Annotated in this window: 52 protein-coding genes (1 of these 52 only partly in view); 34 read left to right on the top strand and 18 right to left on the bottom strand. The window is 74.1% G+C overall.

Translation table 11 applies throughout. The features are described 5' to 3' along the window. Positions 1-28 precede the first annotated feature (28 nt). From OG774_RS06655 to OG774_RS06630, 6 genes are all read left to right on the top strand, one after another. Complete coding sequence (locus OG774_RS06655) at positions 29-1249, top strand: branched-chain amino acid ABC transporter substrate-binding protein (protein WP_328307832.1); 1221 nt, start codon at positions 29-31, stop codon at positions 1247-1249. A 179-nt stretch (positions 1250-1428) separates the two neighbouring features. Then, positions 1429-2631, top strand: a complete 1203-nt coding sequence (locus OG774_RS06650; RefSeq protein ID WP_328307830.1) for a branched-chain amino acid ABC transporter substrate-binding protein — start codon at positions 1429-1431, stop codon at positions 2629-2631. Between the two features lie 210 nt (positions 2632-2841). Continuing rightward, positions 2842-3846 carry a branched-chain amino acid ABC transporter permease gene (locus OG774_RS06645; RefSeq protein ID WP_328307828.1) on the top strand — a complete coding sequence of 335 codons (1005 nt, stop codon included), beginning with the start codon at positions 2842-2844 and terminating at the stop codon, positions 3844-3846. Further along, entirely contained in the window at positions 3843-5012 is a 1170-nt protein-coding gene (locus tag OG774_RS06640; protein ID WP_328307827.1) for a branched-chain amino acid ABC transporter permease, read from the top strand. Before OG774_RS06645 ends, OG774_RS06640 begins: the two co-directional genes overlap by 4 nt. Next, positions 5009-5950 carry an ABC transporter ATP-binding protein gene (locus tag OG774_RS06635; protein WP_328307825.1) on the top strand — a complete coding sequence of 314 codons (942 nt, stop codon included), beginning with the start codon at positions 5009-5011 and terminating at the stop codon, positions 5948-5950. The genes OG774_RS06640 and OG774_RS06635 overlap by 4 nt, the downstream gene beginning before the upstream one ends. Continuing rightward, positions 5947-6666 carry an ABC transporter ATP-binding protein gene (locus OG774_RS06630; RefSeq protein ID WP_442873954.1) on the top strand — a complete coding sequence of 240 codons (720 nt, stop codon included), beginning with the start codon at positions 5947-5949 and terminating at the stop codon, positions 6664-6666. The genes OG774_RS06635 and OG774_RS06630 overlap by 4 nt, the downstream gene beginning before the upstream one ends. On the opposite strand, the gene OG774_RS06625 is transcribed toward OG774_RS06630, so the two are convergent. The 4 genes from OG774_RS06625 to OG774_RS06610 form a co-directional block, all read right to left on the bottom strand. After that, entirely contained in the window at positions 6648-8228 is a 1581-nt protein-coding gene (locus OG774_RS06625) for an FAD-dependent oxidoreductase (RefSeq protein WP_328307823.1), read from the bottom strand. The two genes, OG774_RS06630 and OG774_RS06625, sit on opposite strands and share 19 nt — an antisense overlap. A 45-nt stretch (positions 8229-8273) precedes the next feature. Beyond that, on the bottom strand, positions 8274-9818 hold the full coding sequence (locus OG774_RS06620) for a helix-turn-helix transcriptional regulator (protein ID WP_328307821.1): 1545 nt from the start codon (positions 9816-9818) through the stop codon (positions 8274-8276). After that, a complete protein-coding gene (locus OG774_RS06615; protein WP_328307819.1) occupies positions 9761-11050 on the bottom strand; it encodes an ATP-binding protein in 1290 nt (429 codons plus the stop codon). The genes OG774_RS06620 and OG774_RS06615 overlap by 58 nt, the downstream gene beginning before the upstream one ends. Before the next feature lie 61 nt (positions 11051-11111). After that, positions 11112-11555, bottom strand: coding sequence for a PaaI family thioesterase (locus OG774_RS06610; RefSeq protein WP_328307817.1), 444 nt, complete (start codon positions 11553-11555; stop codon positions 11112-11114). An 80-nt stretch (positions 11556-11635) separates the two neighbouring features. On the opposite strand from OG774_RS06610, the gene polA reads away from it, so the two are divergent. The 7 genes from polA to OG774_RS06575 all read left to right on the top strand — a co-directional run bounded on the left by polA (position 11636) and on the right by OG774_RS06575 (position 20881). Next, positions 11636-14410 carry a DNA polymerase I gene (gene polA / locus OG774_RS06605; protein WP_442873953.1) on the top strand — a complete coding sequence of 925 codons (2775 nt, stop codon included), beginning with the start codon at positions 11636-11638 and terminating at the stop codon, positions 14408-14410. Between the two features lie 66 nt (positions 14411-14476). After that, a complete protein-coding gene (locus tag OG774_RS06600) occupies positions 14477-15973 on the top strand; it encodes a flavin-containing monooxygenase (RefSeq protein ID WP_328307815.1) in 1497 nt (498 codons plus the stop codon). 7 nt (positions 15974-15980) lie between these two features. Further along, positions 15981-16871, top strand: a complete 891-nt coding sequence (locus OG774_RS06595) for an NAD(P)-dependent oxidoreductase (RefSeq protein ID WP_328307813.1) — start codon at positions 15981-15983, stop codon at positions 16869-16871. A gap of 417 nt (positions 16872-17288) precedes the next feature. Next, positions 17289-19499: an ATP-binding protein gene (locus OG774_RS06590; protein WP_328307811.1), complete on the top strand. Its 2211-nt coding sequence runs from the start codon at positions 17289-17291 to the stop codon at positions 19497-19499. Further along, the gene (locus OG774_RS06585) at positions 19496-19918 is read left to right on the top strand and encodes a roadblock/LC7 domain-containing protein (RefSeq protein WP_274195085.1); all 423 of its coding nucleotides are present in this window, start codon (positions 19496-19498) and stop codon (positions 19916-19918) included. The genes OG774_RS06590 and OG774_RS06585 overlap by 4 nt, the downstream gene beginning before the upstream one ends. Next, positions 19915-20295 (top strand): DUF742 domain-containing protein, encoded by a 381-nt coding sequence (locus OG774_RS06580; RefSeq protein ID WP_328307809.1) that lies wholly within the window; start codon positions 19915-19917, stop codon positions 20293-20295. Before OG774_RS06585 ends, OG774_RS06580 begins: the two co-directional genes overlap by 4 nt. A gap of 7 nt (positions 20296-20302) precedes the next feature. Further along, the gene (locus OG774_RS06575) at positions 20303-20881 is read left to right on the top strand and encodes a GTP-binding protein (RefSeq protein WP_328307807.1); all 579 of its coding nucleotides are present in this window, start codon (positions 20303-20305) and stop codon (positions 20879-20881) included. Positions 20882-20885: 4 nt separating this feature from the next. On the opposite strand, the gene OG774_RS06570 is transcribed toward OG774_RS06575, so the two are convergent. Then, positions 20886-21860: a GNAT family N-acetyltransferase gene (locus OG774_RS06570; protein WP_328307805.1), complete on the bottom strand. Its 975-nt coding sequence runs from the start codon at positions 21858-21860 to the stop codon at positions 20886-20888. Next, positions 21857-22711: a class I SAM-dependent methyltransferase gene (locus OG774_RS06565; RefSeq protein ID WP_328307803.1), complete on the bottom strand. Its 855-nt coding sequence runs from the start codon at positions 22709-22711 to the stop codon at positions 21857-21859. The genes OG774_RS06570 and OG774_RS06565 overlap by 4 nt, the downstream gene beginning before the upstream one ends. A gap of 374 nt (positions 22712-23085) precedes the next feature. Between OG774_RS06565 and rpsA the strand changes: the two genes are divergently transcribed. Next, complete coding sequence (gene rpsA / locus OG774_RS06560; RefSeq protein WP_274195080.1) at positions 23086-24618, top strand: 30S ribosomal protein S1; 1533 nt, start codon at positions 23086-23088, stop codon at positions 24616-24618. A gap of 273 nt (positions 24619-24891) precedes the next feature. Here rpsA and OG774_RS06555 read toward each other — a convergent pair whose 3' ends face one another. Then, a complete protein-coding gene (locus OG774_RS06555) occupies positions 24892-25107 on the bottom strand; it encodes a hypothetical protein (protein ID WP_328307800.1) in 216 nt (71 codons plus the stop codon). A gap of 136 nt (positions 25108-25243) precedes the next feature. Here OG774_RS06555 and coaE point away from each other — a divergent pair, with 136 nt between their 5' ends. After that, positions 25244-26281: a dephospho-CoA kinase gene (gene coaE, locus OG774_RS06550; RefSeq protein WP_328307798.1), complete on the top strand. Its 1038-nt coding sequence runs from the start codon at positions 25244-25246 to the stop codon at positions 26279-26281. 34 nt (positions 26282-26315) lie between these two features. Here the strand turns inward: coaE and OG774_RS06545 are convergent, their stop codons facing one another. From OG774_RS06545 to OG774_RS06530, 4 genes are all read right to left on the bottom strand, one after another. Beyond that, positions 26316-26843, bottom strand: a complete 528-nt coding sequence (locus OG774_RS06545; RefSeq protein WP_328307796.1) for a hypothetical protein — start codon at positions 26841-26843, stop codon at positions 26316-26318. Positions 26844-26930: 87 nt separating this feature from the next. Further along, a complete protein-coding gene (locus OG774_RS06540; protein WP_328307794.1) occupies positions 26931-27437 on the bottom strand; it encodes a DUF402 domain-containing protein in 507 nt (168 codons plus the stop codon). 87 nt (positions 27438-27524) lie between these two features. Continuing rightward, complete coding sequence (locus OG774_RS06535) at positions 27525-27950, bottom strand: VOC family protein (protein WP_328307792.1); 426 nt, start codon at positions 27948-27950, stop codon at positions 27525-27527. A 35-nt stretch (positions 27951-27985) separates the two neighbouring features. Further along, the gene (locus OG774_RS06530; protein WP_328307790.1) at positions 27986-28420 is read right to left on the bottom strand and encodes a DUF6069 family protein; all 435 of its coding nucleotides are present in this window, start codon (positions 28418-28420) and stop codon (positions 27986-27988) included. Positions 28421-28504: 84 nt separating this feature from the next. Here OG774_RS06530 and OG774_RS06525 point away from each other — a divergent pair, with 84 nt between their 5' ends. The 6 genes from OG774_RS06525 to OG774_RS06500 all read left to right on the top strand — a co-directional run bounded on the left by OG774_RS06525 (position 28505) and on the right by OG774_RS06500 (position 35727). Further along, a complete protein-coding gene (locus OG774_RS06525; protein WP_328307788.1) occupies positions 28505-29248 on the top strand; it encodes a TetR/AcrR family transcriptional regulator in 744 nt (247 codons plus the stop codon). After that, a complete protein-coding gene (locus OG774_RS06520; RefSeq protein WP_328307786.1) occupies positions 29245-29640 on the top strand; it encodes a nuclear transport factor 2 family protein in 396 nt (131 codons plus the stop codon). Before OG774_RS06525 ends, OG774_RS06520 begins: the two co-directional genes overlap by 4 nt. 58 nt (positions 29641-29698) lie before the next feature. After that, positions 29699-31906: an excinuclease ABC subunit UvrB gene (gene uvrB, locus OG774_RS06515; protein WP_328307783.1), complete on the top strand. Its 2208-nt coding sequence runs from the start codon at positions 29699-29701 to the stop codon at positions 31904-31906. 81 nt (positions 31907-31987) lie between these two features. Continuing rightward, a complete protein-coding gene (locus OG774_RS06510) occupies positions 31988-32818 on the top strand; it encodes a LuxR C-terminal-related transcriptional regulator (protein ID WP_328307781.1) in 831 nt (276 codons plus the stop codon). Between the two features lie 88 nt (positions 32819-32906). Further along, complete coding sequence (locus tag OG774_RS06505; RefSeq protein WP_328307779.1) at positions 32907-34454, top strand: class I adenylate-forming enzyme family protein; 1548 nt, start codon at positions 32907-32909, stop codon at positions 34452-34454. Positions 34455-34476: 22 nt separating this feature from the next. Then, positions 34477-35727 (top strand): acyl-CoA dehydrogenase family protein, encoded by a 1251-nt coding sequence (locus OG774_RS06500; RefSeq protein ID WP_328307777.1) that lies wholly within the window; start codon positions 34477-34479, stop codon positions 35725-35727. Here OG774_RS06500 and OG774_RS06495 read toward each other — a convergent pair whose 3' ends face one another. Beyond that, positions 35728-36375 carry a UdgX family uracil-DNA binding protein gene (locus tag OG774_RS06495; protein WP_274195067.1) on the bottom strand — a complete coding sequence of 216 codons (648 nt, stop codon included), beginning with the start codon at positions 36373-36375 and terminating at the stop codon, positions 35728-35730. It lies immediately after the preceding gene. Positions 36376-36393: 18 nt separating this feature from the next. Then, a complete protein-coding gene (locus OG774_RS06490; RefSeq protein ID WP_328307774.1) occupies positions 36394-36831 on the bottom strand; it encodes a VOC family protein in 438 nt (145 codons plus the stop codon). A gap of 143 nt (positions 36832-36974) precedes the next feature. On the opposite strand from OG774_RS06490, the gene OG774_RS06485 reads away from it, so the two are divergent. The 5 genes from OG774_RS06485 to OG774_RS06465 all read left to right on the top strand — a co-directional run bounded on the left by OG774_RS06485 (position 36975) and on the right by OG774_RS06465 (position 42574). After that, complete coding sequence (locus OG774_RS06485) at positions 36975-38237, top strand: GAF domain-containing protein (protein WP_328307772.1); 1263 nt, start codon at positions 36975-36977, stop codon at positions 38235-38237. Positions 38238-38285: 48 nt separating this feature from the next. After that, positions 38286-39341 (top strand): 2,3-butanediol dehydrogenase, encoded by a 1056-nt coding sequence (locus OG774_RS06480; RefSeq protein ID WP_328307770.1) that lies wholly within the window; start codon positions 38286-38288, stop codon positions 39339-39341. Continuing rightward, positions 39338-40120, top strand: coding sequence for an acetoin reductase (locus OG774_RS06475; RefSeq protein WP_328307768.1), 783 nt, complete (start codon positions 39338-39340; stop codon positions 40118-40120). Before OG774_RS06480 ends, OG774_RS06475 begins: the two co-directional genes overlap by 4 nt. A gap of 196 nt (positions 40121-40316) precedes the next feature. Beyond that, positions 40317-40613, top strand: a complete 297-nt coding sequence (locus tag OG774_RS06470) for a hypothetical protein (RefSeq protein ID WP_328307766.1) — start codon at positions 40317-40319, stop codon at positions 40611-40613. Between the two features lie 38 nt (positions 40614-40651). Beyond that, on the top strand, positions 40652-42574 hold the full coding sequence (locus tag OG774_RS06465; protein ID WP_328307764.1) for an ATP-dependent Clp protease ATP-binding subunit: 1923 nt from the start codon (positions 40652-40654) through the stop codon (positions 42572-42574). A 400-nt stretch (positions 42575-42974) separates the two neighbouring features. On the opposite strand, the gene OG774_RS06460 is transcribed toward OG774_RS06465, so the two are convergent. Further along, positions 42975-43811, bottom strand: coding sequence for an ABC transporter permease subunit (locus tag OG774_RS06460; protein WP_328307762.1), 837 nt, complete (start codon positions 43809-43811; stop codon positions 42975-42977). After that, on the bottom strand, positions 43808-46723 hold the full coding sequence (locus OG774_RS06455; protein ID WP_328307760.1) for an alpha/beta fold hydrolase: 2916 nt from the start codon (positions 46721-46723) through the stop codon (positions 43808-43810). Before OG774_RS06455 ends, OG774_RS06460 begins: the two co-directional genes overlap by 4 nt. A gap of 268 nt (positions 46724-46991) precedes the next feature. Between OG774_RS06455 and OG774_RS06450 the strand changes: the two genes are divergently transcribed. The 4 genes from OG774_RS06450 to OG774_RS06435 all read left to right on the top strand — a co-directional run bounded on the left by OG774_RS06450 (position 46992) and on the right by OG774_RS06435 (position 51239). After that, entirely contained in the window at positions 46992-48047 is a 1056-nt protein-coding gene (locus tag OG774_RS06450; protein ID WP_328307758.1) for a TerC family protein, read from the top strand. A gap of 80 nt (positions 48048-48127) precedes the next feature. Next, the gene (locus OG774_RS06445; RefSeq protein ID WP_328307756.1) at positions 48128-49258 is read left to right on the top strand and encodes a hypothetical protein; all 1131 of its coding nucleotides are present in this window, start codon (positions 48128-48130) and stop codon (positions 49256-49258) included. Beyond that, positions 49255-50235, top strand: coding sequence for an ABC transporter ATP-binding protein (locus OG774_RS06440; protein ID WP_328307754.1), 981 nt, complete (start codon positions 49255-49257; stop codon positions 50233-50235). Before OG774_RS06445 ends, OG774_RS06440 begins: the two co-directional genes overlap by 4 nt. Continuing rightward, entirely contained in the window at positions 50232-51239 is a 1008-nt protein-coding gene (locus OG774_RS06435) for an ABC transporter permease (protein ID WP_328307752.1), read from the top strand. Before OG774_RS06440 ends, OG774_RS06435 begins: the two co-directional genes overlap by 4 nt. 72 nt (positions 51240-51311) lie before the next feature. On the opposite strand, the gene OG774_RS06430 is transcribed toward OG774_RS06435, so the two are convergent. Beyond that, positions 51312-52136, bottom strand: coding sequence for an esterase/lipase family protein (locus OG774_RS06430; RefSeq protein WP_328307750.1), 825 nt, complete (start codon positions 52134-52136; stop codon positions 51312-51314). 53 nt (positions 52137-52189) lie between these two features. Here OG774_RS06430 and OG774_RS06425 point away from each other — a divergent pair, with 53 nt between their 5' ends. Further along, a complete protein-coding gene (locus OG774_RS06425) occupies positions 52190-53080 on the top strand; it encodes an SCO6745 family protein (protein ID WP_328307748.1) in 891 nt (296 codons plus the stop codon). 2 nt (positions 53081-53082) lie between these two features. Here the strand turns inward: OG774_RS06425 and OG774_RS06420 are convergent, their stop codons facing one another. Beyond that, complete coding sequence (locus OG774_RS06420; protein ID WP_328307746.1) at positions 53083-53289, bottom strand: hypothetical protein; 207 nt, start codon at positions 53287-53289, stop codon at positions 53083-53085. On the opposite strand from OG774_RS06420, the gene OG774_RS06415 reads away from it, so the two are divergent. The 3 genes from OG774_RS06415 (at position 53288) to OG774_RS06405 (ending at position 57047) form a co-directional block, all read left to right on the top strand. Next, entirely contained in the window at positions 53288-54355 is a 1068-nt protein-coding gene (locus OG774_RS06415) for an FAD-dependent oxidoreductase (protein WP_328307744.1), read from the top strand. The genes OG774_RS06420 and OG774_RS06415 overlap by 2 nt on opposite strands. Positions 54356-54397: 42 nt before the next feature. Further along, entirely contained in the window at positions 54398-56314 is a 1917-nt protein-coding gene (gene typA / locus OG774_RS06410; protein WP_328307742.1) for a translational GTPase TypA, read from the top strand. 109 nt (positions 56315-56423) lie between these two features. Continuing rightward, positions 56424-57047 carry a DedA family protein gene (locus tag OG774_RS06405; protein WP_328307740.1) on the top strand — a complete coding sequence of 208 codons (624 nt, stop codon included), beginning with the start codon at positions 56424-56426 and terminating at the stop codon, positions 57045-57047. Positions 57048-57063: 16 nt separating this feature from the next. Here the strand turns inward: OG774_RS06405 and OG774_RS06400 are convergent, their stop codons facing one another. Further along, a protein-coding gene (locus OG774_RS06400; RefSeq protein WP_328307738.1) for an APC family permease crosses the window boundary here: on the bottom strand, positions 57064-57671 show its end. It continues 838 nt past the right edge of the window; the window shows 608 of its 1446 coding nt (coding positions 839-1446); its start codon lies off the right edge, out of view; the stop codon is at positions 57064-57066.

Genomic DNA, 57671 nt, shown 5'->3' with positions numbered 1-57671 from the left:
AGGTCGGACACGGCAGGGGTTGAGGCGAGTGGGAGCGCGACGACGTCGGGTCGGGACGCTCGGAGCGGTCGTCGCGACCCTCGCGCTGGTGGTCGCCGGCTGCGGGGGAGCGGGCGGCTCGTCGGGCGACGGCGGCGACTGCGACACCAGCCGCGGCACGCTGGTCGTCGGGCTCGTCGCGCCGCTGTCGGGCGAGCTGGCGTCGGTCGGTCTGGGCATGAAGAACTCGGCGGACGTCGCGATCAACCAGGCCAACGCCCGCTGCGCGGTGCCGGGCTACCACCTGGCCGTGCAGAGCCAGGACGACCGCGCGGACCCCGCGGTCGGCGCGTCCGCCGCGGCGACGCTCGCCCGCGACCCGTCCCTGATCGGCGTCCTCGGTCCGTTCAACTCGTCGGTCGCGCAGGCCGTGCAGCCGGTCCTCGGCGAGGCCAACGTCGTCCAGGTCTCCCCGGGCAGCACCGCGACGAGCCTGACCCGTGGCGCGAACGCCGTGACCGCGCCCCTGCGGCAGTACCAGACCTTCTTCCGCACCGTCGCGACCGACGCCGTCCAGGGCCCGGCCGCGGCCACCTACCTGTCGCGCACCGAGAACAAGCGCCGCGTCGCGGTGGTCTCCGACGGCAAGACCTACGGCGACGGCATCGCCGAGGAGTTCGCGAAGCAGCTGGCCACCCAGGGTGGCCAGGTCGTCGCGCGCGTCCGGGCGCCGCTGGGCACACCGCGCGCCCAGGTCGTCTCGACCGTGGCCGCCGCGCGCCCCGACGCCGTGTTCTACGGCGGCGAGTACCCGGAGGGCGGCCCGCTGTCGGCGGCGCTCGCCGCCGGGGGCGTGAGCGTGCCGGTGATGGGCGGCGACGGCATCGTCAACCCCGGCTACGTCACGGCGGGTGGTCGCGAGGGTGACCTCGGCACCTCCGTCGGCCCCCCGCCGGAGACGCTCCCGGCCGCCCGCGAGTTCGTCGAGGCGTACCGCCGGGCGGGCTATCCGGAGAGCATCGGCTCCTACGGGGCGTTCACCTTCGACGCGGCGAACGTCCTCGTCGACTCCGCCGTGCGGAGCCTCGCCGAGGACGGCGAGTGGACGCCGGCGCTGCGCCCGGACATGGTGCGCGCGGTGCAGGGATTCCACGGTGACGGCATCACGGGGCCGCTGTCGTTCGACCGTTTCGGGGACGTCAGCACCGATGCGGTGACCGTGTACCGCGTCCAGCAGGGGCGGTGGGCGGTCGTCGGCCCTGCCGACTGAGCCACCCGGCCCTGTGTCCCTGCGTCCGCGGAGCGGATCTCTGGACCGGTTCGGATGTCACGGTCCGAACACGACCGCGCATGCGCTTGCGCCCGGGACCTCACACGCCTATACCTTCCACACCCGACCGGGCGAGCGGTGATCACGCGAACCCGACGTGAACTGTGACGGAGGTGGACGTGATCCGACGACGGCTCGCAGCCGCGGGTGCGCTCGCGGCGGCGGTGGCGCTGGTCCTCAGTGGCTGCGCCAACCAGGGGGGAGGCGAGCAGCAGGGCGGCGGTCCGGCGGCCGGGGCACCGTCCCAGCCCACCAACGCGGTGCTGCCCGCCGGCAACGGCCAGGGGCGCTGCGCTCCGGGCACGTCGATCGGCTACGCCGGCACCATCGCGGGCCAGAACGCCGCGCTCGGCATCGCCATCGTCAACGCCGCGCAGCTCGCGGTCGACCAGCACAACGCGGCGAACCCGAACTGCCAGGTGACGCTGGTGCGCGCCGACACCGGTGGCACCCCGGACACCGCGGTGGGCCCGACCACCGGGCTGATCAACAACCCGGCGGTCCTGGGCATCGTGGGCCTGCCGTTCTCCGGTGAGTCCCGCGCGATGGGCCCCGCCCTCAACGCGGCCGGCCTCGTCAACATCACCCCGTCGGCCACCAACCCCGGCCTGACGCAGAACGGGTGGACGAACTTCTTCCGCGGCCTGGGCAACGACGCGGTCCAGGGCCCGGCCGTCGCCGGGTACATCCAGAACCGGCTCAACGCCCAGAACGTCTGCGTCATCAAGGACGACTCGGACTACGGCATCGGGCTCGCCGGCACGGTCACGCAGGCCCTCGGCCCGCGTGCGTCCTGCCAGATCGACGTCAAGACCAACCAGCGCGAGTTCTCGGCGATCATCGGTCAGGTCCAGCAGGCCAACCCCCAGGCGATCTTCTACGCCGGCTACTACCAGGAGGCCGCGCCGCTGATCCAGCAGCTGCGTGACGCCGGCGTGCAGACCACGTTCATCGGTCCCGACGGCGTGAAGGACGAGCAGTACGTCGTCAACGCCGCCGGATCGGCCGACGGCAGCCTGTTGTCCTGCCCGTGCGTGCCGCAGGAGGGCTTCACCGACTTCTCGAACGCCTACCGTCAGGCCTTCGGCGTCGCGCCGCAGACCTACTCGGCGGAGTCGTACGACGTCACGACGATCCTGCTGCAGGGCATCGACCAGGGTGCCGCCGACCGTGCCGCGCTGCTGAACTTCGTGCGCGGCTACAGCGGCCAGGGCCTCACCAAGCAGTTCCAGTGGAGCCCGACGGGCGAGCTCACGAGCACCCCGGTCTGGATGTACCGGGTGCAGGGCAACCAGATCGTCACCGACACCCAGATCGGCTGACCGACCCGTCCGACACCCTCGGCCGCGTCCCCGCGCACCGTCGCGCGGGGGCGCGGCCGTCGGGTGTCGGACTCCCTGTGGCGGACCCCTGGTGACGGCTGATGCCACGCTGATCGACACTGCCCTACCGGCACCCCTCCGTGCCCGCCCCGGCGGGCGCCCGACGCACCCGGGGAGCGCGTCATCCCGACTTCCGTCCTCGACCTGGCCGTGGCACACGCGGCACCGCTGGTCGTGCACGCCGAGCCCTGGATCAACTTCGACGTCGGTCTGCTCGCCGACCGCTTCTGGGCGAACACGATCAACGGTCTCGCCTACGGCAGCGTCTACGCGCTCATCGCGCTGGGCTACACGCTCGTGTACGGCGTGCTCCAGCTGATCAACTTCGCGCACTCCGAGATCTTCGTGATCGGGGTGTTCGCGGTCTACCTGACGTTCCTCGGGCTCGGCTTCGAGCCCGGCGCGATCCCGAACCTGCCGCTCGCGGCGATCATCCTGGACCTGATCCTCGCCGGGCTCGTGGCGATGGCCGTGTCCGGTCTCGCCGCCGTCGGCCTGGAACGCGTGGCCTACCGGCCACTACGACGGCGCAACGCGCCACGTCTCGCGTTCCTCATCACCGCGATCGGCGCCTCGTTCGCCATCCAGCAGGTCATCCGCATCTGGCGGGGGTCGAACCCCGAGGGCACGATCCGCCTGCTGCCGCCGTCGCCGGCCTTCACGATCTTCGGCGCGCCCGTCACGAACCTGCAGATCGTCATCATCCTGGCCTCGCTCGCGATGTTCGTCGTCGCCGACCAGTTCGTGAACCGCAGCCGCCTCGGACGCGGCATCCGCGCCGTGGCGCAGGACCCGGCGACGGCGACGCTGATGGGCGTCAACCGCGAGCGCGTCATCATGATCACGTTCGCGGTCGGCGGCATCCTCGCCGGCGTCGCGGCGCTCTTCTACCTCATGACCATCCCGCAGGGCGCGGTCTACAACGGCGGCTTCCTGCTCGGCATCAAGGCCTTCACGGCGGCCGTGCTGGGCGGGATCGGCAACCTGCGGGGCGCCCTGCTCGGCGGGCTGATCCTCGGGGTCGCCGAGAACTACGGGCAGAGCCTCTTCGGCGGCGACTGGCGCGACGTCGTCGCGTTCGTGCTGCTGGTGCTCGTGCTGATGTTCCGACCGACCGGCATCCTCGGGGAGTCGTTGGCGAGGTCCCGCGCATGAGGGACCGCATGGCCACCGTCTCGCACTGGTGGAACGCGCAGAGCAGGCCGGTGCAGTGGGCCTACATGGTCCCGGTGGTGCTCTTCATGCTCGCGCTGCCGGTGCTGAACCCGCCGATCATCACGACCGAGCCGTACACCGACTTCCCCATCTCGCTGTTCAACGCAGCGGTCTTCGCGCTCATCGCGATCGGGCTCAACGTCGTCATCGGCCAGGCGGGCCTGCTCGACCTCGGCTACGTCGGCTTCTTCGCGATCGGCGCGTACACCGCCGCGCTGCTGTCCAGTCCGGACTCCGAACTGGGCGTGCGCTACCCGTGGCTGGTGATCGTGCCGATCGCCATGGTGGTCACGATGATCTCCGGGGTCATCCTCGGCACCCCCACGCTACGGCTGCGCGGGGACTACCTCGCGATCGTCACGCTCGGCTTCGGCGAGATCGTCCGGCTGCTCGCCGACAACGTCGACCCTCTGCGCGGCAACCGCGGGTTCCAGAACATCGCGCGGCCGGGGGGCGACTTCCCCGACGGCACGCCGATCTTCAGCCAGACCGACGCCCTCGGTTTCTACTGGCTCGCCGTCATGATCATCGTCGTCGTCCTGCTGCTCATGGGGAACCTCGAGCGCTCGCGGGTCGGGCGCGCGTGGATCGCCGTGCGCGAGGACGAGGACGCCGCCGAGCTCACCGGCGTCCCGACCTACCGCTTCAAGATCTGGGCGTTCGCCATCGGCGCGGCCGTGGGCGGACTGTCCGGGACGCTGTTCGCGGCGCAGGTCGGATACGTGAACAACCAGCGCTTCGACATCACCACGTCGATCCTCTATCTCGCCGCGGTGGTGCTCGGCGGGCAGGGCAACAAGGTCGGTGTCATCCTCGGGGCCTTCCTCGTGTCCTACATTCCCGACCGGTTCCAGTTCGAGCCGCAGTACCGCTTCCTGATCTTCGGCGTCGCGCTCATCGTCCTGATGATCTTCCGGCCGCAGGGGCTCCTGGGGATGCGCCAGCACCTCCTGGCCAACGGCAGGAAGGCGTACCAGAAGTTGTTCGGAGCGGGTGCCGCCGTCGCGCCGAGCGGCTTGTCGGCGTCCTCGCGCGCTCGCGGGGATCTCCCGGAGGCCGTGCCCGACGACCATGCCGGCACCTCGCCACGGGGAGGTGGCGAATGAGCGAGCCCACTCCCTCCGACATCTCGATCGACACGCCCCCCACGGCCGAAGGACTCCTCGAGTCCCTCGAGCACATGGACGCCGCGGAGCGGGCGGAGCACGACGCGGCGGTCTCGGCCTCGGTCGCGCCGGAACGCGAGTTCTCCGTGGCGAAGGGCGAGACGCTGCTCGCAGTCGACGGTCTGACCGTGCGCTTCGGCGGCCTGACGGCGCTCGATGACGTCACCTTCGACGTCCGGCGCGGCGAGATCCTGGGTCTGATCGGCCCGAACGGGGCCGGCAAGACGACGTGCTTCAACGTCGTGACCGGCGTCTACCGGCCGACCTCGGGCGACATCCGTCTCGAGGGCGAGTCCCTGGCGCGGATGAAGCGGTACAAGATCATCCAGACGGGCGTCGCGCGGACCTTCCAGAACATCCGGCTGTTCGGGGCGATGACGGCACTGGAGAACGTCGTCGTCGGCACCGACGCACGGCACCGCACGTCGGTCCCGGGGGCGCTGCTGCGGCTGCCGCGGCATCGTCGCGAGGAGCGCGAGGCCGTCGAGAAGGCCATGGCACTGCTGGAGTTCGTGGGCATCGCCGACCGCGCCGCGGACAAGGCGACGGCCCTGCCCTACGGGTACCAGCGGCGGCTCGAGATCGCCCGCGCGCTGGCCACCGAGCCGAAGCTGCTCTGCCTCGACGAGCCGGCCGCCGGGTTCTCGTCGAGCGAGAAGGACGGGCTCTCCGAGCTCATCCTCAAGATCCGCGACGACGGTTACACGGTCGTCATCGTCGAGCACGACATGCGGGTCGTCCTCGGCGTGACCGATCGCCTCGTCGTGCTCGACTTCGGCCGCAAGATCGCCGACGGCGTGCCCGACGAGGTGCGCCGCGACCCGGCCGTCGTCTCGGCGTACCTGGGCGGGGACATCGACGAGGAGACCGACCAGTGAGCCTGCTCGAGCTCGAGGACGTCCACGTCGCCTACGGGCGCATCCAGGCCCTGCGCGGAATCTCCCTGCGCGTCGAGGAGGGCCAGATCGTCTCGTTGATCGGGGCGAACGGCGCGGGCAAGACGACCACCATGAAGGCGATCTCCGGGATCCTCGGCCTGCAGTCGGGGTCGATGCGCTTCGACGGTGCCGACCTCACCTCCGTCCGGGCCGACCTGCGCGTGGCGAAGGGCATCAGCCAGGTGCCCGAGGGTCGCGGGATCTTCCCCGGCATGACGGTCGCCGAGAACATCGACATGGGCGCCTACCTGCGCTCCGACCGGCGCAGCCCGGAGTTCGCCGCCGACCTCGAGCGCGTGTACGAGCTCTTCCCGCGGCTTGCCGAACGGCGCACCCAGACCGGCGGCACGCTCTCCGGCGGCGAGCAGCAGATGCTCGCGATGGGCCGTGCGCTCATGGCCCGGCCCCGCCTGCTCCTGCTCGACGAGCCGTCGATGGGGCTCGCGCCGCAGTTCATCGCCCAGATCTTCCGGGTGATCACGGAGATCAACGCCGAGGGCACGACCGTGCTGCTCGTGGAGCAGAACGCGAAGCAGGCCCTGGGCCTGGCGCACTTCGCCTACGTCATGGAGACCGGCGAGGTCACCCGCTCCGGCACCGGCGCGGAGCTCCTCGCCGACTCCTCGATCCAGGACGCCTACCTGGGCGTGAGCTGAGGCTCGGGCTCGCCGGTCGTCGCAGCGAACGAGTGGTTCGCTGCTTCTAGGCGCACGAACTCCCCGTTCGCCCGGGCACCGGTGCGCCCGAGGGCGTGGTCGACGGCGTCGGAGAGCGCTCCGGCGGGGCCGGCGACGGGTGCGTCCGCCCGCCAGGCGACGTAGCCGTCGGGACGCACGAGCACCGCGCCGCCGTCGCCGAGCCGGTAGGCGCTCATGAGCCGGGGACCGGCGAGGTCCGGAGCGGCGAGGGGGAGGTCCTCGGCGGCCGCGCGCCAGGTCGGGTCGGCGGTCACCAGCGTCAGGCGACCGTCCCAGAGGTCGAGCGTCGAGCACCGCCGCCCGTCGACCGTGACCCATACGTGCGGGGCCCGCTCGCCGGGTGCCGCGGCGAGGTCCTCCGGGGCGGTCAGTGGCGGCGCGCCTCCGTCGAGCACCGGGGACGTGTAGCCCGTGCCGAGGTCGCCGCCGAGACCGTCGGCGGGGTGGGGCACGCCCGGCTGCACCGAGCGGTGGGCGTTCCGCGCACCGACGGGCGCGCGCTCGGCGGCGTAGCTCGCGAGCAGCGGCTCGCCGGCGTCGCCCCGCGCGGCCCGGGCCAGCTTCCAGCCCAGGTTGTGCCCGTCGTGGACCGCGGTGTTGAGCCCGACCGCGCCGACCGGTGTCATCCGGTGCGCCGCGTCGCCGACCAGGAACGCCGACCCTGCACGCGAGGCCGTGGCGAGCTCGGCGACGAGGTCGAAGACGGCCGTGCCGAGCATCTCGGGGCGCAGGTCCGGGATACCCGTCGCCGTCCGCAGCAGCGCCGTCCAGTGCGCGTCGTCGACGGGGATGTCGGCGTCGGTGGGGCACGGGCGGGCGTAGCCCCACCGGTGGCGGCCGAAGGCGATGATGAGGCCGTCCTCCAGGGCGTAGAGCCCGTGGGCCCAGTCGCCGATCACGGTGGTGAGGTCGGCGCGGAACAGCATCTGGACGTGGCGACCGATGCCGCCGAGGTGCTCGATGTCGATGCCGAGGGCCGTGCGCACGCGGCTGCGCGGACCGTCGGCCCCCACGAGGAACCGGCTGGACACCTCGGTCGTCGCGCCGGTCGCCCGGTCGCGGACACGCGCCCAGGCGCCCTCGTCGTCGACGGCGAGGTCGACGAGCTCGGTGTCGAACCGGATCTCCGCGCCCGCGCGACGGGCCGCGTCGAGCAGGATGGGCTCGAGGAGATCCTGCGCGCAGCAGGCCGGGAAGGCCGGGCTGACGGCGAGCGCCTCGCGGGGGAGGGGGAAGCCGATCGGGTTCTCGGTGAGGCCGGGGTCGTCGAGGGTCCGGCCGAACATCGCCCGGGCGATGACGTTCGAGCTCGCGGCCCGCACGTCGTCGGCGACGCCCCAGGTCCGGAAGATCTCCATGGTGCGCGTGCTCAGCCCGGAGGCCCGTGGATGGATCGAGGTGCTCCGATGCCGTTCGACGACCAGCACCCGGGCGCCGTGCCGGGCGGCGGACAGGGCGGTCGCCAGGCCCGCGGGGCCGGCGCCGACGACGAGGACGTGGGTGTCGCTGTGCTGACTCATGACAGGGAGCGTCGCGGTGCCGGCACTGCGCCGGATCCGTGCTGACTACGGAATCAAGGGTGTTCCCTGCGCCCAGGTCCGTAGCCCGCCGCGGTCGGTGGTCCCCGTCTTGGCCAGCAGCCGGGCGACGTGGGACTCGACGGTGCGCGTCGAGAGGTGCAGGCGTCCGGCGATGTCGGCGTTGGACAGGTGCTCGGTGACGAGCCGGAGCACCTCGGTCTCGCGGACCGTGATCCCGAGCCGGCGCAGGCCCGGCGGGAGCGGGTCGGCGGTGCGCCACGTCCGGGTGGGTGCGCCGGCGGCCCGCAGCAGGTCGCGGCAGGTGCGGGCGAGCGCGCGGGCGCCCGGGTCGTCGCCCTGTGCGTGCACCGCGAGGTCGGCGCGCAGCGCGGGCACCGGGTCGCCCCAGCCGTCGCGCACGGCGGCGTCGAGGACGACGGTGCGCACCAGGCGGTGCCACCAGGGCGTGTCGTCGAGGAAGCCCGCGGCCTCGGCGGCCAGGGTCGCCGCCTCCGCGCTGCGCCCCGCGCGGCCGGCGGCGATCGCGTCGGCGTAGGCGAGCATCCCGGCATTGGAGCGCGCCATCAGCATGTGGTGCCCGCGCACCCGGTCGCGGGCCTGGGCGTCGCGGCGGCCGTCGACCGCGGTGAGCAGCAGCGGCCAGAGCCCGTAGAACGCGAGCGGGGCCGCGCTGCGGTGGGCCAGCGCGGCGGGGACGGCGCGGTCGAGGAGCTCGGCGGACCGGGGCAGGTCGTGGGCCAGCAGCGCGGCCAGCGCCGGCACGAGCGGCCCGAGGACGGCGACCTCCGGGGAGACGTCCGCCCGTGAGAGCCCGGCGGCCTGCAACGCGTCGGCCTCCGCCCGCTCGCCGGCGAGCGCGGCGGCCCCGCCGGCGAACAGCTCGGCCATGCCCTGCAGCGAGGTGAGGTGCAGGAGTCCGAGCCGCTCGATGGCCGGACGCGCGATCGCGAGCGCCGCCCGCGGTCCGTCGAGCTGCAGCGCGGCGTCCGAGCGCAGCAGGTCGCACTGGGCGGCCTGGGCGAGCATCCCGTGCCGTTCGGCCAGCTCCCGGGCCTGGGAGAGACCCGTCGCGTGGACGTCGCCGGCGCTGAGGCGTCGCGCGCCCAGCGCGAAGAGCGCCTCCACCCGCCAGGGCGTCAGCCCGTGCTCGCCGGCGATGCGCGCCGCGCGCTCCCCGATCGCGGTGCCGTCGAGGTCGTCGTCGGTCAAGGCGCAGCGGGCGAGGACCAGCAGCGCCTCGACGAGGGTCTCGTCGCTGCCGGACCCTGCCTCCGCGGCCGTCACGGCCGCCCGGGCGCGCACGGTGGCGACGGCGGTGTCGCCGGCCCCGAACGCGGCGTCGGCGCCGAGCACGAGCGAGCGGGCGTCGTCCGGACGGCCGGCGCGCGCGATCCACTGCTCGGACTCGACCCAACGGCCCCCGAGCACCGCGGCCCGGGCGAGGCGCAGACACAGTTCGGCGTGCTCGTCGCCGACCACCTCGCCGGACTCGAGCGCCGCCGCGCCGACCGTCAGCGCCTCGGCCGCCCGTCCGCGCAGGCCGAGCACCCGCACCCGCTCGGCGGCCACCCGACCGGGCTCCGCGCCCAGCTCCCCGGCCCGGACGAGCAGCTCCTCGGCGTGGCCCAGGGCGCCCCGGGAGGCGTCGCGGCGCGCGAGGTCGACCAGCAGGGTCGTCGCGCGCCGGTGGTCGCCGGCCTCGGCGAAGCGCGCGGCCGCCGCCTCGCGGTCGCCGGGGAGGCCCGCGCCTCCAGCGCCGCCGCGAGCCGGCCGGCCACCGCCGCGCGGTCGGGCGGGAGGAGGGCCGCGAGCACCGCGTCGCGGGTCAGGGCGTGGCGCCAGGCGAGGCGTCCGTCGACGGCGGCGAGCAGGCCCGCGGCCACCGCCGCCCGCAGCGCCGCGAGCACCCCGGCCTCGTCGACACCGGTGGCCGCGGCGAGCAGCCGGTGGTCGGGGTCGCCGGGGGCGACGGCCGCGGCGTCGACCACCGTGCGGGCTCCCTCGGGCAGGGCCCCCAGCCGCCGGGCGACGAGCCCCGCCCAGCTCGGCGGCACGGCGCCGGGGCCGGCGTCGAGCAGCTCCTCGACGAGGAAGGGCAGGCCCTCGGAGCGGGCGAGGAGCTCCCGGAGATCGCGCGGCGGGTTGGCCCGGGCGCCCGCGAGGGCGGCCACGCCGTCGGCGTCGAGCCGGTCCAGCGCGAGGACGGCGACGTTCGGATGGGCGGCGAGGGCGGTCACGCCGCGGTGGTCCTCGTCGTCCCGCGCGGCCAGGGCGAGCAGCACCGGGCCCGCGTCGACGGTGCCGGCCAGGTAGTGCAGGAGGTCGAGGGTGTCGGCGTCGGCCCAGTGCAGGTCGTCGAGCACGAGGACGGCGCCCCCGTCGCCGTGGAGCTCGGCGAGCAGCGCGAGGACCCCCTCGCCGAGGACGACCGCGGGGTCGGCGCCCGGCCCGGCGGGCGGGTCGACGGGACCGTCCACCGCGCCGGGGACCAGCCGCGCGAGCGCCGTCCGGAAGGGCCGCAGCCGCGGCGTCCCCGGGAGCGGCCCGGCTCGCAGCGGTGGCGCGAGGGCCTCGGCGAGGGGCCGGTACGCGCCGCCGCCGGGCACCGCGCGGCCGCGCAGGACCGGGCGCCCGGCGGCCTGGGCGGCGTCTTCGACCTCCCCGAGCAGGCGCGACTTCCCGATCCCGGCCTCGCCGCTGAGCAGGACCGCGCCGCCTGCGCCGTCGGCTAGCGCCCCGACCCGCCCGCGCAGCAGGTCGCGCTCGGCGTCCCGGCCGACGACGGGACAGGGGCGGGCCATCTCCCCATTGCAGCGCGCTCGCGGCTTGCTGACCAGGGGCGATGTCCCCGTTCGGCCGGGATCAGCCTGTCGAGCCCGGCGGTCGCGAGCGGTAGACGCAGGTGAGCTTGGCGGTGCAGACGCGCCGGTCCTCGGCGTCGGTGATCACGATCTCGAACGTGCCGATCGTGCGGCCCACCGACAGGGGCGTGCAGACGCCGGTGACCAGGCCGTCGAGGGCCGAGCGGTGGTGGGTGCACGAGAGCTCGAGGCCGACGGGGAGGCGCTCGGGCCAGCCGTGCATCGCGGCGGCCGTGGAGCCCAGGGTCTCGGCGAGCACGCCGTTCGCGCCGCCGTGCAGCAGGCCGAACGGCTGGCGGTTGCCGGTGACGGGCATCGTGCCCACCACCCGCTCCCTGGTCCACTCGGTGATCTCGATGCCCATCCGGGATGCGAGCTGCTCGTCGGGGTACTGGACCTCGATCTCGGGCACCGCGGCGGACTCGGGGGCCGGGGAGCTGGTCATCCCCGCAGGGTAGGGCGACCGGTCGCGCGCGGCCGCCCGGGCGCCCGGGGTGTGTCGGGGGTCGCCCCTAGACTCGCGGCGTGGCTCCGACCGGCACGGCGACCCAGCAAGAATCGACGCAGCCCGAGACCGTCCCGGACGCCCCGGCGGGCGGGCGCGGGCGTCTGCTGCTGCTCGACGGGCACTCGTTGGCCTACCGGGCGTTCTTCGCCCTGCCGACGGAGAACTTCAGCACCACGACGGGCCAGACGACGAACGCCGTCTACGGCTTCACGTCCATGCTCATCAACCTGCTGCGCGACGAGGAGCCGACGCACGTCGCGGTGGCCTTCGACGTCTCGCGGCAGACCTTCCGGGCCGAGACGTTCGCGGCCTACAAGGCCAACCGGTCCGCGACGCCCGACGAGTTCCGCGGCCAGATCGACCTCATCAAGGACATCCTGCGGGTGCTCGCGATCCCGGTGCTCGCGGTCGAGGGCTACGAGGCCGACGACGTCATCGCGACGCTCACCACGCAGGCCGTGGCCGAGGGCATGAGCGTGTCGATCTGTACGGGCGACCGCGACGCGTTCCAGCTGGTCAGCCCCGAGGTCACGGTGCTCTACCCGCGCAAGGGCGTGTCCGATCTCGTGCGCTACACGCCCGAGCAGGTCATGGAGCGCTACACCCTCACGCCCGAGCAGTACCCCGACTTCGCGGCCCTGCGCGGCGACCCGAGCGACAACCTCCCGAGCATCCCGGGGGTGGGGGAGAAGACGGCGCAGAAGTGGGTCCGCGAGTTCGGGTCCCTCGACGCGCTGGTCGACCGCGTGGACGAGGTGCGCGGCAAGGCCGGCGACGCGCTGCGCGAGAACCTGTCCTCGGTGGTGCTCAACCGCCAGCTCACCGAGCTCGTCCGCGACGTCGAGGGCATCGGCGCGGGCCCGCACGACCTCGAGGTCCGCCAGTGGGACCGCGACGCCGTGCACCAGCTGTTCGACCAGCTCGAGTTCCGGGTCCTGCGCGAGCGGCTGTTCTCCACGCTCACGGCTGCGCTCCCGGAGGCCGACGAGGGCTTCGAGGTCCGCGGCGCCGCCCTCGAGCCCGGCGCGGTGGCCGACTGGCTGGACGACCACGCCCGCGACGGCTCGCGCACCGGCCTCTCGTTCCGCGGCACGTGGGCCCACGGCGCGGGCGACCTCGAGGGCATCGCGCTCGCCGCGGCCGACGGCGAGAGCGCGTTCGTCGACGTGCGCACGCTCGACGAGAGCGACGAGAAGGCCCTCGCCGGCTGGCTGGCCGACCCCGCCCTGCCGAAGGCGGGCCACGAGATCAAGGGTCCGAGCCACGCGGTGCGGGCGCGCGGCTGGGCGCTCGAGGGCGTCACGAGCGACACCGCCCTGGCCGCCTACCTCGCCCGTCCCGGCGAGCGCAGCTTCGACCTCGCCGACCTCGCGCTGCGCTACCTGCGCCGCGAGCTGCGGGTGGAGGAGAGCGGCGACGCCGGCGACCAGCTCACGCTCGACGGTGGCGAGGAGGAGGCCGACACCGCGCTGGCGCAGGCCGAGATGCTGCGCGCCCGCGCCGTCACCGACCTCGCCGAGAAGCTCGACGAGGACCTCGCCGAGCTCGGCGGCACCGCCCTGCTCACCGAGCTCGAGCTGCCCCTGCTGGCGGTGCTGGCCGACCTGGAGGCCGCCGGCATCGCGGTGGACGTCAGCGCGCTGCACGACCTCGAGTCGCAGTTCGGGGCGCGCGTGCAGGCCGCGGCGCAGTCCGCGTACGACGTCATCGGCAAGGAGATCAACCTCGGGTCGCCGAAGCAGCTCCAGGTGGTGCTGTTCGACGAGCTCGAGATGCCGAAGACGAAGCGCACCAAGACGGGTTACACCACCGACGCGGACGCGCTGCAGACGCTGAACGAGTCGAACCCGCACCCCTTCCTCGAGCACCTGCTCGAGCACCGCGACGCCACGCGCCTGCGGGTGACGGTGAAGGGGCTGCTCGACGCGCTGTCCGACGACGGGCGCATCCACACCACGTTCAACCAGACCATCGCGCGCACCGGCCGGCTCTCCTCCACCGAGCCGAACCTGCAGAACATCCCGGTGCGCACGGCCGAGGGCCGCCGCATCCGCGACACCTTCGTGGTCGGGTCCGACTCCGCCGACGGCGCGTTCGGCGAGCTCATGACCGTCGACTACTCCCAGATCGAGATGCGCATCATGGCGCACCTCTCGCGCGACGAGGCGCTGATCGAGGCGTTCCAGTCGGGCTACGACTTCCACTCCGTCACCGCCGCGCGCGTGTTCGGGGTGGCCGAGGACGAGGTCTCGTCCGCGCAGCGCGCCAAGATCAAGGCGATGAACTACGGCCTCGCCTACGGCCTGTCCGCCTACGGGCTCTCGGCCCAGCTCCGGATCTCCACCGACGAGGCCAAGGAGCTGATGGAGGAGTACTTCACGCGCTTCGGCGGAGTGCGCGACTACCTGCGGCAGGTGGTCGACCAGGCCCGCAAGGACGGCTACACCAGCTCGATCCTGGGCCGCCGCCGCTACCTGGCCGACCTCACCAGCGACAACCGCCAGCGTCGCGAGATGGCGGAGCGGATGGCGCTCAACGCCCCGATCCAGGGCAGCGCGGCCGACATCATCAAGGTCGCGATGCTCGGGGTGCACCAGGCGCTGCGCGAGTCCGGGCTGCGCTCGCGGATCCTGCTGCAGGTGCACGACGAGCTGGTGCTCGAGGTCGCACGGGACGAGAAGGAGGCGGTCACCGAGCTCGTGCGCCGCGAGATGGGCGCCGCGTTCGAGCTCGACGTCCCCCTCGAGGTGTCGGTCGGCTTCGGCCGGTCGTGGGACCAGGCGGCGCACTGACCACCGGGGTGTGACGGCGGGCCCGCCCGCTGGTACCGCCGCGTACCGCCCGCTACGGTGGTACGCGTGAGTACCGAGCACCTCGACGTGGTCATCGTCGGCGCGGGCCTGTCCGGCATCGGGACCGCCTGCCACCTCGAGCGCGATCTGCCGGGCACCCGGTACGCGGTGCTCGAGGCCCGCGAGGACCTGGGCGGCACCTGGAGCCTCTTCCGCTACCCGGGCATCCGGTCGGACTCCGACATGCACACGCTGGGGTACCGGTTCCGGCCCTGGAGCAGCGCGACCGCCCTGGCCGACGGCCCCTCGATCCTGGAGTACGTGCGCGACACCGCGCAGGAGTACGGGGTCGACGAGAAGATCCGCTACGGCCACCGCCTCACCCGGGCGTCCTGGGACTCCGACACCCAGCGATGGACGCTCGAGCTGCCCGGCCAGGAACCGCTGACCTGCTCGTTCCTGCTCATGTGCTCGGGCTACTACCGCTACGACCAGGGCTACACGCCGGACCTGCCCGGCCTCGAGCACTTCGGTGGCACCGTCGTCCACCCCCAGCTCTGGGACCCCGAGATGGACTACGCCGACCAGCGCGTCGTGGTCATCGGCAGCGGCGCGACGGCCGTGACGCTGGTGCCGGCGATGCTCGAGGGCTCCGAGGACCACGGCGCCGCCGCGCACGTGACGATGCTGCAGCGCTCGCCGAGCTACGTGCTCTCCATCGGGCGCACCGACCCCGTGGCCGAGGTGCTGTCGCGGTGGCTCCCGCGGTCGGTGGCCGATCCGCTGACGCGCACGAAGAACATCGCCCAGATCATCGCGCTGTACCAGATCAGCCAGCGCTTCCCGCGCTTCGTGCGCGGCCTGCTGCGCAAGGCGACGCAGGCTGCCCTTCCAGCGGGCTACGACGTCGACACCCACTTCAACCCGCGCTACGACCCGTGGGACCAGCGGATGTGCATGGTCCCGGACGGCGATCTCTTCCGCGCCGTCCGCTCCGGGCAGGCCGACATCGTCACCGACACCATCGAGACCTTCACCGAGGGCGGCATCCGCCTCGCCTCCGGTGAGGAGCTCGAGGCCGACGTCGTCGTCACCGCGACCGGGCTGAACCTGCAGATGTTCGGGGGCGCCGAGGTCGTCGTGGACGGCGAGCCCGTGCACCTCCCCGACACCATGGCCTACAAGGGCATGATGCTCAGCGGGGTGCCCAACCTCGTCTACATGATCGGCTACACCAACGCGTCCTGGACGCTCAAGGTCGATCTCGTCGCCGAGTACGTCGTCCGGCTCCTGCGTCACCTGCGCGACCACGGGCTCGGCGTCGCGGTGCCCGAGCGGGACCCGGACGTCGAGGAGGCACCGTTCCTCGACTTCGGTGCCGGCTATGTCCAGCGCTCCATCGACGAGCTGCCCAAGCAGGGCACGCACGCGCCGTGGCGTCTCGCGATGAACTATGCGATCGACGCGGTGGCGCTGCGCCGCAGCCGGGTCGACGACGACGCCGTGCGCTTCGTCCCGGCCCGGGCCGGTCGGGTACCGGAGGCCGAGCGCGCGGCGGGATGATCGCGGCATGACCACCCTCGGCGTCGTCGCCCCCGGCGCCATGGGCACGGCCCTCGGGCGGTGCCTGGCCGAGGGCGGCCACCGGGTGCTGACGAGCCTCGCGGGACGCTCGGGGGACACCGTCGCCCGCGCCCGCGGGGTGTTCGAGGACGCGGGCGGTCTCGAGGACCTGGTGCGCGCCGCCGACGTGGTCCTGCTCGTCGTCCCGCCCGGAGAGGCCCGCGCGGCCGGCGACGCCCTCGCCGCGGCGTGCGAGGCCACCGGCGCCCGGCCCCTGACCGTCGAGATGGACGCCGTCTCCCCGGACACCGTCCGCGCCGTGGCCGAGGGGCTGCCGGGCGACCTCGTCGACGGCGCGATCTCGGGCCCGCCGCCGCGCCCGGACGCGTCCACCCCGACCCGGGTCTTCCTGTCCGGACCCCGCGCCGGGGACGTCGCGGCCCTGCGCGCGCCGGGCGTGCGCTGGATCGTCCTCGACGGGCCGGTCGGCGCGGCGAGCGCCGCCAAGATGTGCACCGCCTCGGTGCGCAAGGGATACCAGGCGCTGCTCGCGCAGGCGTTCGTGACCGCCGAGACCCACGGGGTTCTGGACGAGGTGCTCGCCGACGTCCGCCTCGACTTCCCCGACGCGGGCGTCGCCTCCGCGGCGGTCGCGGCCACCAAGGCGTGGCGCTTCGTCGACGAGATGACCGAGATCGCCGCGACGCAGGAGGCCGCCGGGCTGCCGCCCGCGCTGGCCGAAGGACTCGCTCAGGCCTACCGCGCATTGGCCACGAGCGGATGGGGCACCCGGCGTCCGGACGAGGTCCCGCCGGACCTCGCCGACCCCGCCGATCTGCGTCCACGTCGTCGTCCGGGAGACGCCTCAGGAGAAACAGACCGCATTCCCGGTCAGTGACGTCGAAGGGCGCCCGAGGCGTCACCCAACGTGCTCGTCCGTCCCCGGAGCATCCGGCCAATGTCGGCGTGCTCCGACCGGTCGAAGGGCGGGGACCGGACGCTCCGGGACGATTCTGCCCCTGACGCCGCCCGGCCCACGGGTGGCGCACGCCCGGACTCTTTCGGACGCTTTTTCCACGGCCTGTCGGCGTTCGTGAACACGCCCGGACGGCCCAGAGGCGACGCGCCGAACGACACTCTCGGCGTCGGCGTCCGGACGCCACGGACACACCTGCGAATGCGGTGCGTGAAGTCGTGCGCGACCGATCGGCACGAGGGCACCCCGTTCCACGGTTCTCCGCAGGAATGGTGAACGGCGCGTGTACGGTTCCGCGCGTTCGTCATCCGCCTCCGGAGTAGGACGGTGAAACGCCGGATGGTCCGTGTCCTGGACTACCTCCCCCGCGGGGACATGGTCGACGACGCGGCATGGCTGCGGCGTCACCATTTCCTGCTGTCGGTGCTGATCGCGCAGACGCCGGTCCTGCTGATCTTCGGTCTCGTCGTCGGCAACCCGCCGGCGCTGACGACCGTGATCGCCCTGGTCCCGCTGGTCACGGCGGCGGCCGGGTGGTTCTCGAAGGGCCGCCTGGCGGGCTCGCTGTGGGTCACCGCAGGCCTGTCGTCGTGCTGCGTCGGGCTCGTGATCCTCTCGGGCGGGTCGATCGAGGCGCACTTCTCGTTCTTCGTGATCATCGGTTTCCTGACGCTGTACCAGCACTGGGCGCCGTTCGTCTTCAACATCGCCTTCACGACGCTGAGCCACGGCCTCGGTTCGCTGCTGGTGCCCTCGCTGATGTTCAACCACCACGCGGGGCAGCACTCACCGTGGGTGTGGTCGATGATCCACGGCGGCGCGGTGCTCCTCGCCTGCCTCGGCGTGGCGATCTTCTGCAAGCTCACCGAGGACGAGCAGCGGCGGCGGGCGGACCTGGCGACGGAACTGCACGACGCGCAGGTGCGCCAGCAGAAGTTCACCTCGGAACTGCTGCTGAACCTGGCGCGGCGCAACCAGAGCATGTTCCACCGGCAGCTCGACATCATCAACGATCTCGAGGAGCGGGAGCGCGACCCCGACGCGCTGGCCGACCTGTTCCGGCTCGACCACCTCGCCACCCGGGTGCGACGCAACGCCGAGAGCCTGCTCGTGCTCTCCGGGGAGCAGCCGGCCCGCGTGTGGTCGGCGCCGGTGGCGCTGCGCGACGTCGTCCGCGCCGGAGTGGCCGAGACGGAGGACCTCGAGCGCGTCACCCTCGCCGTCGACGAACGGCCCCGCATCGTCGGCAGCACCGTCGCCGACCTCACGCACATGATCGCCGAGCTGGTCGAGAACGCCGCGCGCTACTCACCGCCCACGGCCACGGTGTCGATCCAGAGCCGGCCCCACCTCCGGGCGCCGGGCTCCCACCTGCTGATCATCGAGGACACGGGCATCGGGATGCCGCCCGTGGAGCTCGCCGCCGCCAACGAGCTGCTGGACAACCCCAAGGACGTCGACGTCTCGGACGCGGCGCGGCGGCTCGGCTTCCACGTCGTGGCCCGGCTCGCCGAGCGCCACGGGATCGAGGTGTCGCTGACCCCGACCCCCGGGTGCGGCGTGACCGCCGTCCTCGTCGTCCCGGCCACCCTCTTCGCCGAGACGTCCCCGACGGTGCCGACGGTCGGGGACCAGGGGATCCGGGGCCTCGAGCGGGTGCCCGCCTCGGCCGTGCCCGTGCCGCGTCGCGGCTCCGGCGACAACGGCGACGGCAACGACCGCACCCCGGCCCACGGGGCCCCCGCCTCGGGCCCGATCGCCATCGACGGCCGGCACGCCTGGCCCGGCGAGCGACGGACGAACGGGGCCAACGGGACCCACGGCACGGACCCCGAGCCCGGGGACGGTCCCGCCCGGCGGGGTGCGCACGCGGCGCCCGGCACCGACCGGGACGGCGACCGGCCCTCCGACACCCCCGCGACGCCGGACACCCCGGTGACCACCGAGGCGAAGGCCGGGTCCGCCACGAAGGCCGAGGCCGCCGACGGGTCCGACGGGCACGCCACGGTCGAGGACATGCCCGCTGCCGGCCGCCCGACCGGCGCGGCCCGGCGGGGTCTCATCCACCCGATCGTCGTGCCGCCCCCGGCGGCCCCCGACCCCGTCCCCGACCCGGCCCGAGCCACGGTCGTCGAGACCGACGGCGGGGGCAGGCGTCACGCCGGGACCGAGGTGCCGGAGACGGCCGGCACGGCGCCGGCGCCGCGCCGGTCCGACGAGGACGCCCCGTCCGTCGTCGGCCCGAACGGGCTCGTCCTCGCCCGCCGCCGCCCGCAGAGCCACCTGGCCCCCGAGCTCATCCGGCGGCCCCCGGAGCCGGCCGCCGCGGTGACGCCGGGCATCCCGGCGGCGACCGCCGCGAGCCCGGCCATGCCGCCCGGCGAGACGCCGGGCACCGGGGCCGGGCGGAACGCCATGGACGCCCTGTCGGCCTACCAGGCCAGCCGCGCCGCGGCCCGGTCCGCGATCGGCGAGCCCGCCGACGTGTCCGGCTCCGCCGCCGACGACCACCACCCGCCCCGCGGGACCGCCTCCGGGAGGCAGACGTGAGTGCACCGACCGACAGCGGGCTGGACTGGCTCCTCTCGGACTTCGCCGGCGGGACGCCGGGGGTGCGGCACGTCCTCGTCGTCTCCGCCGACGGGCTGCGCCTCGCGGTGAGCGACGGGGTCGACCAGCACCTGGCGGACCAGCTGTGCGCCGCCGTCTCGGGGCTGGTGAGCCTCGCCCGGGGGACCGCGACGCTGCTGGAGTCGGAGCCGGTCGCGCAGACCATCGTCGAGATGGCGGGCGGCTACCTGTTCGCGACCTCGATCAGCCTCGGTTCGACGCTGGCCGTGGTCACCGACCGCACGGCCGACATGGGTCTCGTCGGCTACGAGATGACCATGCTCGCCTCGCGGGTCGGACACGCCCTCACCCCCGGCGCGGCGCGTTCGGCGCGGGCCCAGGACCCGATGGCACCGTGACCGTGGACCGTCGCCAGCGTCCGCACGCCGACGGCGGCCGTGTCGTCCCCAACTACGCGTTCACCGCGGGTCGGACCCGGTCGGCGGCCGGGACCGACATGCCGATCGAGGCGCTGGTGACGGCCACCGAGGCGGGTCTCGCCAAGGCGCCCGGCCTCCCGCCCGAGGCCCGCGCGATCGTCGAGGCCAGCACGGTGCCCCAGTCGCTCGCCGAGATCGGCGCGCTGCTCGGTGTCCCGATCGGCGTGGCCCGCGTGCTCGTCAGTGACCTCGCCGCCGAGGACCACCTCGCCGTCCACCTGCCGCTGGTCGGGTCCGACGGCCGTCCCCGCCGTGAACTCCTGGAGAGGCTGCTCGATGGACTCCGAGCTCGGTGACCGCAGGGTGAGCGCCGGGGGCACCGCCACCCGCGAGGCCCGCGGCCTGCTCCCGCTCAAGATCCTCATCGCGGGCGGATTCGGCGTCGGGAAGACGACGCTGGTCGCGGCGCTGTCCGAGGTGCCGCCGCTGTCGACCGAGCAGCAGATGACCAGCCTGTCCGACGGCGTCGACGACACCTCGATCGTGCCGGAGAAGACGACGACCACGGTGGCCATGGACTTCGGCCGCGTCACCGTCGACGACTCGCTGGTGCTCTACCTGTTCGGGACGCCGGGCCAGTCGCGGTTCTGGTTCATGTGGGACGAGCTCGCCCGCGGCGCGGTGGGCGCCGTCGTGCTCGTCGACCTGCGGCGCATCGACGACTCCTTCGCGGCGATCGACTACTTCGAGAACCGCGGGCTGCCGTTCGTCGTCGCCCTCAACTCGTTCCCCGGCACCGACGGCGTCGACGTCGACGTGGTGCGCGACGCCCTCGCCGTGCCGGCGCGCTGCCCGATCCGCGACGTCGACGCCCGCGACGACGCGTCCTGCACGGACGTGCTGATCACGCTCGTGGAGCACGCCCTGGCGCGCAGCGTCTGAGGGATCACCGCAACGCGGTCGCGGGCCGGACCTCCCACAGCGTCCACAGCGGCCGGTAGCCGAGGCGGGGCCAGAACACCGAGGACACCGGGTTGGGCGGGTTGTAGTAGAGGTACGTGCCGCGGGACCCGGGCGGCTGGAGGCCGGGCAGGGCGGCGGCGACCAACGCGTGCCCGACCCCCTGCCCGCGGCGACCGGGCAGCACCGAGGCGCAGTTGACGTAGCCCCAGCGCCCGACGGGCAGCAGTCCGGCGAGCCAGCTGCCCGGCGAGGCGTCGGTGAGGCCGCACTCGAGCAACCCGATCATCCGTCCGTCGCGCTCGGCGACCCAGATCGGTTCGTCGCGCCCCCAGCGCTCGCGCAGCGCGGTCCGCTTCACCGCCTCGGCCTCGGGGCGCATGACGCTGCCGCCGACGAGGCTCGAGTACGCGATCTCGTGCATGGCCAGCTCGACGCACCGGTCGAGGTCGTCCTCGCGGGCGCGCCGGACCCGCAGGTGGGGGTCCGGGGACGGCGGAGGCACCGGCGGATCGGGGCGGCGCACGGCGAGCACCGCCAGGGGCACGAGGCCGTGGTCGAGGAACGCGCGCGAGGCGACGACGTCCCGGCTGGGCCAGGTCACCACGGCCGCCGAGTCCGACGCGTGCCGCACGCGGGCGGGGATGCGGGCGCGCCACTCGGCGACCAGGCCCTCCGCGCCGCGCAGGCCCGCGGAACCCAGGACGGGGTGGAGCTCGGTGACCTCGGCCGCCGACCACAGCAGGGGAGCGCTGCCCGCGGGCCAGCTGTGGTGGGTGAGGACCCCGGCCGCCTCGCCGCCGTCGCCCGCCACCACGATCACATCGCCGGGCGGGGGGAGCACCGCGGGCGGGAGCGCGGGGTCGAGGTCGGCGAACCGGGCCTGCTGCTCGCGCAGGAGGTCGTCGAGCACCACCTCGGGCGCCCGGCCCGACGGGGTGGCCCGCGACCGGCCGATCACGCGACCGCGCTCCCGGGCCGGCGGCAGCAGAAGATCGCGGTGCCGGGGAAGAGGGCTCCGCGCAGGGGCGACCACTGGCCCCACACCTCGTCGAGGTCCTCGGGCCATTCGGGTTCGACGAGGCGCTCGAGGACGAGGCCTGCGCCCACGACGTCGGCCACGCGGTCGCCGAGCGTGCGGTGGTGCTCGACGTAGACGACGCGGTCGGCGTCGTCGACCTCGGCGTAGGGCGTGCGGTCGAAGTACGACTGCGACACCGTCAGCCCGTCCGGGCCCGGGTCGTCGGGGAACATCCAGCGCATCGGGTGGTTCACGGCGAACACCCAGGGCGCCCCGGGCCGCAGCACCCGGGCGACCTCCCGCACCACCGTTGCGGCGTCGGCCACGAACGGGAGGGCGCCGAACGCGGAGAACGCGGCGTCGAGGGAGCCGTCCCGGAAGGGCAGTGCGCCGGCGTCGGCCTGGACGAGGGGCACGACGGCACCGGTGCGCCGGTCGGCGGCCCGCGCGTGGGCGAGCATCCCGGCCGAGAGGTCGAGACCGACGACGCGGGCGCCGCGGCCGGCGAGCCAGCGCGAGCACGACGCCGCGCCGCAGCCGACCTCGAGCACCCGGGCGCCGCGCAGCGCGTCCGGCCCGCCGAGCAGCCGGGCGTCCTCCTCGCGCAGGCGCTCGGGGCACCAGACGAAGTCGTCGTCGCCGAGGAACGCGCCGTGCTCGTCCTGGTAGTCGTCGGCATCGGCGTCCCACCACGCACGGCTGGCCGCGCTGGACTCCGCAGGCCCCACCGGCCGGCGCGCGACGCCGGCGGCGCCGAGGAGCTGCTCCGCCGGGACCCCCGGCGCGGGCACCCACTGCGCAGGCCCTTCCGCGCGCGCGGAAGAAGGAGGGGGCGCCACCGGGGCATCCTGACACGCCCGGATGCGCGGGTCGTGCCCCCCGGCGCCGCGGCCCGAGGCGCGCGACACGCCGTGGCGGTGCCCTGCGACACGCCGGGCGCGGACGAGGGGTGCCCCGATTGCCGGGCACTGTCGGGCGTGGTTACGATGAAGGTCCACGTCAGTGGTCTCGCCCTGTTCCGCGTGCCCTCTGTGGCAGCGGTGGGCGGCGGTCCTCGTCTCCGGTCCTGCTCGAGGTTTCACCGGTGCACGCGTCGCAGAGACGACCCACTCCCGTGGAGCCCTTGCCCACTCGATCTGACCATGTTCCCGGAGCCGTCCACCGTATGTCCATCGACACCCACACCGCCCCGCAGTCGACCAGCCCCCAGGTTGCGATCAACGACATCGGGTCGGAAGAGGACTTCCTCGCCGCCATCGACGAGACGATCAAGTACTTCAACGATGGCGACATCGTCGAAGGAACCATCGTCAAGGTCGACCGGGACGAGGTCCTGCTCGACATCGGCTACAAGACCGAGGGGGTCATCCCCTCGCGCGAGCTGTCCATCAAGCACGATGTCGACCCCAACGAGGTCGTCGCCGTCGGCGACGAGGTCGAAGCCCTCGTCCTCCAGAAGGAGGACAAGGAGGGTCGGCTGATCCTGTCCAAGAAGCGCGCGCAGTACGAGCGCGCCTGGGGCACGATCGAGCAGCTCAAGGACAACGACGAGCCGGTCAAGGGCACCGTCATCGAGGTCGTCAAGGGTGGACTCATCCTGGACATCGGCCTCCGCGGCTTCCTCCCCGCCTCGCTGGTCGAGATGCGCCGCGTCCGCGATCTCCAGCCCTACGTGGGCAAGGAGATCGAGGCCAAGATCATCGAGCTGGACAAGAACCGCAACAACGTCGTCCTCTCCCGCCGTGCGTGGCTGGAGCAGACCCAGTCGGCGGTGCGCAGCGAGTTCCTCAACCAGCTCGCCAAGGGCCAGATCCGGTCCGGCCAGGTCTCGTCGATCGTGAACTTCGGCGCGTTCGTCGACCTCGGCGGCGTCGACGGTCTGGTCCACGTCTCCGAGCTCTCCTGGAAGCACATCGACCACCCCTCCGAGGTCGTCGAGGTGGGCCAGGAGGTCAAGGTCGAGGTCCTCGACGTCGACCTGGACCGCGAGCGGGTCTCGCTGTCGCTCAAGGCGACGCAGGAGGACCCCTGGCGCCAGTTCGCCCGGACCCACCAGATCGGCCAGATCGTGCCCGGCAAGGTCACGAAGCTCGTGCCGTTCGGCGCGTTCGTCCGCGTCGACGAGGGCATCGAGGGCCTGGTCCACATCTCCGAGCTGGCCGAGCGCCACGTCGAGGTGCCGGAGCAGGTCGTGCAGGTCGGCAACGACGTCATGGTCAAGGTCATCGACATCGACCTCGACCGTCGCCGCATCTCCCTCTCGCTGAAGCAGGCGAACGAGGGCATGACCACGGAGACCGAGTTCGACCCGGCGCTCTACGGCATGGCGGCCGAGTACGACGACGCCGGCAACTACATCTACCCCGAGGGCTTCGACCCCGACTCGGGCGACTGGCGCGAGGGCTACGACACCCAGCGCGAGGAGTGGGAGCGCCAGTACGCCGCGGCGTACGCCCGCTACGAGCAGCACATCGCGCAGCTCCAGCGCACGCAGGAGCAGGAGGCCGAGGCCGCCGAGGCGGCGCCGGCCAACTACTCCTCGGGCGGTCCGTCGTCCGAGGGTGGGGACGACGAGGCCCCCGCCGCCCGCGACGACGAGTCGGACCCGGGCCAGGGCCCGCCGTCCCAGAGCGGCGGTGGCGCGCTCGCCAGCGACGCCCAGCTCGCGGCGCTCCGCGAGAAGCTCTCCGGCGGCTGATCGCCCCGGAACTGCTCGACCTCGGGCCCTCACCTCTCGCGGGGTGGGGGCCCGTCGTCGTTCCCGGGGTCGGCGTGCGGTGCAGCGAGGGCCTCGAGCGGTTGCAGCGAACGCGCTGTTCGCTGCTTCTACGCGCGCGAAGTCCCCGTTCGCGGCCGAGGTGCGGACGGACGTGGGGGAGCGAGGGACGCCTCGGCGGCGTACCGCGCAGCGGGGGACGCCCTCGCCGGGCTCGCTGCGGCGAACCGCGCAGCGAGGGACGCCCTCGCCGGGTTACGCCGGGACGGCGGCGCCTGCGACCGGGCGCGAGGCGGAGCGCTCGAAGGCCGGGCGCAGGTGCCGGGAGCCGGCGAGCAGGCGCTCGACCAGGCCGCGGCGGGCGATCTCGGGCACCGCGAGGGCGGCCGCGATCTGGGGGATGGCCCGGCAGGAGACCAGTCCGGGGTCGCCGAGGCGATGACGGCCCGCAGTGCGGCGCGAACGGAACACGGCGGTGACTCCTCGAGGCGTGTGGTGCTAGTGAGGCGCCACCATAGCGATGTGACGGCTGAGACACGAGTGACGCACCGGTCGGTCTCGACCCCGGGTCGAGTGACGTTCATCCCCGCTCGGGCAGACTGCGGGGGTGCTGAGGCTGGGACTCACCGGTGGGATCGGGGCGGGGAAGTCGACGGTCGCGGCGACGCTGACCGAACTGGGCGCGGTGGTGATCGACGCCGACGCGATCGCCCGTGAGGTGGTCGAACCCGGCACCGACGGGCTCGCCGAGGTCGTCGCCGCGTTCGGGGAGGACGTGCTCGACGCGGACGGGGCCCTCGACCGGCCGGCGCTCGGGCAGATCGTCTTCGCGGACGACGCCAAGAGGCAGAAGCTCAACGGCATCCTGCACCCGCTGATCGGCGGGCGGACCGCCGAGCTCGTCTCCGAGGCCGACGAGGACGCCGTCGTCGTGCACGACGTCCCCCTGCTGGTCGAGAACGGCATGGGGGCGGCGTTCGCGCTGGTGCTCGTCGTCGACGCCCCCGTGGACGTCCGGGTCACCCGTCTCGTGGAGACGCGCGGTATGACCGTCGAGGACGCCCGGGCCCGGATGGCCGCCCAGGCCGACGACGACGCCCGCCGTGCCGCCGCCGACGTGTGGCTGGAGAACGCGGGGGCCGCGGGCGCGTTGCGCGAACAGGTCGAGCGCCTGTGGCACGAGCGCCTCGTCCCGTTCGCCGGGAACGTCGAGCGCCGCCGCGCCGTCGAGGTGCCGACCGACGTCGTGACCCCCGCCGAGGACCGCGCCGCCGTCGGCCGGCGGCTCGCCGCCCGCGTCGCCGTGGCCGGAGGCGGGACCGTGCGCCGCGTGGAGCACGTCGGCCCGGGCGCCGTGCCCGGCCTGCCGGCGCCGGCCGTCGTCGACCTCCTCGTCGAGGCCGACCGTCCCGGGATCGAGCTCGCCGAGGCGCTCACGGTGTCCGGGTTCCCCGTCGTCGACGCGGGCCGGCACGGCTCGGCCGACCCCGGCTGCCCGGCGCGCATCCTCGTGCTCGACGCGAAGGACCGGCGTCAGGCCAAGCAGGCGCGGGCGATCGTCAAGGCGCGTGACGCCGCCCGCAAGGACCCGCGGCGCGCGCGCAGCGACCCCGACGCCGTGCGGACCGAGGTCGCGCTGCCCTGAGCCGGGCTCGGCAGGCCCAGGACGACCACCGCGATCAGTAGCGGGTCAGCGACCCGATCCCCAGCGACCCCGTCCATGCGTCGAGGTCGTGACGGGCCTCGCCGAGCTCGCCGAGCACCCGGTGCACCGTGCTCATCGCCTCGTCGGCGTCGGTGGCCGAGAGGACCCCGCCCGCGACGGCGGCGGCGAAGTCGGCGTGGTGCGCCACCCGCGCCGGGCGCCCGTCCAGGATCTCGAGTCCGAGCAGGAGATCGGTGCAGCGCCACCGCGCGTCGTCGACGTCGATGCGCACGGCGCCGATCTCGGTGGTCACGTCGGCCGCGTCGGTGTCGCGGGGACGGCGTCGCCGCAGGCGGAGGCCGTGCTCGGGCACGTACCAGCAGGTCTCGGCCAGCACGAAGGGGTCCTCGGGGCTGAGGACCGTGGTGCGCAGGCCACCTTCGGTGACCTGCCATCGGTCGAGGGCCTGTTCGAGGACCTCTTCCGGGGCGAGGGGGAGGGTGCGGGTCGCGCTACGGATGTCGACGACCTCGACCAGCTGGTGGGAGACGACGGGGCTCACGGAGCAGGACCCTAGGACACCCGATGGAGGGTCACCGAGGCGGGCCTTACCCGAATGGCAGAGGTGTCATTCACGGCGTGACACGGATCACTCCCACGTCAGGGCAACCTCGTGACCTGCGAGCCAACGGTCCAGGTCGTGGCCGTGACCTGCCAGGCCGGCGAGCGTGCGGTGGCTCGTCCCCAGGGCGCGCTCGGCCCGCGGCGCGTCGAGCACGCCCGCTGCGACGGCCTCGACGAACTCGTCGAGGTCGAGCACCTCGGTGCCCTCCCCGGTGTGCACGACGAGGTCGATGTAGTGGTCCTCGGTCCACCAGGTCGTCCCGTCGCGGGTGATGTCGACGATGTCGAGGTAGTGGTCCTGCAGGCGCTCGTGGCCGGGCCGCCAGCTGAAGTCGGTGACCCGGACGCCGAGACCGGGCAGCAGCCACGACCGCAGGTGGGTCAGCGTCGGGTGGTCGACCATCGGACGGCTGACGTAGAGCCCGAACGGCTCCTCGCGGTAGACCTCCACGGCGCGCACGAAACCTTTGGGGTCGGTGTTCGTGCCGGCGGCGACGTCGAACGTCTCGATCTTCGGAGGGTGCAGGCCCACGAGCGGCGACCCTAGGTCACGAGGGCGGTGCCCGACGACGTCCCGGCACCCGCCCACACGGGGCGGGCGGGTGCCGGGACGGGCGAGTCAGGAGGTGTGCGTCGGCGCCGGCTCGCCGGAGGCCACGGCCGGGTCCATCCACACGGCCTCCCAGACGTGGCCGTCCGGATCGGTGAACGAGCACCCGTACATGAAGCCGTGGTCCTGGTTCGGCTTCCACTCCCCGCCGCCGTGGGCCAGCGCCGCGGCCCGGAGCCGGTCGACCTCTTCGCGGCTGTCGGCGGACAGGGCGAGCAGCACCTCGGTGCTCTTCTGCGCGTCGGCGATGTCGCCCTCGACGAAGTCGCCGAAGCGCTCCGGGGTCATGAGCATCGCGAAGATGTTCTGCTCGATGACGAGGCAGGCGGTCCTCTCGTCGCTGAACTGCTCGTTGACGCTGAAGCCGAGGGCGCCGAAGAACGCGCGGCTGGTGGTGACGTCGGCGACGGGCAGGTTGACGAAGATCGAGCGCACGGTGGTCCTCCGGGGGTGTCGGGTGGTTCAGGGGGTCAGGAGCGGGCGCGCACGAAGGCGGGCACGAGGACGGCGCCCACGGCGAGGTGGACCGCGACGAGGGCGACGCGCGTGGCCGTGGTCGCCTCGACCAGCACGACCGGGATCATCGAGGCCGCGACGACGACCACGGCGAGCACGGTCCAGACGGTGGTGCCGTGGCGGCCCAGGCGCTCGAGCAGGGCCAGCACGCCCCAGCCGACCAGCCCGAGCACCACCGTGACCTGGGCGGTCACCAGCATGCCGATGCGCACGCTGCCCTGGCTGTCGGTGATCCAGTAGTCGGCGCCCGCGAGATGGCCCAGCAGCCACACCGCGACCGTCACCACGAGGGCGAGGACGATCCCGAGCGCCCGCCGGCGGCGCCGGACGGCGGCACGGCCACGGGAGGCCGTGGTGTCGGTGGTCGGGGCCGGGGCGGTGAGCGTCATGGCGACCTCCTCTGAGGAAACTGTGTCCTGCGGACACTGTGTACGCTAGACACAGTAAGACCGCCGAGGCAAGGGACGTATCGGATGAGCAGCACGACCGGGACGGACGCCCCGGCGTCGGCGCAGGGGTCGGGGGGCCCTCTCCTCTGGCGGACACCGGACGAGCCGGCGCGGGGCCCGCGGCGCGGGCTGACGCTCGACGAGATCGCGCGGGCGGCCGTCGAGGTGGCGGACCGCGACGGGCTGGCCGGGCTCTCGATGCAGCGAGTGGCCGCCGAGGTGGGGCTGACCAAGATGGCGCTGTACCGCTACGTCGCCAACAAGGACGAGCTCGAGGCGATCATGATCGACGCCGCCGTCGAGGAGCCGCCGGGTCCGGACGCGCTGGTCGGGACGTGGCGCGAGCAGGCCGAGGAGTTCGCCCGCCTGGTGTCGGACGTCTGGACGAGGCACCCGTGGCTGCCGTGGGTCACCGTCGGCGAGCGGGTGATGGGACCCCGCGAGGTCGGCTGGGTCGAGGCCGCCGTGCGGGTCGTCGAGCCGCTCGGGCTGGCGCCCGACGAGCGGATGGACGCGGTGTCGATGCTGTTCGGGCACCTGCGCACCACCCTCGCGACCGCCTCGGCCGGCACCCGGCCGTGGACCGCCGACCCCGCGGGCGGGAGCACCATGCGCGACCTCGTCGCCGCCCACGCCGACCGCTATCCCGCCCTCACCGCGGTGATGACCGACCCCGGCCGGCCTGTCGGGTCGCGCTGGGACTTCGGCCTGCGGTGCCTGCTCGACGGGTTCGCGGCGGCCGCCCGGCGTCGTGCGGAGTCCCGGTGACGACGCCGGAGGTCCTGCACCGCTACCTGGCCGCGCTGGACGCCGGCTCGGTCGACGCGGTCATCGCCTGCTTCGCCCCGGGCGGCGAGGTGGCGTCCCCGCTCTACGGGACGCTGCCGGCCGCGCGCTTCTACCCCGGGCTGTTCGCGGACTCGTCGGCGTCGAGCACCGAGCTGCGGCGGATCTACGTCGACCCCCGGGACGACCGGGAGGTCGCGCTGGCCTTCCACTACGCCTGGGTGCTCGGCGACGGCACGCCCGCCCCGTTCGACGTCGTCGACCTGGTGACGCTCACCGACGACCGTGACCTCATCGCGCGGCTCACCATCTGCTACGACACCGCCCCGCTGCGGAGCTCGTGGCAGCGGGTGGCGAGCGGCGGCTCCGGCTGACCCCTGGCTGACGCGGTCGCGCACCCCGCTGTCGGGGGGCGCGGTTAACCTCGATCCCATGGCGTTCGCGACAGAGGTTCCCGGCTCGGCCCGTGAGGGGGAGAACCCCGAGGGGCTGCCCGACGAGGCGCTCGCGCACTCCGAGCACCGCCCGGTGGGCGAGATCGAGCGCACCGGTGTGCCGTTCGAGGTCGTCAGCCCGTACTCCCCGGCGGGCGACCAGCCCGCGGCCATCGAGGACCTCGAGAAGCGGGTGAAGGGCGGGGAGCACGACATCGTGCTGCTCGGCGCCACCGGCACCGGCAAGTCGGCCACCGCGGCCTGGCTCATCGAGCGGGTGCAGCGCCCGACGCTCGTCATGGCGCCGAACAAGACGCTGGCCGCCCAGCTGGCCAACGAGCTGCGCGAGCTGCTGCCCAACAACGCGGTCGAGTACTTCGTCTCCTACTACGACTACTACCAGCCCGAGGCGTACATCGCGCAGACGGACACCTACATCGAGAAGGACTCCTCGATCAACGAGGACGTCGAGCGGCTGCGCCACTCGGCCACGTCCAACCTCCTGAGCCGCCGCGACGTCGTCGTGGTCGCCTCGGTGTCCTGCATCTACGGCCTCGGCACGCCGCAGTCCTACCTCGACCGCTCGGTGCAGCTGGCCGTCGGCGAGGAGCTCGACCGCGACACCCTGCTGCGCGCCCTGGTCGACGTGCAGTACCAGCGCAACGACATGGCCTTCGCCCGCGGCACGTTCCGGGTCCGCGGCGACACCGTGGAGATCATCCCGGCGTACGAGGAGCTCGCGGTCCGCATCGAGTTCTTCGGCGACGAGATCGAGGCGCTCTACTACCTCAACCCGCTCACCGGCGACGTGGTCCGGCAGGTCGACGACGTCCGCATCTTCCCGGCGACGCACTACGTCGCGGGGCCCGAGCGCATGGAGAAGGCCATCAAGGCCATCGAGGCCGAGCTCGAGGAGCGCCTCGCCGAGCTCGAGCGCCAGGGCAAGATGCTCGAGGCCCAGCGGCTGCGCATGCGCACCAGCTACGACGTCGAGATGATGCGCCAGGTCGGCTTCTGCTCCGGCATCGAGAACTACTCGCGCCACATCGACGGCCGCGGCCCCGGCACCGCGCCTGCCACACTGATCGACTACTTCCCGCAGGACTTCCTGCTGGTCATCGACGAGTCGCACGTGACCGTGCCCCAGATCGGCGGCATGTACGAGGGCGACATGTCCCGCAAGCGCAACCTCGTCGAGTACGGCTTCCGGCTCCCGTCGGCCACCGACAACCGGCCGCTGACCTGGGAGGAGTTCGCCGACCGCATCGGGCAGACGGTCTACCTGTCGGCGACGCCGGGCGACTACGAGATGCGGATGGCCGGCGGCGAGTTCGTCGAGCAGGTCATCCGCCCCACCGGCCTGATCGACCCCGAGGTGGTGGTCAAGCCGACCAAGGGCCAGATCGACGACCTCGTCGGCGAGATCCGCACGCGGGTCGAGAAGGACGAGCGTGTCCTGGTCACCACGCTGACCAAGAAGATGGCCGAGGACCTCACCGACTACCTGCTCGAGCTCGGCATCAAGGTCCGCTACCTGCACTCCGAGGTCGACACGCTGCGGCGCGTCGAGCTGCTGCGCCAGCTGCGCTCGGGGGAGTACGACGTCCTGGTCGGCATCAACCTGCTGCGCGAGGGGCTCGACCTCCCGGAGGTGTCGCTGGTGGCCATCCTCGACGCCGACAAGGAGGGCTTCCTGCGCAGCGAGCGCTCGCTGATCCAGACGATCGGCCGCGCGGCCCGCAACGTGTCCGGCCAGGTGCACATGTACGCGGACAAGATCACCGACTCCATGCGCTACGCGATCGACGAGACCAACCGGCGTCGCGAGAAGCAGGTCGCCTACAACACCGAGCGGGGCGTCGATCCCCAGCCGCTGCGCAAGAACATCGCCGACATCCTCGACCGCGTCTACCGCGAGGCCGAGGACACCGAGGAGTCGGTGGAGGTCGGCGGGTCGGCCCGCAACAGCTCCCGCGGGCGGCGCGCGGCGGGCGAGGCCGGCGGCCGCGGCAGCTCGGGCATCGTCGAGCACCGCAGCACCGAGGGCATGGCGCGCGCGGAGCTGGCGGACCTCATCCAGCAGCTCACCGACCAGATGATGGCGGCGGCGCGCGACCTGCAGTTCGAGCTGGCCGGACGCCTGCGTGACGAGATCGCCGACCTCAAGAAGGAGATGCGGGGGATGGACGCGGCCGGGGTCAGCTGAGCGTCGGCGCCCGTTCCGTGACCCGGACCACATCGATGACCTAGCATCGATGGGCTCGGTCCCGGGCTCGGGGAGGTGGGTGTGGCTGCTGTCCCCGCCGTGCCCGGTCCCGCGGCGAGCCCGTCCCTCGCGAGCGCCGTGCGGGCGCTCGCGGAGGTCGAGGCCCTCGACATGGCGTTCGCCGCCTCGCTCGACGCCCGGGACGGCACCTTCCGCCTCGGGCACATGAGCGGCGCGCGGGCCGGGAGCATGGACGGCCTGGTCACCGCGGTCGGGCAGGGGCTCGGCGGCAAGGTCCTGGCGGTCGAGCGGCCGCTCGCGGTCGCCGACTACGCCCGCGCCCCGGGCATCACCCACCAGTTCGACCAGGCCGTGTCGGCCGAGGGCCTGCGCGCGGTGTTCGCGCTGCCCGTCCGGGTCGACGGCACACTCCACGGCGCCGTGTACGGCGCGATGCGGCGGCCGGTCGAGTTCGGCGAGCGGTTCCTCGCCCGCATGGCGGCGACGGTGCGGGCCGCCGTCCGCGCGGGTCCGTCGAGGACCCACCCCGTCCCGGCTCCCGACGGGTGCGACGTCCTGCTCTCCCGCGAGGAGGCCCGGGAGCTGCACGCCGTCCTGCGGGCGGCGCGGGCGGGCACCACCGACCCGGCCGCCCGGGGTCGGCTCGACGCCCTCGCGGCGCGGCTGCACCGGCCCGGGGCGGCGTCCCCGCCGGCCGTGCACCTCTCGGCCCGCGAGCTCGACGTCCTCGCCCTCGTGGCGGTCGGCCACGCCAACGGCGAGGTCGGGGCGCGCCTCGGGCTCACCGTCGAGACGGTCAAGTCCTACCTCAAGTCCGCGATGGCCAAGCTGGGCAGCCGGACGCGGGGCGAGGCCGTCCACCGCGCCCGCGCGGGCGGCCTGCTGCCCTGAGGCGTCCCCTCGTTCGTGGGTAGTGGGAGCGCGACGCCCCTCATAGCGTCCGCCGCGTCGGACCCGGTCGGACGACGAGGAGCGGCCCGTGGACGTGCCCAGCCTGATGCGCCAGGCCATGATGCTGCACCGTGACCGCACGGCCCTCGTCACCGAGAGCCGGAGCCTCACCTTCGGCGAGGCCTGGGACCGCGGGGTGCGCACCGCCAACGGTCTGCGGGCGCTCGGGGTCCGGCCCGGCGACCGCGTCGCGAGCGTGGAGGACAACGACCTGGGCGCCGCGGACCTGTTCCTCGGTGCCGCGATCGCGGGTGCGGTCCGCGTCCCGCTCTACGCCCGCAACGCCCGCCGGGCCCACCAGCAGATGGTCGAGCAGACGCAGACACGGGTGCTGGTCGTCGACGCGACGCACGCCGACGAGGTCGAGGGGCTCGACGGCCCCACCGACGGAGCGGCCGGCCTGGAGCACGTGCTCGTGCGCGACGAGGGCTACGAGGAGTGGCTGGCGGCGCAGTCCGCGGTCGACCCGGAGATCCGGGTCGACGGCGACGACTGGTACGTCATCCGGCACTCCGCGGGCACGACCGGCAGGCCCAAGGGCGTCGGCTACACCCAGCACGACTGGCTCGTGAACTGCCGCAACTGGTACTACCGCCTGCCGAACCTGCAGAACCACAGCGTCGTCGGCCACGCCGGCCCGATCTCGCACGCGTCCGGGTACCTGTTCCTGCCGGCGTGGCTGCACGGCAGCGCCAACCTGCTCTTCGGGGCGTTCGACCCCGCCAAGGTGCTGGCGATGATGGAGCGCCACCGCGTCACGCACATGTTCGCGCCGCCCTCGATGGTGCAGATGCTCACCGCCGACCCGTCGCGGTCCGGGCGGGACCTGGGGCCGCTGGAGTGCCTGCTGGTCGGCGGGGCGCCGATCACGGACGCCACCGCGCTGGCCGGACGGGCGGCGTTCGGCGACGTCCTGCACCAGGTGTTCGGCCAGACCGAGGCCGTCCCGCTGACCGTGATGACCCCGCAGGAGTGGTTCTCCGACATCCCCGGGTCCTCCCCGCTGCGCGCCGCGGGCAAGGTGCTGCCGTTCGCGCGGATCGAGGTCCGCGACGAGGAGGGCACCGTGCTGCCCCTCGGCGCGGAGGGCGAGCTCTGGGCGCAGGTCGAGGGCCAGATGCGCGGCTTCTGGGACGACGACGAGCTGACGGCCACCCGCCTCGTCGACGGGTGGGTCCGTACCCGGGACATCGGCCGGATCGACGCGAACGGCTACGTCTACGTCCTCGACCGGGCGGACGACATGATCGTTTCCGGCGGCTTCAACATCTGGCCCGCCGAGCTCGAGTCCGCGATCGCCGACCACCCCGAGATCGTCGAGGTGGCCGTGTTCGCGGTGCCGCACGAGCGCTGGGGCGAGACCCCGATGGCCGTCTGCCGCGTGGCGCCCGACGCGACCGTCACCGCCGCGGAGATCACCGAGCTGGTGCGCGGGGCCCTGGGGTCCTACAAGAAGCCCGGTGCCGTCGAGCTCACCCACGACCCCCTGCCCAAGAACGTCGTCGGCAAGCTGCTGCGCAAGGCCCTGCGCGAACCGCACTGGGCGGGGCAGGCCAGCCGGGTGGCCGGCGCCTGACCTCCACGACCAGGAGCCTGCGATGACACAGACGTCCGACCGTCCCAGCGGCATCGACCCCGAGCTCGAGCCGGACACGCTCGACGACCAGGACTACGGGGTGCCCTGGGCGCTCGAGGACCACCACCGGGACTGGCAGACGACGTTGCGGGCGTTCTGCGAGCGCGAGGTCGCCCCGGGCGCGGCGGAGCGCAGCATCGCGGGGGTCTTCGACGCCGACCTCGCCCGCGCGGCCGGCCGGCTCGGCGCCTACGGGCTGCTCGCCGACGAGCGGTACGGCGGCGGTGGGGCCGACCTCCGCACGCTCTGCCTCACCGCCGAGGAGCTCGCCCGGGTCGACTCCTCGCTGGCCGTGACCGTCCACGTCCAGGCCATCAGCGTCGCCCTGCTCGCCCACCTGGCCGACGGCCGCGAGGACCTGCTGGGCGAGGTGCTGCCCGGCGCGTGCACGGGGGAGACCTTCGTGTCCTTCGGCCTCACCGAGCCCACGGGGGGCTCCGACGCCGGCAACATCGCCACCACGGCGCGCCGCGACGGCGGCGACTGGGTGATCTCCGGGTCGAAGCAGTTCATCACGAACTCGGGCACCCCGTTCTCCCGCTATGTGATCCTCTTCGCCGCCACGGGCGACGCCGCGCCGGGCGCGAACGGCCGGTCCCGACGTCCGGTCTCGGCGTTCCTCGTGCCGCTCGACGCGCCCGGCGTCACCGTCGGCGCGCCCTACGCGAAGCTCGGATGGCGGTCGTCCGACACCCACCCGCTGTTCTTCGACGAGGTCCGCGTGCCGGGCTCCGCCCTGCTCGGCGAGGAGGGGCGGGGGTACCGCGAGGCGCTCGGGTTCCTCACGTGGGCCCGGTTCCCGATCGCCGCGATGAGCACGGGGCTCGCCCTCGGCTGCCTGGACGACACCCGGCGCTTCGTCGCCGACCGCACCTCGTTCGGCACGCCGCTCGGGGGCCACCAGGGGGTGGCGTTCCAGGTCGCCGACATCGCCGCGCTGGCCGCCACCGCCCGGGTGATGACCTACGACGGCGCGTGGAAGTACGACCACGGCCTGCCGATCGCGAAGGAGGCCGCCACCGCGAAGCTCGTGGCCTCGGAGGCGGCGAACAAGGCGGCGTACCTCGCCACCGAGGTCGCGGGCGGCTACGGCTTCATGGCCGACACCGCCGTCACCCGGCACTACCAGGACGCCCGCATCCTCACGATCGGCGAGGGCACGTCGGAGGTGCAGCGCATGCTCATCGCCCGGGGTCTGGGGCTGCCGGTGTAGTCAGGCGTGCAGCAGCTCGCCCGCCCGGCGCAGGTCGGCGACGAAGCCCTCCATCATCTCGTCGCGGTCCTGCCCGCGGCTCGGGTCGGCGCGCAGGATCGCCGACGGGTGGATCGTCGGCACGAGCGTCAGGTCGTTCCACGGGCGCGGCTCGCCGCGCTCGGCGGTGATCCGGAACTTGGGCCCGAGCAGGGCCTTGCCCGCGGTGGCGCCGAGGGTCAGCAGCACCTGGGGCTTCACCAGCGCGAGCTCGGCGTCGAGCCACGGCCGGCAGGCCTTGATGTGCCCGGCCTTCGGTGTCTCGTGGATCCGCCGCTTGCCCTGGTAGCGGAAGTTGAAGTGCTTGACGGCGTTGGTGACGTACGCGTCGTCGCGGGCGATCCCCGCGCCGTCGAGGGCCTCGTCGAGCAGGCGCCCGGCCGGGCCCACGAACGGCGCGCCCTGCCGGTCCTCCTGGTCGCCGGGCTGCTCGCCGACCATCACCAGGCGCGCCTGCGGCGGGCCCGACCCGAACACCGTCCCGGTGGTGTCGTGGTACAGCTCGCAGCGGGTGCACCCGGCGGCCTGCGCGCGCAACGTGTCGAGGTCGGGCGCCGGCGGGGCGTCGGCCGTCCCGTCGTCGGCGAAGAGGTCCAGCGGCTCGGTCACACGGCGGGGTGCCCGGTGTCAGTCCAGGCAGAACTCGTTGCCCTCGGGGTCGGCCAGGATGACGTGCCCGGCCTGCAGCGGGGGAGAGGGCTCGTGCCGCTCGAGACGGGTGGCGCCGAGGCCGACGAGCCGCGCGGCCTCCGCCTCGAGGGCCGCCATGCGCTCCTCGCCCGCGAGCCCGGGCGCCGCGCGGACGTCGAGGTGCACGCGGTTCTTGACCTGCTTGCCCTCGGGCACCTTCTGGAAGAACACCCGCGGACCCGAGCCGTCGGGGTCGTTGACCGCCGAGGCGTCGTTGCGGTGCTCGGGCGGGACGCCGAACGCCTCGAGGGCGTCGTCCCAGGTGGCGAAGCCGTCCGGCGGGTCCTGCACGCGGTAGCCCAGCGCCTCGGCCCAGAACGTCGCCAGCTCTCCCGGGTCCGCGCAGTCGACGGTGATCTGGATGTCGCGACTCATGCCCGCAGGCTCGCACCGATGGCGGACAGGTGCGGTCCGCCTCGCCGCGAGGTTCGGAGGGCAGGGAAGGACGCTGGTCTATGGCGCGGCTCACGAGCGCTGCCTAGGCTGCGGCGAGGTCCGTCGACGTCGAGGGGGTTCTCGTGCCTCACGGGGACGACGGGGTCTGCGCAGTCACGCGCAGCACCGACCTCCGTCAGCACGCCCGCCTGCTCCACCAGGCCCACGACGCGCGGCTGCAGGGCACCCGGCCGACGACGGCGCTGCGCCGGGTGGTCAGCCGCTCGTGGGACCGGGTCCTGTCCTACGGCGTCGCCCCCGACGGGCGGTCCCTCGGGGACCCTGCCGCGCCGGACGTCGTCGAGCGCCGGCGGGCGGAGTCGCCCATCGCGAGCGTGCTGCCCCAGCTGCGGGCGAGCCTCACGGCGGTCGCCGAGGACGCCGAGCACATCATGGTCGTCACCGCCGCCGACGGCTTCGTGCTCTGGCGCGAGGGCGCGGTGCGGGTCGGGCGGCTCGCCGACTCCCTCGGCTTCATGCCGGGTGCGGACTGGACCGAGGCCTCCGTCGGCACCAACGCCATCGGCACCGCGCTGGCCGAGCACGCGTCCGTGCAGCTGTTCTCCGCCGAGCACTTCGTGCGCGCCCAGCACCCGTGGACCTGCACGGCCAGCCCCATCCACGACCCGCGCACCGGGGAGATGCTCGGCGTGGTCGACCTCTCCGGGCCGGCGCCGATCGTGCACCCGACGACGGTCGCCCTCGTGCACACCGCGGTCCGCCTCGCCGAGACCGGCCTGTGGGGCGCGCACGAGACGCGCCTCGAGGGCCTGCGCGCCATCGCGGCCCCGATGCTCGCGCGCAGCACCGGGCCTGCGCTCGTCGTCGACGACCACGGCTGGGTCGCCGCAGCCACCGGCCTCGCCCCGCGCGAGCGCGTCGGCGTGCCCCGGGCGGGCGAGGCGATGCTCGTCCACGGCCTGGGCGCCTGCCTGCCCGACCGCGTGCCCGGCGGCTGGCTGCTGCGCCCGTCCGACGCCGCCGGCCCGGGTCGGACGCGCCTGCGCCTCGACCTCGACGCGGAGCCCGCGGGCGCGGTGGTCGAGGGCAACGAGGTGTGGCGGCACGCCCTGAGCCGCCGCCACCTGCAGATCCTCGCGCTCCTCATGCGCGCCGGGAGCCACGGCATGGACGCCGCGGCCATCAGCCGCGTCCTCTACGACGACGGCGCCCACCTCGTCACCGTCCGCGCCGAGCTCTCGCGGCTGCGGCGCGTGCTCGGCGGCCTCATCGCCGCCCGCCCGTACCGGATCGCGCCCGGCGTCGAGGTGCTCGCGCCGACGCCGCAGGACGAGGTCCGCCTGTTCGGTGCCGGCAACGCAACACCGCTGCAACCCTGGTCGTGACTGGGGTCACCCCCGTGGGATGGGGCTACGCCCACCCCAGGAGGACCCATGAAGGCCGCTCGCTTCCACGGTCGCGGTGACGTCCGCGTGGAGGACGTCCCGGAGCCCCGACCCGGGCCCGGGCAGGTGCAGATCGCCGTCGAGTGGTGCGGCATCTGCGGCACCGACCTGCACGAGTACCTCGACGGGCCGATCTTCGCGCCGACGCCGCAGGCCCCGCACCCGCTGACCGGGGGCGCCGTGCCGATCACCCTCGGCCACGAGTTCTCGGGGATCGTCTCCGGTGTCGGCGAGGGCGTCACGGGCGTGTCCGAGGGCGACCGGGTCGTCGCGGAGCCCTACGACGTGTGCGGGACCTGCGTCGCGTGCCGGGCCGGGCGCTACAACATCTGCCGCTCTCTCGGCTTCGTCGGCCTCGACGGCGACCAGGGCGGGTTCGCCGAGAAGATGGTGATCGACCAGCGCTGGGTGCACCCGATCGCCGGCCTCACCGCCGAGCAGGGCGCGCTCGTCGAGCCCCTGGCCGTCGGCTACCACGCCACCAAGCTCTCCGGGATCGAGAAGGGGCAGACGGCCGCCGTCTTCGGCTCGGGCCCGATCGGGCTGGTCACCGCGGCCGCGCTGAAGGCCCTGGGCGCCGGCCAGGTCGTCGTGGTCGAGCCCGCCGACGCCCGCAAGGCCAAGGCGCCGGGCGCGGGTGCCGACCACGTCCTCGACCCCACCGAGGTCGACGTGCCCGAGGCGATCCGCGAGCTCACCGACGGCGCGGGCGCGGACGTGACGTTCGAGTGCGCAGGTCTCGATCCCGTCCTGGCGCAGGCCGTCGCGTCCACCCGCCCGGGCGGGACCTGCATCAACGTCTCGATCTGGGGCCACCCGGCGTCCTTCGACGTCAACTCGCTGGTGTTCTCCGAGATCCGGCTCCTCGGGTCGCTGGCCTACGCCGGCCGGCACCCCGAGGTCATCGACCTCATCCGTGACGGCGTCGTCGACGTCGACCAGTTCATCACCGGCCGCATCGCCCTCGCCGACATCGTCGACCAGGGATTCCGCGAGCTCATCGACCACAAGGAGACCAACGTGAAGATTCTGGTGCACCCGTGACCGCCGCGGGGACGCGCGTCGCCGTCGTCACCGGTGCCGGACGGGGGATCGGCGCGGCCATCGCCCGCCGGCTCGCCTCCGACGGGCTGGCCGTGATGGTGTCCGACATCGACGCGGCGACCGCGGCCGAGGTCGCGCAGGAGATCACCGACAAGGGCGGGCAGGCCGCGTCGACCGCCACCGACGTCGCCGACCGCGAGGCGTGCCAGGCGCTCGTGGCCGCGACCCGTGAGCGGTTCGGGTCGATCGACGTCATGGTCGCCAACGCGGGGATCGCCCAGGTCAAGAAGCTGCTCGAGGTCTCGCCCGAGGACCTGCAGCGGATGCTGTCGATCAACGTCGGCGGCGTGCTGTGGTGCCTGCAGGCGGCCGCCGAGGCGATGATCGAGCAGGGGCACGGCGGGAAGATCATCAACGCGGCGTCGATCGCCGGGCACCAGGGCTTCGACCACCTCGGCCACTACTCGGCGTCGAAGTTCGCGGTGCGGGCGCTGACCCAGGCGTCGGCCAAGGAGCTGGCGCCGCACCAGATCACCGTCAACGCCTACTGCCCGGGCATCGTCGGCACCACGATGTGGGACGAGATCGACGAGGGGCTGGGCGGCTACCTCGGCACCGGCAAGGGCGAGGCGCTCCAGCAGTACTCGCAGCTCATCGCGCTGGGCCGGGTGCAGACGCCCGAGGACGTCGCGTCGTTCGTCTCCTACCTCGCGAGCCGCGACGCGGACTACATGACCGGGCAGGCGGTGATGATCGACGGCGGGATCGTCATGGTCTGATCCCGACGGCGGGTCGGTTCGACGCCGTGGGAGTGGCGGGGGTAACATCATCGTCATGCAGGCGAAGCGTCTTGAGGTAGTACTTCGGCGCGCCGGGTAGCCAGGGCCCCGGCGCGCACCACCGCTCACGATGGGTGAGCGGTCCGCCGGGACCTGGCTCGGATCCACCTCTCGCACGGATCCCTGGAGTCACCTCGTGACCACGCTCGAGCAGCCCGCCACCCCGGCGTTCACCCCCGCCCCCCGCCGCGCCTCACGGTTGCCGCGCCCCTTCACGATCCTCACCACGGGCGGCATGCCCGGGGTTATGGACCTGGCGTCGGCGCTCTGCTCGTTCGGTTACCGCGTCCCCGACTTCTCGGTCGACGTCCACGAGGGCGTCAGCTGCTCGTGCATCCAGTGCACCGTCGCGCTGACCAGCGCGGAGTGCGCGGAGTTCGCCGACCGCGTCCGCACCCTGCCGGGCGTCCTGTCGGTGGAGCCCGCCTGCTAGTCGGCCGGTGGTCACCACGGCAGGAGCATGATGGAGCGGTGAGCGACGACGCCCGCCGCGGGCCCGACCGTCCCGGGGAGTGGTCCAACCCCCTCGAGGACCTGATCGGCAAGCTCGTCGAGGGCTTCGGTGATCTGGGTGCCCCCGACGGACGGGACGGGCGGGACGATTCGCCGCCCGGGCGTCCGCGCGGGGACACCCGCACCCCGGTGCTCGACCGCTTCGGGCGCGACCTGACGGCCGAGGCCCGCGCGGGGCGGCTCGACCCGGTGGTCGGACGCGAGCGGGAGGTCGCCGCCGTCCTCGAGATCCTGGGACGCCGCACCAAGAACAACCCGGTGCTCGTCGGCGACCCGGGCGTCGGCAAGACCGCGATCGTCGAGGGCATCGCCGCGCGCATCGCCGCCGGCACCGTGCCCGGGCCGACCGGCCGACGCGTGGTGGCCATCGACCTCGCCGGGCTCGTCGCCGGCACCAAGTACCGCGGGGAGTTCGAGGAGCGGCTGCGGCGGCTCGTCGACGAGGTCACCGCCACCGACCGCGGCGTCGTGCTCTTCCTCGACGAGCTGCACACCGTCGTCGGGGCGGGCGCGGGTGTCGAGGGAACGATGGACGCCGCGGACATCCTGAAGCCGGCGCTGGCACGGGGCGAGCTGCAGGTGGTCGGCGCGACGACGCTCGAGGAGTACCGCCGCCACGTCGAGTCCGACCAGGCGCTGGAGCGTCGCTTCGCCCCGATCACCGTCGACGAGCCGACAATCGAGCAGACCGTGGCGATCCTCGACGGCCTCAAGGGCCGCTACGAGGACCACCACGGCGTGCGGCTGCCCGAGGACACCCGCCGCGCCGCGGTCGAGCTCACCGCCCGCCACGTGCGCGACCGCTTCCTGCCCGACAAGGCCATCGACGCCCTCGACACCGCCGCAGCCCGGGTGCGGCTGCGGCGCGCGGAGGACCCGGGCGCCTCGGGGACGGTCTCGGTCACCGACATCGCCCAGGTCGTCGCGGACCGCACCGGCCTGCCCGTCGCCCACCTCACCGACTCGGAGCGGACCCGCCTACTCGGCCTCGCCGACCACCTGCGTCGGCGCGTCGTCGGCCAGGACCACGCGCTCGACGCCGTCACCGACGCCGTGCTCGCCGGGCGCGCGGGGATGGGCGCGCCGGGACGACCGGTGGCGTCGTTCCTGTTCGCGGGGCCCACCGGCGTCGGCAAGACCGAGCTCGCCCGCGCCCTGGCCGAGGCCCTGCACGGCTCCGATGAGCGCCTCGTGCGCCTCGACCTCGGCGAGTTCCGCGAGGCCCACACCGTCGCCCGCCTCACCGGGGCGCCGCCCGGCTACATCGGCCACGACCGCCCCGGCGAGCTCACCGAGGCGATCCGCCGCACGCCGTCGTGCGTGGTGCTCCTCGACGAGATCGAGAAGGCGCACCCGGACGTGCTGGCGCTGCTGCTCGGGGTGCTGGACGCGGGCCGGCTGACCGACGGGCGCGGGCGCACGGTCTCGTTCGCGGACGCCGTCGTCATCCTCACCAGCAACCTCGGTGCGAGCGCGCTGACCGAGGGTCGCGATCCCGACGACGCGCGGTCGGCGGTGCTCTCCGCCCTCGCCCGGGCGCTGCGTCCGGAGTTCCTCGGCCGGGTCGACGAGGTCGTGCTGTTCACCCCGCTCGACCCGGAGGCCCGGCGCCGGGTGGTGGAGCTCCTGCTGGACGGCACGCGCGAGCGCCTGGCGGCCCAGGAGGTGTCGCTGGAGGTGACGCCCGCCGCCGTCGACGCCCTCGTCGTGCGCGGGCACGACCCGGCGCTGGGGGCCCGCCCGATGCGCCGCGTCGTCACCCGCGAGGTCGATCGCGCGCTGTCCAAGCGCATCGTCGCCGGCGCCCTGCGCCCGGGCGGCAAGGCGACCATCGACGCGCCCGACGCCGAGGGGCCGCTGACGATCGAGGTCACGGGCTGAGGGTCCGCACGCGCTGACCGGAGCTCTCCACGTCGATCTCTCGGGAGTGCCGTCAGTGTTCTCCGGCGCGACCGCACCGACGACACCGTCGAGAGATCGAACTGGAGAGGTCGCCCGTAGGGCCCTGCACGACCGTCGCCGCGGTGTCGACGCGTTCGTCGTCGTCCTCGACACCCGGCACGTCACCGTGCGCGCCCGGCTCGCGGCGGTCGAGATCCGGCAGCGCGCGTTGCTCGTCCGTGCGACGGGTGGCGCGCGAGCGGACCCTGTACTCCTGACCGCCGCGATCGGCACGTCGCGGCCCGGATCGCCGGGCGTCGCCCTCGGTGATCGACGCGGATTTCCTGTCGCTGAGTGCCAGCGTGGACGCAGGGCTTGCACACGGAGTGCGCCGGTCGGGCTAGCTGGTGATGTCCTTGCGTCGGAACCACGAGACGGCCGTGGCGCCGAAGGCGATGCACCAGACCAGGGCGGAGAGCACGCCCCGGGCGAGGTCGGTGCCGTCGACGTCGAGGGTGAGCAGGTCGGCGAAGGCGAACACGTCGTGGGTGGGCAGCGCGTTCCGGATCGAGCCCAGCGCGTCGACCGTGTCGAGGATCTGGGACAGGATCGACACCAGCACCGCGCCGCCGACGGCGCCGAGCGGGGCGTCGGTGACCACCGAGAGCAGCGAGGCCACGCCGGCCACCCAGAGCAGGTGGATCGCGAGATAGGCGACGGCGAGGGCGATGCGCACGAGCGCCGTGCCGTAGGGCAGCGACTCGCCGGTGGGGGAGAGGTAGTCGCCCGCCCCGTACACCAGGGTGCCGAGCACCACGGCCACCAGCGGCAGCACGAGCAGAGTCGCCAGCGAGAGCAGCGCGGCCACGATCGCCTTCTGGCGCAGCAGGCGCACCCGGGGCACGGGGATCGCCAGCAGGTAGCGCAGCGACGACCACGACGCCTCGCTGGCGACCGTGTCGCCGAAGAACAGCGCCACGACCACCACGAACAGGAAGCTCGCCGAGGAGAACAGCGCGAAGACCGCGAAGTTCACCCCCGACGCCTGCGCGAGGTCGGTGAGGCTGGTGGCCGCGGCGCCCTGGTCGGGGGCGTCGCCGACGGAGAAGGCGATCCAGAGGATCACCGGCAGCAGCGCGAACAGCGCGAGCGTCACCTGCGTGCGGCGCCGCCGCCACTGCCGGGTCAGCTCGACACGCACGGGCAGCGTGCGGGACCCGTCCACGGTGGTGGTCACGAGCGCGGCACCTCCTCACCGATCAGCGCGAGGAACGCATCCTCGAGGCGGCGCCGGGGCCCGACGCCGCGCACGTCGAAGCCGGCCTCCACGAGCGTGCGGACGACGGCGGCGCGGTCGACGTCGCCGAGGTCGACGAGGACCACGTCGGCGTCGCCCGGGTCCGGCTCGACGTCGCGCACCCCGTTGCGCCCGCGCAGGACCGAGACGGCCTCGTCGCGCCGGTCCGGGGACACGGACACCGCGACCTGCCCGTTCGCGACGAGCTCGGTCACCTCGCCGGTGGCGACGACCCGGCCACGGTGCATGACGACCACGTGGTCGCAGGTCTGCTCGACCTCGGCCAGCAGGTGGCTCGAGACCAGGACCGTGCGGCCCTCGGAGGCGCGGGCGTAGGACCGCAGCACCTCGCGCATCGCGTGGATCTGGGGCGGGTCGAGTCCGTTGGTGGGTTCGTCGAGCACGAGCAGGTCGGGGAGCCCGAGCATCGCCTGGGCGATCGCGAGGCGCTGGCGCATGCCCTGGCTGTAGGTGCGCACCGTGCGGTCGACGGCGGAGCCCAGGCCCGCGATCTCCAGCGCCTCCTCGAGGTGCGCCTCGTCGCGCGGGCGTCCGGTGGCCGCCCAGTACAGCTCGAGGTTGTCCCGCCCGGTGAGGTGCGGCAGGAACCCGGCGCCCTCGACGAACGCGCCGACGCGCCCGAGCACCGGCGCGCCCGCGACGACGCGCCGGCCGAAGACGCGCAGCTCGCCCGACGACGGGGCGATGAGCCCGAGCAGCATGCGCAGCGTCGTCGTCTTGCCGGCGCCGTTGGGTCCGAGCAGGCCGAGGACCTGGCCGCGCTCGACGGTGAACGAGACGTCGTCGACGGCCACGAGCCCGCTCGTGCCCAGAAATCCTCGAGTGAATGTCTTGGAGAGCCCGCGGACGACGAGCGGGGTCCCGGCGAGCTCCTCCTCGAGGGCGAGGGTGCCGCCGGGCTCGAGGTCCCGGCGCCGGCGGCGGATCGCGAGGACCCGTGCGACGAGCCAGGCGACGAGCACGCCGAGCAGCAGCACGCCCGCCGTGACGAGCGGGGCGATCGGCACCGAGGTCCCGCTGCGGACGTCGCCGGGCACCGACGGCACCGAGAGTGCGGCCGATCCTGCAGGGCCGGCCAGGCCGATCCGGTGCACGGCCGGGGCGGTCGCGGCGGCGTAGGCCTGGTCGGTGGTCGAGACGACGACCTCGAGGCGGTGGCCGGCGGCGAGCGTCGCCACCACGGCGGGGAGGCTGACCGACACCTCGGTCGGCGTCGGTCCCGTGGCGGGCAGGCGCATCGGCGAGACCGCGTTGCCCAGCAGCGTGCGGGTGCCCGGCGCGCCGTCCCCGGCCGCGACGTCGTAGACCTTCGCGAACAGCACCGGCTCGCCGGCGACCGCCCCGGGCACCGACGACACCGCGAGCCGGACCTCCGGGGTGCCGGCGACGACCGTGCGGGCGGGCAGCGGGTCGGTGGAGAACCGCGCGGACTGGCCCGGGAGGTCGTTGGCGAGCCGGCCCAGCAGCGCCGAGGCCCCGCCGCCACCGCCGCCGGCACCGCCGCCGCCCCCACCACCGCCGGAGCTGCCGCCGCCCTCGTCCTCCTCCTCGTCCCCGGAGTCCCCGGAGCCGCCGGCCGCGCCCGCGAGGCCCGGCACGGACGAGATCGCGGCCGGGGCCCCGCCGGCCGGCGCGACGACGTCCTGGGCCTCGCCGCGCAGCGGCAGCGGCGTGCGGACGGTGCCCGGCCCGCCGTCGAGACCGGGGTAGACGCTCGCGGTGATCGTGCGCTGGGTGGGCGCCCGGCGGGCCTGCACACCGGACGGGACGACGTAGGTGAACGCCGCGCCGGGGTCGGCGCCGGTCCCGGCGAGGTGGTGGTCGAACCAGGCCTGCATCCGGTCGGTGGTGCGCTGGTCGGGCTCACCGCCGTCGTGGCCGCCGGCGAACCAGCTCACCGCGACGGTGCCGCCGCCGGCCGCGATCTGGCGCGCGGTGGCGTCGGCCTGGTCGAGCCCGAAGAGCGTGTCCTGCTCGCCCTGGACGAGCAGCGTCGGGGCCGTGATGCGGCCGGCCACGCTCGCGGGCGAGGCGCGGTCGAAGAACGACGCGAGCGCGGCGGGCTCGCGCCCGGTGGTGATGGCGGCGACGTACCCGGCGCACACCTCGGGGAGGAAGCGCCCGCAGACCTGCGGCGGGGCCTCCTCCTGCCCCGGCGCGGGACGCGAGCCGCTGCCGAAGAACAGCGCCGACCACGCCCGCTTGAACACCCCGTCGGGGGCGGCGGCGCTGGCGGCGGGCGTGGTGGCGGGGTCGGGGCCGGCGCGGTTGGGGAAGAGCGACTGCCCGAGGTCGTTCCAGGTGATGATCGGGATCGTCGCGTCGACGCGCGGGTCCGCACCGGCGAGCAGCAGCGACAGTGCCCCGCCGTACGACGCGCCCGTGACGCCCACCCGCGGGTCGCCGGGCCCGTCCTGGCGGACCTCGGGCCGGGCGGCGAGCCGGTCGACGAGCTGGCGAGCGTCGGTGACCTCGTACTCCGGGGAGTTCAGGGCGATCTGCCCGGTGCTCTGGCCGAACCCGCGCGCCGACCAGGCGAGGGCGACGTAGCCGCGCTCCGCCCAGGCGCGGGCCTCGTCGGCCACCGAGTCCTTGCTGCCGCCGAAGCCGTGCGCGACCAGGACCGCGGGCGCCGGCCCGGAGGTCGCCGGCAGCCAGAGCGTGGCGTCGAGGGTCTGCGGCTGGTCGCGCGCCGGGCCGTCGAGGACGTCGATGCGCAGGTCCTCGCTGCGCACCGAGCCGCCGGGCGCGGGGGCGGCGGCCACCGTCGCGGTCCCGACGAGCAGGACGGCGAACAGGACTCCGAGGGCCCGGAACGGGCGGCTGATCACCCGCGCACGTTATCCCGGTTCGTCTGAACCGGTCGTGAGCGACCTATTCCCCCCGGGCCGGTGCGCATCGCCACCGAGGGCCGCCTTCGCCCTGCGCTCACATCGGTGACACACTCCGTAGCGGAGGGGAGTATCCCCACGCGTCGGCCTCGTCAGCACGGCATCGGAGACTCGGTGCCCGGGGCCCTCGGTCGCCGATCGGCGGCGGGAGAGACCTCCGGTGGATGGCGTCTGTCCCGACGTTCCCCCCGGAGATCGGAGAACCCCCGTGAACGTGCCCTTCTGGGTGTGGGCCGCCACGATCGTCGGCCTGCTGGCCGTCCTCGCGCTCGATCTCGCGATCGTCGGCCGCCGCCCCCACGAGGTGGGTGTCCGCGAGGCGGCGCGCTGGGTGGCGGTCTACATCGCCCTGGCCGCGGTCTTCGCCGTCGGCCTGTTCGTCGTGGCCGGCCAGGAGCCGGCGACGGCGTTCGTCGCCGGCTACGTCACCGAGTACTCGCTCTCGGTCGACAACCTCTTCGTCTTCCTGCTGATCATGGGTGCCTTCGCCGTGCCCAAGGTGCACCAGCACCGCGTGCTGCTGTTCGGCATCCTCATCGCGCTCGTGCTGCGCGGGGGGTTCATCCTCGCCGGCGCCGCGGTGATCGAGCGGTTCAGCTGGGTGTTCTACCTGTTCGGCGCGTTCCTCGTGCTGACGGCGATCAAGGTCGTCATGACGAGCGACGAGGACGAGGAGTTCCGCGAGAACGTCGCGCTGCGCCTCGTGCGCCGGGTGCTGCCGGTGACCGACGACTACGTCGGCACCAGGTCGGTCGTCCGGCGCCCCGACGCCCGGGGCCGGCTGCGGCTCATGGTCACGCCGATGCTCATGGTGATGATCGCGATCGGCATGACCGACCTGCTGTTCGCGCTGGACTCGATCCCCGCGATCTTCGGACTGACCCGCGACCCCTACATCGTGTTCACCGCGAACATGTTCGCGCTGATGGGGCTGCGCCAGCTCTACTTCCTGCTGGGCGGACTGCTGCAGAAGCTCGTCTACCTGTCCTACGGCCTGGGCGTGATCCTCGCCTTCATCGGCGTGAAGCTCGTCCTCGAGGCGCTGCACACCAACACGCTGCCGTTCCTCAACGACGGCCGGCCCCTCGACGTCCCCGTGATCGGGATCGAGGTCTCGCTGGCGGTCATCGTCGGTGTGTTGCTGATCACGGCCGTCGCGAGCCTCGTCAAGGTCCGGTACTTCACGGCGCCCGAGCCTGACCAGCCCGCCGACCAGCCCGGAGCGAGCGACCCCGTCACCGTCGCCCGCACCTCCGGCGACTAGCGCCTCACCAGGGAGCCACCGCCCGCGCGGTTCGGTGGCACCCTCGAACGGGGACGTGAGCGAGGGGAGTCGGGACGCCGGTGGCGGGACGGTCGGGGACGGCCGCGGGGCGTGCCCTGTGGCGATGGGCCGTGGTGGCCGTGGTCGGCGCACTCCTGGTGGGGGTCCCCGCGCTCCTGGCGGCGCGTCCGGGCGACGCGCAGGCCGACCCGCAGGAACTGCGTGACCGGATCGCGGCGTCCGCGGGCGTCGGGTGGACCGGCTACGCCGAGGCCCGCGCGACGCTGGGGTTGCCGCGCATCGCCGCGCTCGCCGACGTCACCACACTGCTCTCCGGCGTGACCCGGATGCGCGGCTGGTACGCGGGGCCGGACCGGGCGCGCACCGACGTGCTGTCGGCGGTGGGGGAGCGCGACCGCTACGTCACCCCGCGCGGCCAGGCCGTCTGGGACTACGGCGCCGAGCTGCTCACCATCGTCGCCCGCGACCCGGAGGTCCGCCTGCCCCGCTCCGAGGACCTCCTCCCGCCCGACCTGGCCCGGCGCCTGCTCGCCGGCACGGCGCCGGACGACCCGGCGACCGCCCTGCCCGCGCGGCGGGTCGCGGGCGTCGACGCCGCGGGGGTCCGCGTCACGGTCGCCGACCCGGAGACCACGGTCGACGCGCTCGACGTCTGGGCCGACCCGGCGACCGGGCTCCCCGTCGCCGTCGAGGTGCGGGCCCGCGGGGTCGCCGAGCCGATGATCAGCACGGCGTTCGGCGACCTGGAGCAGGGCCCGCCCGACCCGACGGCCCTCGAGCCGCGCCGGGGCCCGGGCGCCGGCGTCACCCGCAGCCCCACGTCCGACCTGTTCGGCGTCCTCGGTCGCGGCGACGGGAGCACGCTGCCCGCGGTGCTCGCCGGCCGGGAGCGCGTGCCGCCCGAGCGGCGCTTCCCGGCGCTCGGCCAGTACGGCACGACGCTCGGGCAGCTGATCGCGGTGCCGCTGCCCGCCGACTTCGCCGGCACCCTCCTCGGCGGGATCGACCGCGCCGGGGCCGGGCGCACCCTGACCGTCGACGGGCAGGGCTCGGCGCTGGAGACCCCGCTGCTCTCGCTCGCCGTGGTGCGCAGCGAGGACGGCGCCCGGGCCTGGGTGCTGGCCGGGCTCGTCCCGCCCGCCGCGCTCGACTCCGGCGCCGCCGACCTGCTGGCGGGGGGCCGCCAGTGAGCACGCGGGAGACCCAGCGGATCGAGGCGCGGCCGTCGTCCGGGCTCGTGATCGAGACGCGCGGCGTCACCAAGCGCTTCGGGTCGCACGTCGCCGTCGACGACGTCGACCTGCACGTCGCCGAGGGCGCCCGCTACGGCTTCCTCGGCCCGAACGGGTCGGGCAAGACGACGATGGTCCGGATGCTGCTCGGCCTCGTCTACGCCACGCGCGGCGAGATCACGGTGCTCGGGGCGACGGTGCCGAACCGGGTGGCCGACGTGCTGCCGGAGATCGGGGCGATGGTCGAGGGACCGGCCGCCTACCCGCACCTGTCCGGGCGGACCAACCTCACGCTGCTCGACGCGTCGGGGCCCCGGCGCGGCCGGGACGGGCGCCGGCGCCGGCGGGTCGAGGAGGTCCTCGAGCGCGTCGGGCTCGCCGCGGTCGACCGGCGGCCCGTGCGCACGTACTCGCTCGGCATGCGCCAGCGCCTCGGTCTGGCGGGTGCGCTGCTGAACCGGCCGCGGCTGCTGGTGCTCGACGAGCCGACGAACGGGCTCGACCCGCACGGCATCCGCGAGGTCCGGGACCTGCTGATCGAGCTGAACGCCGCGGGCACCACGGTCTTCCTGTCGAGCCACCTGCTCGCCGAGATCGAGGCGCTGTGCACCACCGTCGGCGTCGTCGACCGGGGCCGGCTCGTGCTCGAGGACGCCCTCGACGCCGTGCGGGGCCCTACGGGACGGCTCGTGGTGCGCACCCCCGATCCCGACGGCGCGGCCCGGCTGCTCGGCCGGGCGGTGGCCGAGCGCCACGACCACACGCTCGTCGTCGACGCGGCGCCCGGCGGCCCGTCGGCGCTGGCCCGCCACCTCGTCGAGCACGGCGTGCCCCTCGACGGGCTCGCCGAGCAGCGCCGCAGCCTGGAGGACGTCGTCGTCGCACTGACAGGGCCCGGGTCGGACACCGCGCGCGCCCAGGGGGCCCGCGCGTGATCCGCGTCGAACTGATCAAGCTCGCCGGCCGTCCCCGCACCTGGGTGGCGATCGGCCTGCTGTGCCTGCTGCCCGCCGTGGTCGCCGTCTTCCTCGCGACCACCCGCATCTCCCCGCCGCCGGGGCAGGGCGCGGCGTTCCTGTCGGCGGTGCTGCAGTCCGGATCGCTCTACCCCGCCGCGGCGCTGGCGCTCGTCCTGCCGATCTTCCTGCCGGTGGCCGTCGCCGTCGTCGCGGGCGACGCCGTCGCGGGCGAGTCGTCGCAGGGCACGTTGCGCTACCTGCTCGTACGCCCGGTACGCCGCACCGCGCTGCTGGGCGCCAAGCTCGTGGCGATCGTGGTGTTCGTCGTCGTCGCGGTGCTCTCGGTCGCCGGCACGTCGTACGTCGTCGGGGTCTCGCTGTTCGGGGCGGGCGACCCGGTGGCCGTGGTGCGGGCCCTGCCCGAGGTCACCGGCGGGGACGACGCGGTCGCGGGCGCGGGACCGGCCGGTGGCCAGCAGCCGGCGTCGGCGGGCGGCCAGGTCGGGGGCTCCGACGCGTCGCAGTCGGGGGCGCAGCCGGGCGCCGACACCACGGCGGCCGCCGACGACCAGGCCGCCCGCGAGCGGGCGCAGTCGTCGGTGTCGTCGCTGTCCGGCGAGGCGCTCGGGCCCGCCGACCTCGCGGCGCGCCTGCTCGGCGCGATGGGCTACGTCGTCGTCTCGATGCTCGGCGTGGCGGCGATCGCCCTGTTCCTCTCGACGGTCACGGCGTCCTCGCTCGGCGCGACCCTCGGGGCCCTGGCCGCGCTGATCACCAGCCAGGTGCTCGTCAGCCTCGACGCGGCGTCGTCCGTGACGCCCTACCTGCCGACCCGGTACTGGCTGGCCTGGGTCGACTTCTTCCGCGACCCGATCTTCCTGCGCGACATCTCGTCCGGGCTGTGGCTCCAGGCGGGCTACGTCGTCGTGCTCATGCTCGCCGCCTGGGCGAACTTCACGACGAAGGACGTGACGAGCTAGGTCCGAGTGTCAGCGGCGTGGCGCCGCTGACACCGAGCGTCCGTATTCTTCCGTCGATCACGAGCGACGGGGTCAGCTCCGGCCCTCGTCGCGCAGGGCGTCGCAGGCGTCCGGGTCGGCGGTGGGCAGGGGACCGGTGCCCAGGCCCCGCAGGACGAGCCCGACCGCCAGGGGGTCCACCGGCAGGCGCGAGTGCGGGATGGTCGCGTCGGAGCAGACGTCCTGGAGGCGCACGGCGTCGGTGCCGGGGAGCTCGGCGGAGTCGGGCGGGGTGACGGTCTCGTCGTCGGCGGTCCACAGCGACAGCCAGGGCACCCCGGCCGGCGCGGTCGCGAGGCCGGTGAGCAGCGCGCTGCCGGGCGCGAGCTGCTGGCACGCACGCGGGCAGGCCCCGGGGACAAGCGCGCCTCCCGCAGCGGCGAGCTCGGCGCCCTGCAGCGGCGAGCCGAGGGTGACGACGCGGCGCACGGCCGGCGCGGTCCGCCCGCGGTCGAGGTAGACGCGGGTGGCGACCCCGCCGGCGGAGTAGCCGACGACGTCGACCGACGGCGCGCCCTCGTCGAGCAGCCCGCGGACGGTGTCGTCGATCGTGGCGGCCTGGGTCACGAGGTCCCCGGTGCCGCCGGACGGCAGCTCGACGATCACCGAGCGGCGGCCCTCGGCGCGCAGGCGCTCGGTGAGCGCGATGAACGCCGCGCGGTTGCCGCCGTAGCCGGGCACGAGCACCACGGCGCCGGGCACCGCGGGGTCGGCGGGCGGCGGCACCCGGTACTCGCGGGCCACCGCGATCCCGATCAGCACCAGGAGCACGGCGCCGACACCGAGCAGCGCGAGCACGAAGGCACGCCGGCGCGGGGCCAGCCCGCCGAGCGGGGCCCGCGGGGGCCAGGACGCCATGGCTCCCAGTGTGCCGGGCGCGCGGGCGGGCTACGCGTGAGACGGTGATCGCCGTGGCTGCACCGACCGACACCGTCGTCCCCGCCGACGCCGCCGCCCTCACGGGCCGGCTCGAGCCCCTGCACTCGCAGATCTACTTCGTCCCGGAGGTCGGCGAGGAGCTCGCGCCGCTGGGGATCACGAAGCCGCGCGCCCAGTACTTCGCCCAACGTGCCGCCCCGATGGGCGCGGTCGGGCCCGGCGTCGTGGCGGCCACGTTCTTCAACTTCAACCCGGCGCTGGTCGCGCGCTCGGTGCCGGGCGTCTGGGCGTCCGTAGCCCCCGCCGACGTCGTCAACGCCCGGCTGCGTGCCGCCGACTCCTCGCTGCGGCGGCTGCTGGGCGAGCAGGTGTCCTCGGCCGCGGTGACCGAGTCCGCCGAGCTCGCCCGCAAGGCCTGCGAGGGCGCCACCGGCGAGGACCGCCCGCTCTACGCCGCCCACGCCGACCTGCCCTGGCCCGAGGAGCCGCACCTCATGCTCTGGCACGCGGTGACGCTGCTGCGCGAGCACCGCGGCGACGCCCACCTGCACGCGCTGCTCTCCGCCGGCCTCTCGGGCATCGAGGCGCTGATCACCCACGTCGCCACCGGTACGGGCTTCACCGTCGGCTTCGCCCAGCAGAGCCGCGGGTGGTCGCCCGAGCAGTGGAGCGACGCCTCCGCCGGGCTCGTCGAGCGCGGTCTGCTCGACGGCGACGGCGCGCTCACCGAGGACGGTGCCGCGCTGCGCCGGGAGATCGAGGAGCACACCACCCGGATGTCCCTGGCGCCCTGGCGCCACCTGGGCGCCGAGGGCATGGCGCGCCTCGCCGAGGTCTCCCGCCCGCTCTCGAAGGCCGTCCTGCCGGCCTTCGCCGTCGAGGGCGTCTTCTCACCCCGGTCGCCGCGGGCCCAGAAGGGCTGACCTCAGCGGATCTGTTGCGGCCGCCCCGGCGCGCCCACCCCCTTGCGGTCCCTCGACCGCTTCACGAGCCAGACCCCGCCGCCGACGACCAGCGCCGCCGGGATCAGCCACACCAGCGTCCCGAGCAGCCACTGCACGATCGGCAGGACCACCCCGCCGAGCAGCACCAGCGCACCGACACCCACCAGAACCCACACCACGATCCTCATGAGCTCGATGCTGCGCGCCGCTGCGGCCCGGCGCATCGGGGTGCACCCTGAGCCCGACTCGGGGTCGGGAGGGGTGCACATGCGGGTCGTGGTGGTCGGCGCCGGGATCGTCGGGCTGTCGGCGGCGTACGCGCTGCGCGGCACGGGCGCGACGGTGCGGTGTGTCGACGCGGGCGAGCCGATGTCCGGGCGGTCGGCGGGGGACACCCGCATCTTCCGCACCGCCCACGGCGACGCCGCGCTGGTCGCCGAGGCCCGGCGCGCCGCGGAGCTGTGGGACGAGTGGTCGTTCCGGGCAGGCCGCACGTTCCTCGGCGCCGGCGGCACGATGGTCAGCGGGCCGCGGGTGCCCGCGTGGGCGGCGGCGATGGCCGAGGCCGGCGCGGTCCACCGGGTCGTGCGCGGCGTCCTGCACGACGCCGCGGGTGGGGTGCTCGACCTGGCCGGGGCCGGGGCGTTCCTGCGCGAGGCCGTCGGCCCGGAGCGCCGGGCCGTCGAGGCCGTGACGGCCGACGGCACCGTCCGGTACGCGGACGGGGGCAGCGACGCCGCGGACGCCGTCGTCGTCGCCGCGGGAATCGGGACGCCCGCCCTGGCGGCGCCGCTGGGCATCGACGTGCCTGACGCGCTCGAGCACCACGCCCGGTTCGCGTTCGACGGCCCCGCCGACGGGCCCTGCCACCTCGACGGACGCCCTGACGGGCCGCTCGCGAGCACGTATCAGCACCGGACGAGCTCGGGGCACTGGGCCGTCGGCGGGCACCTGCCCGACGAGGACACGGCGTGGGAGCTGGGCGCCGACGAGGTCGCCCGCCGGTCCCGGGAGGCGGTCGTCGACCACGTCCGCCGGCACCTGCCCCGCCTCGACCCGAGGCCGGTCGCGGAGCTGCGCTGCGTGTCCGGACGGGGCCTCGGCGACGGGGTCCACCGGGCCCGATCGGGGGTCGTGCACGCCGTCTGGGGTGACAATCTGGCGAAGCTCGCACCCCGGATCGGGGAGGTCCTCGCGGCCGACGTGTCCGGGGACACCCCGGTCGCCGCCGGTGGTCGAGATCACGGGCCGTAACCTGGAGAGGTCGAACTGTCTTCTCCGGCTGGAGTCCCTCGCGTGTCCGTCACCGCCCCCGAGCGTTCCGAGTCCACTTCGGGACGCGCCGACCTGCGCAACGTCGCGATCGTCGCGCACGTCGACCACGGCAAGACGACCCTGGTGGACGCCATGCTGCGTCAGTCCGGGGCGTTCGCCGCGCGCGCCGAGCTGGTCGACCGGGTCATGGACTCTGGCGACCTCGAGCGCGAGAAGGGCATCACGATCCTCGCGAAGAACACGGCGATCCACCGGGACGGCGTGACGATCAACGTCATCGACACCCCCGGCCACGCCGACTTCGGTGGCGAGGTCGAGCGCGGCCTGTCGATGGTGGACGGCGTGGTGCTCCTCGTCGACGCCAGCGAGGGCCCGCTGCCCCAGACCCGCTTCGTCCTGCGCAAGGCGCTCTCGGCGCACCTGCCGGTGATCCTGGTCGTCAACAAGACCGACCGCGCCGACGCGCGCTGCGCCGAGGTCGTCGACGAGTCCCTCGAGCTGCTGCTCGAGCTGGCCACCGACCTCGACCTCGACGACGACGTCGTCGCGCACCTGCTCGACCTGCCGGTGATCTACGCCAGCGCCCGCGCCGGCAAGGCCTCGACCGAGCGGCCCGCCGACGGCGAGGTCCCGGACTCCCCGGACCTCCAGCCGCTGTTCGACACGCTGATGACCGAGGTGCCGGCCCCGGCCGACGACCCGAACGGTGTGCTGCAGGCCCACGTCACCAACCTCGACGCCTCGGCCTACCTCGGCCGCATCGCGCTCTGCCGCGTGCGCTCCGGGCGCATCCGCCGCGGCCAGCAGGTCGGCTGGTGCCGCGAGAACGGCACCGTCACCCGCGTGAAGGTCACCGAGCTGCTGCGCACCGAGGGCCTCGAGCGGGTCTCGGCCGAGTACGCCGACGCCGGCGACATCGTCGCGGTGGCCGGGATCTCCGAGGTCACCATCGGCGACACCCTCGCCGACCCGGACGACCCGCACCCGCTGCCGCGCATCACCGTCGACGAGCCGGCGATCGCGATGACCATCGGCACCAACACCTCGCCGATGGCCGGGCGGGACCCCAAGCCCGGCTCGAAGCTCACCGCGCGCCTGGTGAAGAACCGGCTCGACTCCGAGCTCGTCGGCAACGTGTCGATGCGCGTGCTGCCCACCGAGCGCCCCGACACCTGGGAGGTGCAGGGCCGCGGCGAGCTGGCCCTCGCCATCCTCGTCGAGCAGATGCGCCGCGAGGGCTTCGAGCTCACCGTCGGCAAGCCCGAGGTCGTCACCAAGGAGGTCGACGGCAAGGTCCACGAGCCGTTCGAGCGCCTCTCGGTCGACGTGCCCGACGAGCACCTCGGCGCGGTCACCCAGCTGCTCGCGGCCCGCAAGGGCGAGCTGCTCGAGATGCAGCACTCGGCGTCGTCGCAGAACGTCCGCATGGAGTTCCGCGTCCCGTCGCGGGGCCTCATCGGCTTCCGCACCGAGTTCCTCACCGAGACCCGGGGCACGGGCATCGCGAACCAGCTCTTCGACGGCTACGGCCCCTGGGTCGGCGAGCTGCGCGCCCGCATCTCCGGCTCGCTGATCGCCGACCGCCCGGGTGCGGTCACCGGCCACGCCGTCGGCCTGCTCGCCGACCGTGGCGACCTCTTCGTCGGCCCGACCACCACGGTCTACGCCGGCATGGTGATCGGCGAGAACTCCCGGTCCGAGGACATGGAGGTCAACATCGTCCGCGAGAAGAAGCTGACCAACATGCGTCAGTCCTCGCAGGACGTCCTCGAGCGCCTCACCCCGCCGCGCATCCTCTCCCTCGAGCAGGCCCTGGAGTTCTGTTCCGAGGACGAGTGCGTCGAGGTCACCCCCGGCGCGGTGCGGATCCGGAAGGTCATCCTGGACTCGAACGAGCGCCACAAGGCCCGCAACCGCTCCAAGCAGGGGCTGGCCTGATCACAGCCTGACCGGGAACCCCACGCTCGTGGGCGGACGTTGGACGATCATGCACGCAGCAGCACCCGCATCCGGTGGGGGAGGACTCGCCGGGTGGGCGCAGGAGCTGATGGCCTCCTTCGGAGCGCCCGGCGCGGGGATCATCGTCGCGCTGGAGAACGTCTTCCCGCCGATCCCCAGCGAGGTCATCCTGCCGCTGGCGGGGTTCGCCGCGGGACGCGGCGAGTTCTCGGTGTACGCGGCGATCGCCTGGACCACCGGCGGCTCCGTGGTCGGCGCGATCGCGCTCTACCTCATCGGCATGCTCGCCCCGGAGCACCGGGTGCGCCAGGCGCTCTCGAAGATCCCGATGGTGCACCTCGAGGACGTGCGCCGCGCCGAGGGCTGGTTCGACCGGCACGGCCGGTGGGCGGTGTTCCTCGGTCGGATGGTGCCGGGCATCCGGAGCCTCGTGTCGCTCCCGGCGGGTGCCCGGCACATGCCGTGGTGGGAGTTCGGCGTCCTGACGCTCCTCGGGAGCCTCATCTGGAACACCGTGTTCGTCTACGGCGGCTACGCCCTGGGCACGCGGTGGTACCTCGTCGAGCGGTACTCCGGTGTGTTCCAGGTCGTCGTGCTGGTCCTGCTCGTCGCCCTGGTCGCGTTCATGCTGTTCAAGCGCTACCGACGCCACCGTCGCAAGGTGAAGGCGATGAGCGCGCCGACCGAGCTGTTCGAGCGTCCCGAGGCCTGAGCACCGGGGAGCCGGGTCAGCGAGGGCCGTCGCGGGCGGCGAGGCGGGCCAGCAAGCGTTCCTCGGCGCCCTCCCCGGTACCCACGCCCCGGGGGGTCCGCAGCACGAGGACGAGGCCGACGAGCCACCACGCCCCGAAGATGACCCACGGCTGCCAGTCGAGGAATGCCGGCATGCCGGGCAGGTAGAGCGCGAGCAGCCCGAGGGTCAGCACGGCCGCCGCGACCCCGATGACCGTCCCCCGGAGCCGTCCGGCCCCGCCCACCCGCATCGGCCGGGGCATGCCGGGCTCGCGGCGACGCAGCACGAGGAACGCGACGGCGACCAGGAAGTAGGTGATGACGATCGAGGGCGAGCCGGAGTCGACCGCCCAGTCCAGCAGCGGCGAGCCGAAGAACGGCGCCACGGCCGACAGCCCGCCGATGACCAGCAGGGCGTTCACCGGGGTCCGGTTCCTCGGGTGCAGCCTGCCGAACCACGCCGGCAACATCCCCGATCTCGCCATCGCCCACATCAGGCGGGACGCCCCGATGAGGAAGGCGTTCCACGAGGTGAGGATTCCGGCCAGCCCGCCGGCGATGACGATCTTCCCCCAGATCGGGTGGCCCAGCATGGCGCTCAGAG

Origin of the sequence: Actinomycetospora sp. NBC_00405, assembly GCF_036044095.1 — a bacterium.
Classification (GTDB): Bacteria; Actinomycetota; Actinomycetes; order Mycobacteriales; family Pseudonocardiaceae; genus Actinomycetospora; species Actinomycetospora callitridis.
This window is presented reverse-complemented; position numbering and strand designations above follow the sequence as displayed.

Coding starts and splice junctions, on each gene's coding strand:
- OG774_RS06640 (WP_328307827.1), top strand. CDS start 3,843: ATGAGGGACCGCATGGCCACCGTCTCGCACTGGTGGAACGCGCAGAGC.
- OG774_RS06635 (WP_328307825.1), top strand. CDS start 5,009: ATGAGCGAGCCCACTCCCTCCGACATCTCGATCGACACGCCCCCCACG.
- OG774_RS06625 (WP_328307823.1), bottom strand. CDS start 8,228: ATGAGTCAGCACAGCGACACCCACGTCCTCGTCGTCGGCGCCGGCCCC.
- OG774_RS06615 (WP_328307819.1), bottom strand. CDS start 11,050: ATGGCCCGCCCCTGTCCCGTCGTCGGCCGGGACGCCGAGCGCGACCTG.
- OG774_RS06610 (WP_328307817.1), bottom strand. CDS start 11,555: ATGACCAGCTCCCCGGCCCCCGAGTCCGCCGCGGTGCCCGAGATCGAG.
- OG774_RS06595 (WP_328307813.1), top strand. CDS start 15,981: ATGACCACCCTCGGCGTCGTCGCCCCCGGCGCCATGGGCACGGCCCTC.
- OG774_RS06590 (WP_328307811.1), top strand. CDS start 17,289: ATGGTCCGTGTCCTGGACTACCTCCCCCGCGGGGACATGGTCGACGAC.
- rpsA (WP_274195080.1), top strand. CDS start 23,086: ATGTCCATCGACACCCACACCGCCCCGCAGTCGACCAGCCCCCAGGTT.
- OG774_RS06530 (WP_328307790.1), bottom strand. CDS start 28,420: ATGACGCTCACCGCCCCGGCCCCGACCACCGACACCACGGCCTCCCGT.
- OG774_RS06525 (WP_328307788.1), top strand. CDS start 28,505: ATGAGCAGCACGACCGGGACGGACGCCCCGGCGTCGGCGCAGGGGTCG.
- uvrB (WP_328307783.1), top strand. CDS start 29,699: ATGGCGTTCGCGACAGAGGTTCCCGGCTCGGCCCGTGAGGGGGAGAAC.
- OG774_RS06500 (WP_328307777.1), top strand. CDS start 34,477: ATGACACAGACGTCCGACCGTCCCAGCGGCATCGACCCCGAGCTCGAG.
- OG774_RS06490 (WP_328307774.1), bottom strand. CDS start 36,831: ATGAGTCGCGACATCCAGATCACCGTCGACTGCGCGGACCCGGGAGAG.
- OG774_RS06480 (WP_328307770.1), top strand. CDS start 38,286: ATGAAGGCCGCTCGCTTCCACGGTCGCGGTGACGTCCGCGTGGAGGAC.
- OG774_RS06430 (WP_328307750.1), bottom strand. CDS start 52,136: ATGGCGTCCTGGCCCCCGCGGGCCCCGCTCGGCGGGCTGGCCCCGCGC.
- OG774_RS06415 (WP_328307744.1), top strand. CDS start 53,288: ATGAGCTCGATGCTGCGCGCCGCTGCGGCCCGGCGCATCGGGGTGCAC.
- OG774_RS06420 (WP_328307746.1), bottom strand. CDS start 53,289: ATGAGGATCGTGGTGTGGGTTCTGGTGGGTGTCGGTGCGCTGGTGCTG.
- OG774_RS06405 (WP_328307740.1), top strand. CDS start 56,424: ATGGCCTCCTTCGGAGCGCCCGGCGCGGGGATCATCGTCGCGCTGGAG.